General features: G+C 36.2%; 55 protein-coding genes and 1 other annotated feature. Of the genes, 42 read left to right on the top strand and 13 right to left on the bottom strand.

Annotation, left to right across the window (positions count from 1 at the left end; translation table 11 throughout):
• Positions 1 to 135 precede the first annotated feature (135 nt).
• Positions 136 to 999, bottom strand: coding sequence for a LysR family transcriptional regulator (locus CP352_RS05435; RefSeq protein WP_089143417.1), 864 nt, complete (start codon positions 997 to 999; stop codon positions 136 to 138).
• Between the two features lie 127 nt (positions 1000 to 1126).
• On the opposite strand from CP352_RS05435, the gene CP352_RS05430 reads away from it, so the two are divergent.
• The gene (locus CP352_RS05430) at positions 1127 to 1705 is read left to right on the top strand and encodes an alpha/beta hydrolase (RefSeq protein WP_233186519.1); all 579 of its coding nucleotides are present in this window, start codon (positions 1127 to 1129) and stop codon (positions 1703 to 1705) included.
• Between the two features lie 259 nt (positions 1706 to 1964).
• Positions 1965 to 3476, top strand: a complete 1512-nt coding sequence (gene abc-f, locus CP352_RS05425; RefSeq protein WP_089145469.1) for a ribosomal protection-like ABC-F family protein — start codon at positions 1965 to 1967, stop codon at positions 3474 to 3476.
• A 301-nt stretch (positions 3477 to 3777) separates the two neighbouring features.
• Here abc-f and CP352_RS05420 read toward each other — a convergent pair whose 3' ends face one another.
• Entirely contained in the window at positions 3778 to 4461 is a 684-nt protein-coding gene (locus tag CP352_RS05420; RefSeq protein WP_023488558.1) for a TMEM175 family protein, read from the bottom strand.
• Positions 4462 to 4622: 161 nt separating this feature from the next.
• Between CP352_RS05420 and CP352_RS05415 the strand changes: the two genes are divergently transcribed.
• The 4 genes from CP352_RS05415 (at position 4623) to CP352_RS05400 (ending at position 9302) form a co-directional block, all read left to right on the top strand.
• Complete coding sequence (locus tag CP352_RS05415; RefSeq protein ID WP_013086239.1) at positions 4623 to 5084, top strand: low temperature requirement protein A; 462 nt, start codon at positions 4623 to 4625, stop codon at positions 5082 to 5084.
• Positions 5071 to 5694: an NUDIX hydrolase gene (locus tag CP352_RS05410; protein ID WP_089145468.1), complete on the top strand. Its 624-nt coding sequence runs from the start codon at positions 5071 to 5073 to the stop codon at positions 5692 to 5694. The genes CP352_RS05415 and CP352_RS05410 overlap by 14 nt, the downstream gene beginning before the upstream one ends.
• Positions 5695 to 6069: 375 nt before the next feature.
• Positions 6070 to 7446, top strand: a complete 1377-nt coding sequence (brnQ, locus tag CP352_RS05405; protein ID WP_089145467.1) for a branched-chain amino acid transport system II carrier protein — start codon at positions 6070 to 6072, stop codon at positions 7444 to 7446.
• A 116-nt stretch (positions 7447 to 7562) separates the two neighbouring features.
• Positions 7563 to 9302, top strand: a complete 1740-nt coding sequence (locus CP352_RS05400) for a plasmid pRiA4b ORF-3 family protein (RefSeq protein ID WP_089147317.1) — start codon at positions 7563 to 7565, stop codon at positions 9300 to 9302.
• A gap of 56 nt (positions 9303 to 9358) precedes the next feature.
• Here CP352_RS05400 and tpx read toward each other — a convergent pair whose 3' ends face one another.
• Together tpx and CP352_RS05390 are read right to left on the bottom strand one after the other, a co-directional pair.
• Complete coding sequence (gene tpx, locus CP352_RS05395; protein ID WP_061204652.1) at positions 9359 to 9853, bottom strand: thiol peroxidase; 495 nt, start codon at positions 9851 to 9853, stop codon at positions 9359 to 9361.
• A gap of 404 nt (positions 9854 to 10257) precedes the next feature.
• A complete protein-coding gene (locus tag CP352_RS05390) occupies positions 10258 to 10530 on the bottom strand; it encodes a hypothetical protein (protein ID WP_023488567.1) in 273 nt (90 codons plus the stop codon).
• 79 nt (positions 10531 to 10609) lie between these two features.
• Here CP352_RS05390 and CP352_RS05385 point away from each other — a divergent pair, with 79 nt between their 5' ends.
• From CP352_RS05385 to CP352_RS05335, 12 genes are all read left to right on the top strand, one after another.
• The gene (locus CP352_RS05385) at positions 10610 to 11320 is read left to right on the top strand and encodes an MFS transporter (RefSeq protein ID WP_233186912.1); all 711 of its coding nucleotides are present in this window, start codon (positions 10610 to 10612) and stop codon (positions 11318 to 11320) included.
• Between the two features lie 93 nt (positions 11321 to 11413).
• Positions 11414 to 12496 (top strand): LLM class flavin-dependent oxidoreductase, encoded by a 1083-nt coding sequence (locus CP352_RS05380; RefSeq protein WP_089145527.1) that lies wholly within the window; start codon positions 11414 to 11416, stop codon positions 12494 to 12496.
• Between the two features lie 89 nt (positions 12497 to 12585).
• The gene (locus CP352_RS05375; protein WP_005728861.1) at positions 12586 to 13077 is read left to right on the top strand and encodes a GNAT family N-acetyltransferase; all 492 of its coding nucleotides are present in this window, start codon (positions 12586 to 12588) and stop codon (positions 13075 to 13077) included.
• Position 13078: 1 nt separating this feature from the next.
• Entirely contained in the window at positions 13079 to 13735 is a 657-nt protein-coding gene (locus CP352_RS05370; protein WP_005720285.1) for an HI_0552 family protein, read from the top strand.
• Positions 13736 to 13820: 85 nt separating this feature from the next.
• A complete protein-coding gene (locus tag CP352_RS11465; RefSeq protein WP_255405193.1) occupies positions 13821 to 13949 on the top strand; it encodes a hypothetical protein in 129 nt (42 codons plus the stop codon).
• Between the two features lie 225 nt (positions 13950 to 14174).
• Positions 14175 to 14414: a hypothetical protein gene (locus CP352_RS05365; RefSeq protein WP_005720287.1), complete on the top strand. Its 240-nt coding sequence runs from the start codon at positions 14175 to 14177 to the stop codon at positions 14412 to 14414.
• A gap of 221 nt (positions 14415 to 14635) precedes the next feature.
• Positions 14636 to 16231 carry an ABC transporter ATP-binding protein gene (locus tag CP352_RS05360; protein WP_089145528.1) on the top strand — a complete coding sequence of 532 codons (1596 nt, stop codon included), beginning with the start codon at positions 14636 to 14638 and terminating at the stop codon, positions 16229 to 16231.
• Positions 16228 to 17811 carry an ABC transporter ATP-binding protein gene (locus tag CP352_RS05355; protein WP_089145529.1) on the top strand — a complete coding sequence of 528 codons (1584 nt, stop codon included), beginning with the start codon at positions 16228 to 16230 and terminating at the stop codon, positions 17809 to 17811. The genes CP352_RS05360 and CP352_RS05355 overlap by 4 nt, the downstream gene beginning before the upstream one ends.
• Positions 17812 to 17940: 129 nt before the next feature.
• The gene (locus tag CP352_RS05350; protein WP_005722362.1) at positions 17941 to 19332 is read left to right on the top strand and encodes an amino acid permease; all 1392 of its coding nucleotides are present in this window, start codon (positions 17941 to 17943) and stop codon (positions 19330 to 19332) included.
• 115 nt (positions 19333 to 19447) lie between these two features.
• On the top strand, positions 19448 to 20404 hold the full coding sequence (locus CP352_RS05345) for a thymidylate synthase (protein WP_057726722.1): 957 nt from the start codon (positions 19448 to 19450) through the stop codon (positions 20402 to 20404).
• Between the two features lie 9 nt (positions 20405 to 20413).
• Positions 20414 to 20923 carry a dihydrofolate reductase gene (locus CP352_RS05340; RefSeq protein ID WP_089143031.1) on the top strand — a complete coding sequence of 170 codons (510 nt, stop codon included), beginning with the start codon at positions 20414 to 20416 and terminating at the stop codon, positions 20921 to 20923.
• Positions 20924 to 21008: 85 nt separating this feature from the next.
• Positions 21009 to 23411 (top strand): HAD-IC family P-type ATPase, encoded by a 2403-nt coding sequence (locus tag CP352_RS05335; RefSeq protein WP_061204656.1) that lies wholly within the window; start codon positions 21009 to 21011, stop codon positions 23409 to 23411.
• Positions 23412 to 23452: 41 nt separating this feature from the next.
• Here CP352_RS05335 and CP352_RS05330 read toward each other — a convergent pair whose 3' ends face one another.
• Positions 23453 to 24394 carry a DNA/RNA non-specific endonuclease gene (locus CP352_RS05330; RefSeq protein ID WP_089143030.1) on the bottom strand — a complete coding sequence of 314 codons (942 nt, stop codon included), beginning with the start codon at positions 24392 to 24394 and terminating at the stop codon, positions 23453 to 23455.
• 135 nt (positions 24395 to 24529) lie between these two features.
• Positions 24530 to 24769, top strand: a binding site (T-box leader).
• A 43-nt stretch (positions 24770 to 24812) separates the two neighbouring features.
• On the opposite strand from CP352_RS05330, the gene CP352_RS05325 reads away from it, so the two are divergent.
• The 16 genes from CP352_RS05325 (at position 24813) to CP352_RS11135 (ending at position 41097) form a co-directional block, all read left to right on the top strand.
• Positions 24813 to 25667, top strand: a complete 855-nt coding sequence (locus CP352_RS05325) for a MetQ/NlpA family ABC transporter substrate-binding protein (protein ID WP_054832833.1) — start codon at positions 24813 to 24815, stop codon at positions 25665 to 25667.
• 12 nt (positions 25668 to 25679) lie between these two features.
• Positions 25680 to 26744, top strand: coding sequence for a methionine ABC transporter ATP-binding protein (locus tag CP352_RS05320; RefSeq protein ID WP_005720297.1), 1065 nt, complete (start codon positions 25680 to 25682; stop codon positions 26742 to 26744).
• Positions 26737 to 27438, top strand: coding sequence for a methionine ABC transporter permease (locus CP352_RS05315; RefSeq protein ID WP_005722357.1), 702 nt, complete (start codon positions 26737 to 26739; stop codon positions 27436 to 27438). Before CP352_RS05320 ends, CP352_RS05315 begins: the two co-directional genes overlap by 8 nt.
• A 130-nt stretch (positions 27439 to 27568) precedes the next feature.
• The gene (locus CP352_RS05310) at positions 27569 to 28972 is read left to right on the top strand and encodes a class II fumarate hydratase (RefSeq protein WP_005722356.1); all 1404 of its coding nucleotides are present in this window, start codon (positions 27569 to 27571) and stop codon (positions 28970 to 28972) included.
• A gap of 12 nt (positions 28973 to 28984) precedes the next feature.
• The gene (locus CP352_RS05305) at positions 28985 to 30361 is read left to right on the top strand and encodes a flavocytochrome c (RefSeq protein WP_089143029.1); all 1377 of its coding nucleotides are present in this window, start codon (positions 28985 to 28987) and stop codon (positions 30359 to 30361) included.
• 196 nt (positions 30362 to 30557) lie between these two features.
• Entirely contained in the window at positions 30558 to 31487 is a 930-nt protein-coding gene (locus CP352_RS05300; RefSeq protein WP_005720302.1) for an L-lactate dehydrogenase, read from the top strand.
• A 136-nt stretch (positions 31488 to 31623) separates the two neighbouring features.
• The gene (locus tag CP352_RS05295; protein ID WP_065990884.1) at positions 31624 to 32940 is read left to right on the top strand and encodes a C1 family peptidase; all 1317 of its coding nucleotides are present in this window, start codon (positions 31624 to 31626) and stop codon (positions 32938 to 32940) included.
• Between the two features lie 252 nt (positions 32941 to 33192).
• Positions 33193 to 33891, top strand: a complete 699-nt coding sequence (locus CP352_RS05290) for an RraA family protein (RefSeq protein WP_089143028.1) — start codon at positions 33193 to 33195, stop codon at positions 33889 to 33891.
• Between the two features lie 16 nt (positions 33892 to 33907).
• A complete protein-coding gene (locus tag CP352_RS05285; protein WP_089143027.1) occupies positions 33908 to 35377 on the top strand; it encodes a DASS family sodium-coupled anion symporter in 1470 nt (489 codons plus the stop codon).
• Positions 35378 to 35458: 81 nt separating this feature from the next.
• Positions 35459 to 36250 (top strand): alpha/beta fold hydrolase, encoded by a 792-nt coding sequence (locus CP352_RS05280; protein ID WP_089143026.1) that lies wholly within the window; start codon positions 35459 to 35461, stop codon positions 36248 to 36250.
• 80 nt (positions 36251 to 36330) lie between these two features.
• Positions 36331 to 37386 (top strand): [citrate (pro-3S)-lyase] ligase, encoded by a 1056-nt coding sequence (citC, locus tag CP352_RS05275; RefSeq protein WP_013086263.1) that lies wholly within the window; start codon positions 36331 to 36333, stop codon positions 37384 to 37386.
• Positions 37376 to 37669 carry a citrate lyase acyl carrier protein gene (gene citD / locus CP352_RS05270; protein ID WP_005720311.1) on the top strand — a complete coding sequence of 98 codons (294 nt, stop codon included), beginning with the start codon at positions 37376 to 37378 and terminating at the stop codon, positions 37667 to 37669. The genes citC and citD overlap by 11 nt, the downstream gene beginning before the upstream one ends.
• Positions 37670 to 38584: a citrate (pro-3S)-lyase subunit beta gene (citE, locus tag CP352_RS05265; protein WP_013086264.1), complete on the top strand. Its 915-nt coding sequence runs from the start codon at positions 37670 to 37672 to the stop codon at positions 38582 to 38584.
• A complete protein-coding gene (gene citF / locus CP352_RS05260; protein WP_005722920.1) occupies positions 38574 to 40115 on the top strand; it encodes a citrate lyase subunit alpha in 1542 nt (513 codons plus the stop codon). The genes citE and citF overlap by 11 nt, the downstream gene beginning before the upstream one ends.
• Positions 40116 to 40450: 335 nt before the next feature.
• Positions 40451 to 40906: a DUF441 domain-containing protein gene (locus CP352_RS05255; protein ID WP_005722922.1), complete on the top strand. Its 456-nt coding sequence runs from the start codon at positions 40451 to 40453 to the stop codon at positions 40904 to 40906.
• Between the two features lie 29 nt (positions 40907 to 40935).
• A complete protein-coding gene (locus tag CP352_RS11135; RefSeq protein WP_005720315.1) occupies positions 40936 to 41097 on the top strand; it encodes a hypothetical protein in 162 nt (53 codons plus the stop codon).
• A gap of 17 nt (positions 41098 to 41114) precedes the next feature.
• On the opposite strand, the gene CP352_RS05250 is transcribed toward CP352_RS11135, so the two are convergent.
• Genes CP352_RS05250 through CP352_RS05240 form a run of 3 tightly spaced genes read right to left on the bottom strand, consistent with a single transcriptional unit; the run spans position 41115 to position 44211 of the window.
• Positions 41115 to 41948 (bottom strand): energy-coupling factor transporter transmembrane protein EcfT, encoded by an 834-nt coding sequence (locus tag CP352_RS05250; RefSeq protein WP_089143025.1) that lies wholly within the window; start codon positions 41946 to 41948, stop codon positions 41115 to 41117.
• Positions 41941 to 43650 (bottom strand): ABC transporter ATP-binding protein, encoded by a 1710-nt coding sequence (locus CP352_RS05245; protein WP_089143024.1) that lies wholly within the window; start codon positions 43648 to 43650, stop codon positions 41941 to 41943. Before CP352_RS05245 ends, CP352_RS05250 begins: the two co-directional genes overlap by 8 nt.
• 3 nt (positions 43651 to 43653) lie before the next feature.
• Positions 43654 to 44211, bottom strand: a complete 558-nt coding sequence (locus CP352_RS05240; protein ID WP_089143023.1) for an ECF-type riboflavin transporter substrate-binding protein — start codon at positions 44209 to 44211, stop codon at positions 43654 to 43656.
• A gap of 157 nt (positions 44212 to 44368) precedes the next feature.
• Between CP352_RS05240 and CP352_RS05235 the strand changes: the two genes are divergently transcribed.
• Positions 44369 to 44749: a DUF1828 domain-containing protein gene (locus tag CP352_RS05235; RefSeq protein WP_005720116.1), complete on the top strand. Its 381-nt coding sequence runs from the start codon at positions 44369 to 44371 to the stop codon at positions 44747 to 44749.
• Between the two features lie 66 nt (positions 44750 to 44815).
• Here CP352_RS05235 and CP352_RS11460 read toward each other — a convergent pair whose 3' ends face one another.
• From CP352_RS11460 to CP352_RS05225, 3 genes are all read right to left on the bottom strand, one after another.
• Complete coding sequence (locus tag CP352_RS11460) at positions 44816 to 44947, bottom strand: hypothetical protein (RefSeq protein ID WP_005720118.1); 132 nt, start codon at positions 44945 to 44947, stop codon at positions 44816 to 44818.
• Positions 44948 to 45049: 102 nt separating this feature from the next.
• Positions 45050 to 45376: a hypothetical protein gene (locus CP352_RS05230; RefSeq protein ID WP_005720120.1), complete on the bottom strand. Its 327-nt coding sequence runs from the start codon at positions 45374 to 45376 to the stop codon at positions 45050 to 45052.
• Between the two features lie 47 nt (positions 45377 to 45423).
• Positions 45424 to 46362 carry a sugar-binding transcriptional regulator gene (locus CP352_RS05225; RefSeq protein WP_089143022.1) on the bottom strand — a complete coding sequence of 313 codons (939 nt, stop codon included), beginning with the start codon at positions 46360 to 46362 and terminating at the stop codon, positions 45424 to 45426.
• A gap of 163 nt (positions 46363 to 46525) precedes the next feature.
• Between CP352_RS05225 and CP352_RS05220 the strand changes: the two genes are divergently transcribed.
• Positions 46526 to 47872, top strand: a complete 1347-nt coding sequence (locus CP352_RS05220; protein WP_089143021.1) for a threonine/serine exporter ThrE family protein — start codon at positions 46526 to 46528, stop codon at positions 47870 to 47872.
• Positions 47873 to 48266: 394 nt separating this feature from the next.
• On the opposite strand, the gene CP352_RS05210 is transcribed toward CP352_RS05220, so the two are convergent.
• Positions 48267 to 48776, bottom strand: coding sequence for an aminoacyl-tRNA deacylase (locus tag CP352_RS05210; protein ID WP_005727610.1), 510 nt, complete (start codon positions 48774 to 48776; stop codon positions 48267 to 48269).
• A gap of 60 nt (positions 48777 to 48836) precedes the next feature.
• Between CP352_RS05210 and prmA the strand changes: the two genes are divergently transcribed.
• The 6 genes from prmA (at position 48837) to aspS (ending at position 56332) form a co-directional block, all read left to right on the top strand.
• Entirely contained in the window at positions 48837 to 49781 is a 945-nt protein-coding gene (prmA, locus tag CP352_RS05205) for a 50S ribosomal protein L11 methyltransferase (RefSeq protein WP_005727612.1), read from the top strand.
• Between the two features lie 55 nt (positions 49782 to 49836).
• The gene (locus CP352_RS05200; RefSeq protein WP_013086268.1) at positions 49837 to 50199 is read left to right on the top strand and encodes a hypothetical protein; all 363 of its coding nucleotides are present in this window, start codon (positions 49837 to 49839) and stop codon (positions 50197 to 50199) included.
• A gap of 14 nt (positions 50200 to 50213) precedes the next feature.
• Positions 50214 to 52454 (top strand): bifunctional (p)ppGpp synthetase/guanosine-3',5'-bis(diphosphate) 3'-pyrophosphohydrolase, encoded by a 2241-nt coding sequence (locus CP352_RS05195; RefSeq protein ID WP_089147440.1) that lies wholly within the window; start codon positions 50214 to 50216, stop codon positions 52452 to 52454.
• Positions 52454 to 52891 carry a D-aminoacyl-tRNA deacylase gene (dtd, locus tag CP352_RS05190; RefSeq protein ID WP_005720133.1) on the top strand — a complete coding sequence of 146 codons (438 nt, stop codon included), beginning with the start codon at positions 52454 to 52456 and terminating at the stop codon, positions 52889 to 52891. Before CP352_RS05195 ends, dtd begins: the two co-directional genes overlap by 1 nt.
• A 295-nt stretch (positions 52892 to 53186) precedes the next feature.
• Positions 53187 to 54473: a histidine--tRNA ligase gene (gene hisS, locus CP352_RS05185; RefSeq protein ID WP_023488611.1), complete on the top strand. Its 1287-nt coding sequence runs from the start codon at positions 53187 to 53189 to the stop codon at positions 54471 to 54473.
• A gap of 5 nt (positions 54474 to 54478) precedes the next feature.
• Complete coding sequence (gene aspS / locus CP352_RS05180) at positions 54479 to 56332, top strand: aspartate--tRNA ligase (protein WP_060462156.1); 1854 nt, start codon at positions 54479 to 54481, stop codon at positions 56330 to 56332.
• Between the two features lie 65 nt (positions 56333 to 56397).
• Here aspS and CP352_RS05175 read toward each other — a convergent pair whose 3' ends face one another.
• Complete coding sequence (locus CP352_RS05175; protein ID WP_089143018.1) at positions 56398 to 57582, bottom strand: aminotransferase class I/II-fold pyridoxal phosphate-dependent enzyme; 1185 nt, start codon at positions 57580 to 57582, stop codon at positions 56398 to 56400.
• Between the last annotated feature and the right edge of the window lie 89 nt (positions 57583 to 57671).

Below are 57671 nucleotides of genomic sequence, written 5' to 3'. Positions count from 1 at the left end.
TATATTTGATGAACATGAAAATAGCAGGATTTTGTAGTTATCGGTAAATTTATTAGAATAATCGGTTAAGATGATTAGGTTCTATACACCAAAAAACTAGTGCATGTTAAATTAATGCACTAGTTTTTCTTACTTCTAATCATATTTGCTCCATTGATCTTGCAACTTTTCAATTAAAGGCATGACACGATTTTTATTTTGCTTTAAATAGACAGCATAAAATTTTTGATGGGCTACTTTATCTGATAAAGGACGAGCAGTTCGATTATTAGGTAAATTCTGGCCCCATTGAGAATCTAAGCTAGTTAAGTTAGTGGTAAAGAAAGGAAGCACTGAATATTGTAAAATTTCGCTATATTCAGTTGATTCATTTTGAAAAATGATCTTGCTATCTGAGATTTCATCATGATAGATCTTAGTCCAAAAGCCAATTGGAGAAGGGCTTAAAATAGTTTTACCTTTAAGCTTCTTGAAGGATAATTCCTTATTTTTATTTAATTTGCATTCAGATTGAAGATTAACCGACATTGATTCTGTGCCTAGATAAGTTGAGGTAATATCACGGTCTTCAATTGGAAAGTTTATTAAAATGCAAGTTAGTTGATGTTCACTTAGTAGCTTTTCAAAATTATTTTCAACTAAATTATTCTTAATCTGGATATTTTTATCATGTAGAGATCGGAGGACAATTCCTGGTCCTGGAGCATTGAAGCCGACGACTAGGGTAGTCTGGTCTTTATCAAACTGTTTAACTTTTTTAGTGAAGTCTAAATTATCGTTGATTAATTTCTTGGCTTCAAGTGCTGTATATTTCCCGGTTTCGCTTAAATAAAGTTTATTAGGTTTACGAATAAAAAGCTTCACGCCTAATTCTTCTTCGAGTTTTTTCATAGAATGTGTCACAGCAGGCTGAGTCAAGCCAAGAAATTCTGCGGTTTTAGCGATGGTACCATATTTAGCATATGCAACTAATTCTTCAAGTAAGCAATTTTCAATCATAACTACATCTCTGTACTATAAATTAAATTTATCCTAGCATTAAAAAATGTGAATTTTCAAGTATTAATTAACTCAATATAATCATTTATGAAAATTGAAGTTAGAAATATTGAAAGAAGAGTGACTTATGGCACGAGTAGTAATTTTAATAGGAAGTCCGCACTATGATGGCGCCTCTCAAAAATTAGCAGATAATTTTGAAAAAGGAATAAAAGAAGCTGGAAATGATGTTTACCGTTATGATGCAGGTTTGCAAGGTGAAGGCCAGCCACATTTTTTGCAATTAGAACATGCACCAGGCATGGAAGTTGGTATTCCAGATAATGATTTGGTAGAAAAAGGAGCAATTCCTATTGGTGGTTTAACTTTTGATGGAATTCCTAATTCAATTAAGCAACCTAACGGGATGAAATTGAATAGTATGGGAAAGCCTAATAAGATGAATTCAACTTATAAGCAAATGACAGGTGTAAGAGAGCTTTATCTGAAAAATCATGTAAAGGTTCTAAATATTGTGGGTGATGTTGGTGATAAGACGGATGGAAGAGTCGATAATATCTCGACTTTGTCACTCCAATACCTAGTTAGTGGAGGTAATAGTTCTTATAGAGTTTTAAAGATAAATGGTAAAAATGCACAACATTCAAAACTGCATGAAAATGCTCAAGTTGATCAAGCATTAATTAAGTTTTTATGGAATAAATAGAGTTACTTAATATATCTATTGTAAAAGAATAAAACAGGTGCTATTATTACAGCATAATATTATTCAATGAAAGAAGGGTTTAGGTTGCGCTTTTAATCTTGTAATTAGCATCATAGTCCAAATAGTAATTTATATTATGGAGAGACTATGTACTTTTAGCAGGATTAAAGCCTAGGCCTTCGATTATTACAATTCATTTTCGTAAGGAGAGAGTCTATGCTTGCTAGAAGTATGGGCTCTTTTTGTGCGAGGTGGTTGGATGAGTAATCTTAAGATTAGTAGGTTATCTTTTGAATATGAAGACAGCAATAGATATATTTTTAAAAATCTTAACCTAGACCTTGATACTGATTGGAAACTAGGTTTGATTGGTCGAAACGGAAGAGGTAAAACTACTTTTTTAAACTTACTGCGAGGTAAGTATTGTGGAACTGGTCAAATTCAAGGTAATGCCAGCTTTTCATATTATCCTGTAAAAATTCAAAATTCTAAAAACATTACTTTTTATGAGTTACAAGATCAGGTTGCCTTTGAACAATGGAAGCTGGAACGAGAGTTAACTCTAATGAATTTAGATCCTGATTTATTATGGCAGCCTTTCAATACCTTGAGTGGTGGTGAGCAAACCAAAATTTTGCTAGCTTTATCATTTACAGATCAAGATTCTTTTCCTCTAATTGATGAACCAACTAATCATCTAGATGAGACAAGTCGTAAACAAGTAGCAGAATATTTAAATGGGCATGATCAAGGATATATTGTAGTCAGTCATGATCGAGATTTTTTGAATCAGGTAACTGATCATATATTAGCGATTGAAAATACAGCGATTCATTTGTATCAAGGAAATTATTCAACATATGAGGTAACTAAAAAAAGGCGAGATGATTTTGATCGTGAGAAAAATAAAAAACTTACAGAGCAAGTAAAAAAACTAAATCAAGAAAAGGTACAATTCCATAATTGGGCAGCTAAAATAGAGGCACGTAAGAAATTAGGAATGAAAACACAGCATATCATCAATCGTCGAACTAGATTAAATAAGGGAGCGATCGGACATCAAGCTGCAAAGATGATGAAGAAGTCGATTAATGCACGCAATCGCATGGATAAAAAGATTGCAGAAAAAGAAGGGATGCTAAAGAACATTGAGGCTGTTCCCTCTCTAACTATGAATTTTCAAGCAGACTATCATCGTGAGATTTTGCAACTTAATGATCTTAGCTTGCAACTAAAAAATAGTAGAGAACTATTTAAAAGCTTGACTTTGTCTTTGAATAATCATGAAATTATTGCTATTGAAGGTAAAAATGGTTCTGGAAAGTCAACATTAATTAAGTATTTACTGGGTATCTCTCAAAATCTAATTGCCAAAGGTAATTATGAGCTAATTGAAAGTTTGAAAATCTCTTATTTACCACAAGAATTTGTAATGTATAGCGGGTCATTAAAAGACTTTGCTAAAAAATATCATTTGTCTTATGAAGCTTTGTTGAGCAATCTTAAGAAAATGGGATTTGCGCGTGCTGATTTTACAACTAGAATTGAAAAAATGAGTATGGGACAACAGAAACGAGTAGCTTTGGCTAAGTCATTGACAGAACCTGCTAATTTATATTTATGGGATGAGCCAGCAAATTATTTAGATGTATTCAATCAAGATCAATTAATTAAGCTTCTTAAGAGTGTGAAGCCAACGATGTTACTAATTGAGCATGATCCTTACTTCATTACATCGGTAGCTGATCAGCAGATTAAATTAACAAATTAACTAGGTATTTCTATAAAATAATCTTATTAGGAAAAGTAAAATTGTAAGATATATTGGTTGGAAAGTCCGATTATCATAGGCAAATAAGCTATAGAGGTGATAAACATGAAAAATGAATTTTGTCACGATGAAATGAAATGTCAGAAAAATTGTCCTTGTGCAGATAAGGATGGCATTTGCCACTGCAAAATGGTAAATAGTAAAGAATGTGTTTGCAAGAGTCATTGTAAGGAACAAGAAAAGTAACAAAAGAGCGCCAGTAGATTTAGTTTAAGTTTACTGGCGCTCTTTTAAATAAAAATCACATAATTTTGTTGCGTTTAACTGGAAAAAGAAATGAAATAACTGGAACTATTAAATAAAGAATCATTGCTAGTTTTGCATTGAATAATGACAGAATGATCAATATTACATTTAAAAATAAAGTAACCGTCATTTTTCTAATAAAGGAGCGGCTAATAATAATTCGCATGATTTGGGAATAGCGCGCAGTATTTTTAGCACCAAAATATTGGATTAGATATTCTAAGATTTTGGCAATTAAAAAAACAATCCCAAAATTGGCTACAGCGAAAGAAGAATTTTCAGCCATAATCCATTTAGTCATGACTGGCAGAAGTGATAAATCCGCTAGAAAAAAGAAGTCTAGAATGGCAATCGCTTTTGAAGGTTTGAAAATATAGTATGAAAAAGATAAATGTAGATCATACCAGAAATCTGCCACAATAAAAAAAGTGATTAAAAAGACAGCAATGTTGCTAATGAATTGCTGATAATGAATTTCATGCAGAGCAGGTTGAATTTCTAAAACAATAATTGTAATAATAATGGCCATCACTCCATCGTTAAAGGCTTGTAGATGTTCACGTAGGCTTTCAGGTTCTTTCTTTTGGGCCTCAGCTAATTCTTTTTTGACATTTTTTAATTTATCTTTTTCTTGGTCTGAGAACTGATTAAAATTGTGTTTTCTGGGATTTCGTGGCATAGTTATTCCTCCGATTAAATTAATGTGATAATCAATAATTACTTTAGCATAATTTTTTACAATCAAGCTAAAAATTGATTCTTACAAATTAATATCATAATTTGCTTTTTGGACAAATATAAAGCATGATAGACAGTAATCAAATATTAGGGGGGATTAGTTTGAAAAAAATAATAGCTAAGCCTGTTGGAATGTTTGAATTATTCTATGATTTAGTTTTCGTATACGCAATTTCTCGAATTACTGCAATGATTCATCATCCTGTTAATGGCAGTATTCCTTTAGTTACTTTTCTTCAATTTTTATTGGTTGTAATTGTAGTAATGCAAATTTGGCTTTATCAAGTTATCTATTTTAACCGATATAGCAAAAACAGATTTTTAGATATTGGCGGTTTAGTTTTAAATATGTATGTAGCAGTTTATCTGGCTAACAATATTAATACTGAATGTCGATTTAGTATTCGTAATCTGTTAACATTGCTACTAATTTTTGCACTAGGAGTAAGTTACTTATGGGTTGTGATAAAATCTAAAATAGGTATTTCAATCTGCCTATTAATTTGGAATTTGTTATTTTTCTTAGAATTTTATATTAAAGGCAATAAAAATGAATTCAGATGATCAATTTATCAAGTGGGCGACAGATTTACAAAGTTTAGCTCAAGCAGGATTGCATTATGGTCATGATGTATTTGATCATGAGCGCTATGAAAAAATCCGTAAAATTGCAGGCGAAATGATGGCAGCTAGGACAGGACTACCTAAAGAACAAATTAAAACACTCTTTTTGGGTGATGAGGGCTATCAAACACCTAAGATTGATACGCGAGCAGCAATTTTTAAGGATAATAAAATTTTGCTTGTCCGTGAAAAAATGACTCAGGAATGGTCATTGCCAGGCGGCTGGAATGATTATGACCAAACTACAGCACAAAATTGTGTTAAAGAGGCATATGAAGAAGCAGGTAGAGTAGTTAGACCCGTCAAAATTATTGCAGTTCAAGATCGTAATCATCATAATAAACCAATTTTGGCCACTAATATTACGAAGATATTTTACCTATGGAAAGAAATTAGTGGAGAATTTAAGCCGAACGATGAAACTGATGCTTGTGATTATTTTGCATTAGATAATTTACCGAAGCTTTCACTTGGGCGAAATACTGAGGAACAAATTACCATGTGTTTTGCGGCAAATAATGATCCTAATTGGCAGACTCAATTTGAATAGAAAATTTGAAAAATAAATAAAAAAGTTGTTGACAACGATTATATTTTGATTAAAATAATTATTAACAAATTTAATAAATCTGAAAACAAAGAGAAAGAAGAGTAATTTAGACTTAATTTACAGCGAGTCTCGTTAGGTGTGAGGAGATAAATCCTAAGTTTAAATGAAAATCACTTTCGAGTTCTATTTCTTAACTTAAAGTAAGAAGTAGTGGGAGCACCCATTATAGTGCCTACGTATCGTCGAGTAATTGACTGTACGTGAAAGGTATTGCTAGCAATAGTGATATAAATAAAGACGCTCAAAGCGTCCCTCAGTTGCAATTTGCAGCTGAGGGTCTTTTTTGTTTATCAGGGATGTTTTGGAGGAGAGAAAATGACAGATCATACATCGAAAAAACTTACATGGAAAAATTATCTCGTTGTTGCTTCCTTGCTGTTTGGATTATTTTTTGGGGCTGGTAACCTAATCTTTCCATTACATTTAGGACAACTAGCTGGAGCAAATTGGGGAACAGCTGCAGTTGGCTTTTTGATCACAGGGGTTTTATTACCATTATTATCTGTATTAGCAGTAGCAATTACTCATGCAAACGGAGTATACGACATCGGTAAGCCGCTGGGTGCCGGATTTGCAGTAGTATTTATGGTTTTAATCCATGCCACAATCGGACCATTGTTTGGTACCCCAAGAACTGCAACCGTTTCTTTCACAGTTGGTATTGCACCATTTATGCCGAAGAATATGCAAAGTTTCGCTTTACTTGTTTTCTCAGCTTTATTCTTTTTAGCTGCTTTTGCTTTTTCTTATCATCAAAATAATATCTTGTCTAACGTTGGTAAGGTATTAAATCCATTATTCTTGGCATTGTTATTCCTAGTGTTTCTTGTAGCTTTTGCTCGTCCGTTGGGTAATCCACAAACTGCAGCAGTAACTGCTGCTTATAAGCATGGAGCATTAGTAAATGGCTTCTTAGAGGGTTATAACACAATGGATGCCTTAGCAGGCTTAGCCTTTGGGGTTACGGTTGTTACAGCTGTTCGTGGCATGGGACAAAAAGATGCTAAAAGTGTTTCAAAAGTTGTTGCTAAATCAGGTGTCTTGGCCGTTTTAGCAATCGGTTTTATCTACTTGCTATTGATCTTAATGGGTGCAATGTCACTCGGACGTTTTGCAGTTTCTGATAACGGTGGGGTAGCCTTTAACCAAATCGTTAACGTTTATGGCGGTGTCTTTGGTCAAGCTTTACTTGCATTCTTATTGACAGTTACCTGTTTGACTACTGCAGTTGGTTTGGTTGCTGCTTTTGCGCAAGACTTTCATAAGCATTTTCCTAAGGTAAGTTACCACGTTTGGTTAGCACTTAGTTGCTTGGCATCATTCTTAGCCGCTAACTTTGGTTTGGATCAAATCATTTCATGGTCAACACCGATGTTAATGTTCTTATATCCTTTATCCATGGTTTTGATCTTGCTATCAGTTTGTTCACCATTGTTTAATAAGGCAGGTGTAGTTTACTTTTTCGTAATCCTATTTACTGTTGTGCCAGCCTTAGGCGATATGGTGGTTGCTTTCCCAAGTGTAGTTAGTCAAAGTTCATTCGGTTTAGCAGTAGCTTCACTTAGAAGTCATTTGCCACTTGCCAGCATGGGTTTATCATGGTTAGTGCCAGCACTGGTAGGTTTAGCAATTGGTTTAGTTGTATATCATGTTAGAAATAAAAAGACAGTACCGGTTTTAGAAAAAGACTAAAATTTGTGTATTTTAGATGAAGGCAGTGATTGCCTTCATTTTTTTGCTTCTGAGATGAATAGTTGTGAATAGACATGATAAAATTAAAATGAAATTATTTTAATAAGGAGAACCACATGCTTCAAGTACGATACGGTACTAACTTAGCACCAGAAATTAAAGAAAATAAGATTGATATTATTAAGAATGAGCCTTTTACTGTTTGGGATGCAGGTGTAATAAATATTCAAAAGCAAAAGTACTATTTATTAGTTGAAAAAGACACTAGTTTTCCAATTTTATTAACTAAACTTGATGCCAAGCTATTTAATGATGTTTTTGCTAATGCGATTAAAAGCTATGACTTTATTTTGTTTAAACAGCAACAAAAATTAGTTTCAGCGGTAAAGTCCAAGCAAATGTCTTTTTACGATACTAAAAGCCAAGCTAATTTAATGCTAGAAAAAATTCGTAAACTTATAGAGGATAATCAAAACGAATATTTAAATTTGATTGATGTTGTAAAAGATGAAAAGAATATGGTAGATAAGCTAACTGTAATGTCAGCGGCTATTTTTGCCTTGGATAGTCAGATTGGACAAAATTTTATTTCTAAGATGATTGATGAGGTTAGTACGTATTTCCCTATTAAGCCGCAAAAACCAAATCGAAGATATAAGTATGTTGACTTAGTGCCAAAATTTGAAGATTTCTCTAATTTTGAAAAATATGAAAATAAACCAGTAAAAGGCAATGAAAAGATTGTTGCTAAAATTAAAGAAAATAATCAGAAACTCATTGATCAATATGCTAAATATGTACCAGCAGGAATAGGATATCTCCAACCTGATCAAATGCTGCCGGATTATCTAAATCATTATTTATTACGTAATAAGATCCATTTAGTTACTAATGATTTAGGAGAAGCGATTTCTTATTTATGGATTATGATATCTAACAATAAACTACATCCGCTAGAAATAGAGCAGATTACAAATACCTTGAAAAATTTCTATGTATTTTTGAGTAGAGTAGGTCTTATTCGTAAAACTGATAGTAAAGAAATAGGGATGAATATTGACTGGGTAACTGAAGAAATTAATTCATACTCCGATCAAAGCCTGGATGATGATTTGATAAACGACATGATAGCGGCAATTGAAGCAAATCCGAAAAAGATTTTGGAACTTGAAGATTTAGATCTGTCTCCTCAGGATTTGTCTAGAATTTTAGAAGGCTTGCGAAAAGATCTTGAGAGTCATGATAAAAAGCAGAAAACACGAAAAAAGGCAATTTTTGAAAATCAAACTCGCAATCGAGCTACCTATGAGATTAGAGTAAAACTAAAGTCTTTTAAACCATCTACTTGGCGTAGATTTATTATTAGTGGCAATACATCCGTGAAAACTTTAGAAGTTGCCATGCTAGATATGTTTAATGCTGATTTTGGACATATGTTTGATTTGCTGAATAAAAAGACGCAGGAACGCTTTGAAAATGTAGAAAGTATCGCTGAAGCGGAAGATTGGGATCCGGCTACAGGCATAGATTATGAAAAAGCGAAGGTCTCATATTTTGAAAAAGGTGATAAGTTATTATTAACTTATGATTATGGCGATAGCTGGGAATTCGAAGTAGATATTAAGAACATCACTACTGATCAAGCAGCTCCTAAGTGTCCAAAGATACTTTCTGGAAAAAGTTATGGAATAATTGATGACATTGGTGGTGTATGGTCTTTGCAAGATTATTACGATACGCCTAAAGATAAAGTAGATCCTGAAATGATTGATTTGTTAATGGGTGGAGAAGCAATTAATTTAGATAATTTTAATAAGGAAGAACTTAATCAAAGAATGGAACAATATAAGAACTAAAGAAAAAAAGATTACCTTAGCATATGTGTATATACTGAGGCAATCTTTTTTAAATTTTACAGCAACTTTTTTAATTCATTTACAGCAGTATTATAATCGGGCTCATGAGTAATTTCATCAACAATTTCACGATAAACGATTTTACCGTTAGGCTCAAGAATCCAAACACTGCGTGCTAATATTCCAGATGCTGGTATTAGTAAGCCAGTTGCTTTACCAAAAGATAATTTTTCATCAGACATTAATTGCATATTTTTAACACCTTCAGCCGCACACCAATTTTGTTGGTCTTTGATGGTATTAGTTGAAATAGTTAAAAAGTTAACGTCAGGAAACCGATCCATTGTTTTGTTAAAAGTCTTAGTTTGAATACTGCAAACGGAAGTGTTGATGTCTGGCACAACGCTGATTAAAGTATTTTTACCTAACAAATTATCTTTAGTAACTTCTTGCTTATTTTTGTCTAAAACTGTAAAGTTAGGCATTTCATCGCCAACCTTAGGTGGTGTGCCAATTAATTCAACTTCTTTTCCTTTAAAAGTAACTTTCATGAAATTCCTCCTTTTATTATCTTTTAACTTAAATATAGCAAACTTAGTTCAGTAACTTAAATATTTAGCTTACAGATATTAATTTTTAGGATTTTAAATTTTACTTTTGAATTTTAGCATCTTGTATTTTGAATTTAACCACTTATTTAAATAGTGAATTCGGAAAGGAAGACTTTTTATGTTAATTAGAACTTTTAGCTTATTCTCAATAATGATGTTGTTAAATAATTGGTCTATCAATATTTGGACATTGTTTATTTTTATTCTTTCATACGTTGTTATTTGGATAACAATCAAGTTAACACAAAATCGCCAAATTAAGAAACGTAATAGCTAATTAATAATCTTTATTCATTCGCTTTATGCATAGCTAACTATTACCAATAAATATTTTTTTATAATAGTTATTTTGATTTACGATTTTTATTTTTTAAATCATTTAACGAAATACTATTTTGGCTTGCAATGAGAGCATTATTTTTGCGAAAGAGAATTGCAAAAGATTCATTAGTAATTTGCGTCTCAATTGCAGAACCTTGAATTTGAGTAAAGAAGTCGCTATTGATAACTATTGCATCTAATTTTCCCTCATTAAATAGATTAACTAGTTCTATACTGTTAGAACTGATCTTTAATCTTTTAAATTGATTAAAATTTTCAGCAAAAATATCGGGCATCAGATAGGCACTTATATTATCAAATACCCCGACTCGTAAGGTGGTTATAGTTGGCTTCAGTAACTTAGGAACAGGACAATTGGGTGCAACTGCTATTCCAATTTTGATTGCTTTATTAGCTTTAGCTCTGTTAATTTGGAGATCTAATCGAATTAAAGTACCAATTTTGGATCTAAAATTATTTAAAAATCATAGTTTTACAGGTCATATTATTGGTTTTTTCTGCATTCAACTAATTTCTTTGGGTAATGCATTTTTATTGCCAAATTTCATTCAATTGGTTAATCATAATACTGCTTTTTTAGCAGGCTTGATTGTTTTGCCAGCAGGAGTTGCTGGTGCAATCATGGGTCCAATTGGTGGTCGGTTGCTAGATAATTATGGTGCACGCAAACCTGTTTTATTTGGTGTAAGTTTGATGTTGCTTGAAACATTGTTTTTTGCAGTATTACCTAATCAGATGAATAATATTTTTATATTGATAGTTTATATCATTTACATGGCAGGAATGGGAATGATATTGGGAGATGTTATGACTGATACTTTGGCAGTGATTGATGAGAGTGAAACTACTCAAGGCAACGCTATTCTAAATACTGCTCAACAATTTGCCGGTGCTGTCGGAACTTCAATTACTTCAGCAATCGTTGCTTCTAGTCAAAAAGGTACTAAGTCAGCTGATTTAACCAGAATCGGAACACAGCATGCATATATTTTTCTTTTATGTTTAGTTATTTTAATCATGGCTTTATTTATCAAATATGTTGGTAGAAGAACTGCAACTAAGTAAAGGATCACATATTCAAGATATTGCTTTTTCAAAAATTATCTGCTATTATTTTACTTACAAAAAGTAAGTAAAATAATTTAGGAGTTGATAAAAATGAATATTGAATTAGGTATCTCATCATTTGGTGAAACTACACCATTAGAAACAACAGGAAAAGCAATTAGTCATGATCAAAGAATCAGAGACTTATTAGAAGAAATCATTCTTGCAGACAAATTGAATATTGATGCATTTGCAATCGGTGAACACCATCGCAAAGATTTTGCTGTCTCGGCACCGGAAATCATTTTAGCAGCTGCTGCTTCGAAAACTAAGCAAATCCATCTTTCAAGTGCTACTACAAATCTACCAACAATTAATCCAATTAGAGTTTATGAACAATATGCAACAATGGATGCAATCGCACCAGGAAGAGTTGAAATCATGGCAGGACGTGGATCATTTACTGAGGCATTTGATCTATTCGGTTATGATTTAGAAAATTACGATGAACTTTTTATTGAAAAACTAGAAATGCTACTCAAAATGAACAAAGAAGAAATTCTCGATTGGCCAAAAGGAAAGTTTACACCTAGAGTTGATCATAAAGGAATTTATCCGCGCACTAAAAAGCCAATCCCTATTTCTGTAGCTACAGGCGGAAGCATAGAATCGACTATTCGAACTGCAGAGTTAGGTTTGCCAATCGTTTATGCGATAATTGGCGGTAATCCTTTGCACTTTAAACCACTAATTAAGTTGTACAGAAGAGTTGCAGAAAAAGTTGGCAATGATTTAATGAAGATGCCAATTGCTGCACACTCTTGGGGCTGGTTAAATCATGATAAAGACAAAGCAATTAAGGATTACTTCTATCCTACCAAATTGTTAGTTGATCAAATTAGTACGGAAAGACCGCAATGGACAGGGATGACATATGAACAATATCTTGAATCGATCGGAGAAAATGGTGCAATTTTTGTTGGCGATAGCGAGACAGTTGCAAATAAGATCATCAAAGTCATGGAAGAACTTGGGTTAACTCGCTTCTATCTTCATTTGCCAATTGCTTCAATGCCGCATGAAGATGTGATGAATGCCATTAGAATTTATGGCGAAGAAGTAGTGCCGAAGGTGAAGACGTATTTTCAAAAAAAGACTGAGCAAGATCGTCTTAAATTAAAGTGGAAGAATTAAATAGAGAGTAATAATATAGGGTTCAAGAGTCTAAATGACTTTTGAACCCTTTTTCACTTTTAGAGATAAACCTAAGGAGGATGCTTATTATGATCATTCGCACCGTAACAATGGATGATTTAAATGAAGTAGTAGAACTGGAATCTGACGCATTTAAGATGACTAAAAAGCAAACTGAACAAGATATGATTGGTAGAATTGAGAATTATCCTGATACTTTTTTAGTTGCACAAGAAGATGGAAAAGTGATTGGTCATATTTTTGGTCCTGCTTTTAATAAACGCTATATTGAAGATGAATTATATTTTGAAAATCATCCTAATCAAAAAGATGATCGCTATCAAATGGTCTTGAGTTTAGCGGTCTTGCCTGAATACCGCAAACAAGGCGTAGCGACAAAATTAATTGAAGCAATAGCGCAAGAGGGCAGAAAGCAAAATCGTCAAGCTATATCTTTAACTTGTTTACCGAAATTGATTAAATTTTATGAAAAACGTGGTTTTTATAATGAAGGCGAGACCAATGATGATATTCCAGATCCAACTGGTGTTACTAGCGTAAATATGGTAAGGGCTTTGTAAAATGACGCAATTAACTGAAGAAATGTATGCAATTTTTGATCGGGATGAATTTTCTTTTAAAAAATTGAAATCGCAATATTCTGAAGATGAATTAGCGCAAATAAAAACAGATTTTAAAGAAATTTGGCAGACCTGGAAAGAAATAAACTTAAATGTTTATCAAAAATTACCACAAGATAAATTTGCTAAAGTTCATGTTGAAAGTTGGACCAATGGTTGGAACTTACGCGATCATTACTGGGCAGCTTATCGTTTGAATGCTTTAGCCGATAAAAGTCCATGCATCGGCGTGATGCTGGATAATAAGCAGCTGCAGGTTTATCTTATGTTTCAGCATTATAAGAGTGAAAAGCGCGGCGATAATCCTGAACAATACAATAAATTATTAACTGATCTTCCTGATTGGGCAAAAGGGCGGACAACTAATAATTGGTACTTATGGGATAAAAACGAAATGGAGTTTGCTGATCATTTATCCTTAAATGAGTATTTAACAGATGCTGAAAAACAGACTTCATTTAATAAGGAAGCAACTCAATCCAGTTTCCTATTAGGAAAATTTGCTTTTAGAAAGCAAGATCAAGTTGCAGATATGGAAAACTTCATCTTAGATGGTATTGGGCAGCTATTGCCGTTATATCGAAAGTTAGCAAATTAAAATACGTTAAAATTGTATTTTAAAGTGTTCATGCTACATAATAAAAGTAAATACTGCTGTTATTGTTTAATTGAAGGGATAACAAATGAATATTTATTCAATTATTGGCATGATCATTTTAGGTTTAGTTACCGGCACAGTAACTAGTATGATTGTTGCCTTAATTTTTGTATTCTTAGGAATTGCCATGTTTGTTGTGCATTTAATTAAGTGAAATCTATATGTAAAAGTAATAATGCAAAATAACAAATTGATATTTTTTGAATAAGTATTGCTGTGCTATATTGAAGGTGTTACTGCTCCATCATTGGTGCAATTGATTATAATCCTTCTGCAGGTACAGTTCTCCTTGATAAAAAATAAAACTAAATTCATCAACGTTATCTAATAATGATATAATGTCTGTGTTGGATTTTTTAGAAAAGAGATAAAAACAAAAATGAATACAATCGCATTTAACCAACAATTATCAGATAAGTTGAACGAAGAACTTAATCCAGAATTGTTCTCTACCCCAGGTAAGGGTGAGATTACAGTTGTTGCTAATGAAAAGAAAGACTTACGTGAGTACCGTATTATTACTAAGGATAATAAAGTAGTCGATGTAGTCGATGCATATGATGCAGATCATGATGCAGCTTATCAAAAGATGATGGATTTCTTGAAGAATTACCGTTAATAATTGAATTAAACTAATGGGCTAGAAGCTTGATAATGAGTTTCTAGTCTATTTTTTTGCCAATTTTTCCTAATGAATTAGCTAGATATAGTAATAATTTTGCCGTTCAAGTTATTTTTTTAACCACTTAGTAAAAAGTGATTGAATATTAAAAAAATAGCAGTAATATTAAGCATAAATAAGATATTTTTAATATTTTAATTTGCTTGGAGATGAGACAAATGAGTATTAAAGGGATTTTTAAGGTCAATAAAGCTAAATTCATTTTAATTTTTCTAATGGTTATCATTGGTACGACCGTTGATGCTGCTTCGCAATATTTGATGACCCCGGCCTTTAACCAGCTAAAGAAAATGAATTTATTTGGCTTTATTATTTTTATTTGTTTGGCTATTGGCTGTGATCTAGTTAGATTAGCCTTGATTACTAGTTCAGATTACTTATACGGAAAGCAATCACAATCTTATTTGCATCAAATTCGTGTAAAAATTAGTCGCTACTTTTTTAAAAATGAAATTGCCCAAACTGCTAAAGTGCAAAATGAATTGGTTGCCAATCTTGATCAGCTAACACAGAATTATTTAAAACCAATCAAAAATGGTTTTATGTACTTGTTGTCTGTGCTTTTCTCAATTGGAATTTTGTTTTCATTTAACTGGCTTTTAGTAGTAATGACGGTGATTTTAACTGCAATTTCATTATTTTTGCCTAAAACTTTTGAAAAAATGACTTCATCGGCCACAATAAAGGTTACTAAAAAAAATGAAAAGTTCTTAAACACTTTAGCCAAGTGGATGAGTGGCCTGGATGAATTACGAAGATATGCCAGTTTTAATATATTTAGTGAATCAGTTAACCAAAGCGCAGACGAATATAAAAAAGCAGCTGTTCATCAAGGAGCAACTATTGCTATTGCAGATATGATCACCTTTGTAGTTAATATTGTGGGACAAATGGTCTTGATGGTTTTATGTGCTTACTTATATTTGCAAGGACAAATTGTTTTTGGTGCGGTAATTACTACTATTCAATTTAGTTCAACTGTAATGAATGGTGTTTCAGCATTTGTAACGGAATGGAATTTAATTAAATCTACCAAGGATTTGAATAAGGAAATTACTAATCTTCAAGCTCCAGTAAAAATAGCTCCAGATCAGCATCAAGTTAAGAAGATTAACAGGCTAGAAGTAAAAGATCTGGCCTTACAATTCAAAAATGGTGAGTATTTATCTTACCCAGATTTTACAGTTAAGCAAGGTGAAAAAATCTTGCTTACTGGTGATAGTGGAACTGGCAAGTCAACTTTATTTAAATTAATTTTAGGTAAATTAACGCCCAGCCAAGGTGAGATCAATTTTTTTGATCATAATGGTCAAAAATTAAATTTTGATCTTGATGAATTAGGCTATATTGCTCAAGATAATACCTTGTTTCCTGACACAATTGCCAATAATGTCACGATGTTTAATAGTGCTTTAAATAATCAAATTTCAGGTGTATTAGATCAAGTAGGTTTTACCAAGGATTTGGATAAGATGTCTGCTGGACTTAATAGTCAAATTGATTTGGATAAAGGAAATTTATCTGGAGGACAAAGGCAGAAGCTTGTGTTAGCCAGAGCTTTGATTCATCAATCACCTTGGCTATTGATCGATGAAGGGACTAGTGCAATTGACAGTGCTGGGACGAAGCAAGTATTACAAAATTTATTAAATACTCCAAGTACTGTAATTATGATTGCGCACAATTATTCTACAGAATTAGTTTCAATGTTTGATCGACAAATTAAATTGACTAATCGAGGTGACGCTGATTGAGTTTCAAAGGCTTTATTAAAACTAATTATTTAAGATTTATTTACATTAATATTTTATCAGTTATTTCAGGTGTCGCTGCTATTGGTGCAGGCTACATTCAAATGTACTGGCTGACTTATATCAAAGATCGTGCTTGGGTGAAGATTTTACTTGCGACGGCTTTAATGGGGATTTTATGTTTAGCTGCCCAAGGGATGATCTATTATATCCAATTTGTAATTCGAGTGCAGGAAGAAGAATATAATAAAAAGGTGCGCGCTCGTTTGGCTACACATTACTTTAGAGATGGTCAAAATCATCAAGTACCGGCCGTGCAAAATCGGCTGACTAATGATTTAGAAATGATTAGAAAAAATTATTTTGATTGGTATCCAATTGTGCCGTTCTATGGCTCAATGTTTGTTGCGGCATTGGTGGCTCTACTTACAATTAATTGGTCAATCTTTTTGACTAGTGTAGTGATTGATATTGTTTCTTACTTTGTACCTAAATTAGTACAAAAGAAAATGGAACAAGCAACTAATAATGTTTCTGAGCAAAATAAGCATTATCTAGATGTTTTAGCTAAATGGTTCTCTGGCTTAGAAGAATTAAGAAGATATTTTGCTGGTGCTAAGTTATTTCAGGTAGGTGAAAAAACTTCAAGTAAAGTAGAACAGGCTCATGTTAAACAAACGGCTGCTCAACAGCAATTAATTATTTTGAATGGGATCTGTAACATGGTAGGACAAATAATCCTGTTGTCTTTGACGGCTTTTTTGATCACTAAGAATTTAGTGATTTTTGGTGCAATTATGTCTGTCCAAAACTTTGCAGCTAATATTTCGATCGGCTTACAACAAACAATTCAGGCATTAAGTTTTATGAAATCGTCACAGGATTTAATGAAACAAGTTGATGGTGATGCTACTGTGATTGAAAAAGTTAAAGCTGGCCAAGAAGAGACACCAGTAGCATTTTCAACAAAAGATTTGGCTTTGCAGTATCCTAATGGTGAAAAGCTTACTTTTCCTGATATTGCAGTTAAACCTGGCGAGAAAATCTTATTAACAGGAGATTCAGGCGCAGGTAAGTCTACTTTATTTAAATTGATTTTGGGTGAACTTAAACCTAGCACAGGCAAAATTGAATTTCAAAATAGTCAAGGTTTGACAATTAAGCCTAATATGTCAAGAATAGGCTATATTCCACAAGAGCCGAACCTATTTCCGGGTACAATTAAAGAAAACATTACAATGTTCAACAAGCAACTTAATAATCAAGTAGCTCAAGTGCTTGATGAAGTTAATTTTGCGGCCGATATTAAAAAGTTTAAAGCAGGTGTCGATGAAAAAATTGACTTGGATAATTTGAATATTTCCGGAGGACAACGTCAAAAAATCGTCTTAGCAAGAGCTAAGATTCATGACAGTGACATTATTTTGATTGATGAAGGAACTAGTGCAATTGATCAGACGGCGACTATGAATATTTTGCAAAAGCTATTAAAAAGCAAGGCAACAATTGTCTTTATTGCCCATAATTTTAATAAAAAGATGCAGCAAATGTTTGATCGTGAAATTCATTTAATAAAGGAATAAAAAATCAATTAGAGAAAAGACTCCAAAATATTAATATTTTTAATTTGAACCTTGACAAAATGGTGATTTAACCAGTAAATTAATTGCGGGTTATTAATTAGGATAGATTAATTATTGGAGTTGTGAAAATTGAATAAAAAATCTAAAGCTCCTCAACTCAAACGAACAATGACAGCAGGCCAAATGGAGATGATCTCTCTTGGCGGTGCTATTGGTGTTGGTTTGTTTATGGGGTCAACCTCGACTATTAAATGGACCGGTCCGTCAGTATTATTAGCCTACATGTTTGTAGGGTTGATTTTATATATTGTAATGCGGGCATTAGGTGAGATGCTTTATATCAATCCAGGGACAGGTTCATTTGCTGATTATGCAACAGAATATGTACATCCCTTAGCCGGCTATTTAGCGATGTGGGCCAATGTCTTTGAATATATTGTAGTAGGAATGTCCGAAGTAGTCGCGGCAACTGAATATCTGAAGTATTGGTGGCCAAATATTTCAGCATTGTGGTCGGGCATAATTATTATTGCCTTTCTGCTTTTGGCCAACTTAGCTAGTGCTAAAGCCTATGCTTCATTAGAATTTTGGTTTGCCATGATCAAAGTAGTAACAATTATTCTAATGATTATTTTAGGCTTTATTGTTATTTTCTTTGGCGTTGGTAATGGGGGACATCCAACTGGCTTTAGCAATTTATGGTCTCACGGTGGTTTCTTTACTGGTGGAATAAAAGGATTTTTCTTTTCAATGTCAATCATTGTTGGTTCATATGAAGGAATCGAGTTATTAGGTATTTCTGCTGGAGAAGTAGCTAATCCACAAGAGGCAATCGTTAAAAGTGTTAAGTCAGTTTTGTTTAGAATTCTAATTTTCTATGTCGGAGCAATTTTTGTCATTGTAACGATTTATCCTTGGGATAAATTAGACAGCCTAGGTTCACCATTTGTAACGACTTTCGCTAAAGTAGGGATTACTGCGGCTGCTTCAATAATTAACTTCGTTGTTTTAACAGCGGCTCTTTCTGGAGCTAATTCAGGAATTTATTCTTCAAGTAGAATGCTGTTTAAACTGTCACATGATCATGAAGCTCCTGGTATTTTTAAGCATATTTCTAAGCGAATTGTACCCGATCGGGCCATTATGGGCATTTCTGGTGGTATTTTTATTGGTTTTGTTTTGAATGTAATTGCTTCGCAATTCAATCATTCAGCCAGTGACTTATTCGTGATTGTCTTTAGTTCCTCTGTTTTACCAGGGATGATCCCGTGGTTTGTGATTTTGCTGGCTGAATTAAGATTTAGACGACATAACAAAGGTGCAATGCAAGATCATCCATTCAAGTTGCCTTTGTATCCATTCTCGAATTATTTTGCCTTTGCAATGTTAATACTGATTGTGATTTTTATGTTTATCAATCCTGATACAAGAATTTCAGTTATCGCTGGGGCACTAGTCTTGATTGTGGCAACAATTGTCTACTTAGTCAGACATAAAAGTGAATTTAAGAAAAATAATTAAGGTGATTATTCACCTTTTTATTTTTTGTATGAAATACTAAATCTATGGTTTTTCATTATCCAACATACAAGATCTATGGTATGTTAGAAGAAATGTTTTTTGAAAGGTGAAGATAATGGCAATTCTTGAACAACCATATTTGGATTTGTTAGAAAAAATTATGACTGAAGGACATGACAAGGATGATCGAACTGGTACTGGAACTAGATCATATTTTGGTGCCCAAATGCGTTTTGATTTGACACAGGGCTTTCCACTTTTAACGACTAAAAAGGTGCCATTTGGTTTGATTAAAAGTGAATTGTTGTGGTTCTTGCGTGGCGATACCAATATTCGCTTTTTGCTAGAGCATAACAATCATATTTGGGATGAATGGGCCTTCAAAAATTGGGTTCAAAGTCCTGAATATCAGGGTCCTGACATGACTAATTTTGGTTTGCGTAGTCAAAGTGATCCAGAATTTAATCAAGTTTATCAAGCAGAAATGAAGAAATTTGATCAGCGCATTCTTGATGATCCTGCTTTTGCCCAGAAATATGGCAACTTAGGTGATGTCTATGGGGCACAATGGCGTCATTGGGAAAAGCGGACAGGCGGTTTTATCGATCAAATTGCTGACGTGATTAAGCAAATTAAGGAAACGCCAGATTCTCGTAGAATGATTGTCACGGCCTGGAATCCGGAAGATGTGCCAACTAGTGCTTTGCCACCATGCCATGTCATGTTCCAATTTTATGTAGTCGATGGCAAAATTAGCGTGCAGCTTTATCAAAGAAGTGGTGATATGTTTTTAGGCGTTCCATTTAATATTGCTTCATATTCGCTGCTCTTGAACATGATTGCGCGTGAAACCGGCTTAAAAGTGGGTGAATTTGTACATACTTTAGGGGATGCACATATTTATCGCAACCACTTTAGCCAAGTAAAGGAATTGCTGAGTCGGATGCCATATGATTCACCTGAATTGTGGCTTAATCCTGAAAAAAAGCACATTGAAGACTTTGAAATGAAAGATATCAAAGTGCTGAATTATCAGCACCATGGCACGATCAAGGCACCGGTTGCAGTTTAGGAGGTCTCAATGTTAAGTTTTGTTTGGGCTGAAGATCAGCAGCATGGTATTGGCATCGATGGCCATTTGCCTTGGCATCTGCCGGCTGACTTGAAGCATTTTAAGGAAAAGACCATAGGTCATCCGATCATCATGGGGCGAAAAACCTTTGCGAGTTTGCCTCACTTGTTACCAGAGAGAAAACATATTGTTTTAACTCATCGTCAAGAATTAAAGCAAAAATATGCGGGTAATGAGCAAGTGAAGATTGTGTCCACATTAGCTGAATTAAATGAATATCTTCGTCAACATCAGACTGAAGAAATCTGTGCAATTGGTGGAGTTTCAATCTTTAGGGCGTTACTTGATCAAGTTGATCTTTTAGAAAAAACAGAGATCAAAGCTAATTTTAAAACTGATACAGTGATGCCAGCGATTAACTATGATGATTTTGAATTAGTTAATCGCGAAGAGCATCATCATGATGAAAAGAACAAGTATGACTATACTTTTTTAACTTATCATAGAAAAAATAAATAATTGTTAAAAAGTCTCGCAGAGTTGCGTGGCTTTTTTATTTTTCGCTATAATGGATGAAAGTATTTTCAGTATAGGACAGAAAATTATGACAGATAAACAAATAACGGGATTAACTCAAGCTGAAGTTGATCAAAGAATTCAAAATGGACAGGTTAATCAAGCCATTGATGACCAGTCCAAAACAGCTACTCAAATAATTCGAGAAAATGTCTTTACTTATTTTAACTTGATTTTTGCTATTTTGGCTGTGCTATTGGTGTTTGTTGGTGCCTGGAACGATCTGACTTTTTTACCAGTGATTGTTTTAAACACGATTATCGGTATTGTGCAGGAGCTTCGTGCTAAAAAAGTTTTAAGCAAGTTAAACGTGATGAATGCGACGGAAATTATCGCGGTGCGTGATGGGCAAGAAGAAAAAATTCCCATCGAAAAATTGGTTCAAGATGATGTCATTCTTTTACAAACTGGTGACCAGATTCCAGCTGATGCGCGGGTAATCTCAGGTGAGCTGCGGGTTAATGAAGCCTTGTTGACAGGTGAATCTGATGAAATCACTAAGACTAAAGACGCAGAATTAATGTCAGGTTCTTTTGTAGTTTCTGGTAAGGCTTATGCCGTCTTAGAAAAAGTGGGTAAAGACTCATATATTTCTAAATTAACGATCAAAGCAAAGGCAATGGGCAGTGTTGAACAATCTGAAATGGTGCGTTCAATCAATCGTCTGGTTAAATGGGTCGGCATCATCATTATTCCGGTGGGAATTGCCCTATTTAGTCAGAGTTTCTTTTTGAATAATATTGGACTCAAGCGTAGTATCACTTCCATGGAAGCTGCTTTAATTGGGATGATTCCAGAAGGGCTATATTTATTGACTACGATTGCCTTAGCTCTAGCTGCTATGCGATTAGCGCGACAAGAAGTAATGCTGCACGATATGAAGAGTGTTGAAACTTTAGCCCGAGTAAATGTCCTTTGTGTAGATAAAACGGGAACAATTACCGAACCGAAGATGGCCGTAGAAAAAGCTGTTAGTAGCAAGAATTTTACTGGTGATTTAAGTAGCATCATTGCGGATTTTGCTAAAAACATGCCAGCTGATAACGCGACGATGAAGGCGATTCAAGCCTATTTTAAAGATGGAACCAAAACGGCGGATAGCGTTTTGCCTTTTACCTCAGTCAATAAATATTCTGGTGTAATTTTTGGCAATCAGACAACTTTAATTGGTGCGCCTGAAATGGTTTTGCGTGATCAATTTGCGCAATATCAAACTGAATTTGAAAAATATGCGGCAGAAGGCTACCGGGTGTTGATTGCGGCTAATTATCCTGGCGTATTAACTGAAGATAATTCCGCCTTAAAGGAAAATGTACAAGTTCTCGGTTATATTTTATTGTCGAATCCAATTCGTAAAGAAGCCAAGTCAACTTTTCAATATTTTAACCAGCAAGGTGTTGATATCAAGGTTATTTCTGGGGATAATCCTGTAACCGTTGCTCGAGTAGCTAAGCAAGCTGGAATTAATGGGGCAGATAAGTATATCGATGCGCAAACTATTAAAGATGGTGAATATGAGCAGGCCGTGCAAAACTATAATGTCTTTGGCCGGGTTAAGCCTGATCAAAAGCGAAAGTTTGTCGTTGCTTTGCAAAATCAAGGTAATACCGTAGCCATGACTGGTGACGGAGTTAACGATATTTTAGCGATGAAAAAGGCGGATTGCTCAATCGCTATGGCTTCTGGTAATAGTGCTGCAGTGCAAGCTTCACAAGTGGTTTTGCTCGATTCTAATTTTGCTAAAATGCCGTTAGTGGTGAACCAAGGCAGGCAAGTAGTTAATAACATTCAACGTTCAGCCAGCTTGTTCTTGGTGAAAAACATTTTTTCATTCTTGATGGCCATCTTCTCTTTGATTATGACAATCAATTATCCGCTGCAGCCAGCCCAGATCACATTGATCTCTGCATTTACAATTGGCTTGCCGTCGTTTTTATTGGCCTTAGAAAGCAATCACAAGCGAATTCGTGGAAAGTTTATGCCAAATGTTTTAGCTCGGGCAATTCCAGGGGGCTTAACAGATTGGCTGGCAGTTGCAATTTTAGTCATTGCAGGGGCCTCTATCTCACTTGATCATGGTCAGGTAGGCACGACAGCGACTATGTTGCTAGTCTTAGTTGGTTTTATGGTGATGTATCATATTTCGGCACCAATAAACAAATTTAGACTTGCTGTTATGGGCTTATCAGTTATCTGTATTATTGGCTCAACTATCTTTTTCCCAAGATTGTTCTCATTGACAATGCTTAATAACAAATCATTATTTATTTTGGCGGTCTTATTCTGTGCGGCAGTGACTATCTTTAGATGGTTATCTAAAATTTTGGATGGAATCGCCGAAGTGTTGGTTGTCTTTGATCAAAAAGGAAAGAACATGACTTTTGTGGAATTCAAGGAAGCATATGATCGTGGCAAAAATAATGTGAAATAAGAAGATAATGAAAAAGCCAGAGTTTTGCTCTGACTTTTTTACTACCTTAATGATTTTCGATATCCAGCAGCTTGTGCGGCAGCTTCACTGTTGAAGTAAACTGCATTAGCTGATGACATATGATAATTTTGCCCATTCATTACATGGTAGATCTTACTGCGACGATTGCCAACGACTCGGTGTTCTGCAGTGGATACAGTACCTTTGATATGGCGAATGGTTCGTTTCTTGGTTACTCGAGAAGTGGATCGTTTTCTAGATTTTACATGTTCAGCAATAGTACTAGACCCATGTTTAACCTTAGAAGTACCGGTCTTGTAATTAAGCAACATACCAGGTTGCTCATTAAAAATGTAGACATTAAAGCGAGGCCCGTTTTTGCTAGTTGCTTCGGCTTCCATTTCAACGCCGTTAGCCAATAGGTCATTCCCTTTAAATATTGGAGTAACCCGATAGCGGACATAGTTTTTGCTCGAACTACGTAAATATTCAGCAACCTCATTTTCATATTTAAGCATATCCGGATCATTTAATTCACGCGTACCGGTAATCAAATTGCGTGGATTGTTGTTTTGACCAGTCAACTGATAGCCGATTAGATGGCACCGATTATACAACCAACCACTAGCGATTCGTTTATTATGCCAGCCGGTCGGATTCCAAGTTAAAGCCGCACGCTGACTATGTGGCATTAATCTTTTATTTAGTAAAGCATTAGCAGCATGAGCTCGGTTCAAATAATCTAATTGGCTATATTTTTGCCATGGACCTTTTTTCTTGCTCAATGTACTCTTAGAAAACTGCGGCTGATCATGATCAACGGTCACAATTTCTTTGTTGTGGTATTTCAAATTGACTAATGCTTTATCTGAAACAGCATAGACGGTTTGATTGTTGCATGGGACATTAGTATTAGCAAAAGAAATGAATCCAATTGCTGCAGCTAATGAGAGAGCAAAACTTCGAAAGCGATTTTTCTTCATTTTTTCTCCTTAGCAAAAATAAATTATTTAACTATATCCTAATTATACAATGAAATCGCTTTTATCTAATAAAAATTAAAAAAGATGTTGACTAGATTAAAATAAGATGATAACTTATTTATAACAAATCAAGAAAACAACATCTTGAAGGACTGAGTAACTAGAACTTCTATTGATAAAGAGAGCCAGCGTGGTGGTGAAAGTTGGCAAATAGGAGCTAGTGAATATGGGTTTGGAACGATGACCGGTGGTGATATTTAGCTATCGGCGGGGCTGCATCCGTTAACAGTGCAGGCTGTTTTTTGATAGCCAGTGAGGTTGATTACGTAAGTGATCAGCGAATTAAAGGTGGTAACGCGAGCACTCGTCCTTTTGGGATGGGTGCTTTTTTATTTTTATCAAAGTAGGAGTGTATTTTATGAGAAAACGGAGAAGAAGAAATACCATTATTTGGACGATCATTGGGATACTGATCGTGATTGCAGGTTGGTTTAGTTTTGGTCCAGGAATTCCCAGTCAAAATCAGGCAAAAACTGTTACAGTCGGAATCGTTGGGGAAAGTAAAGCCGAAGCCGCAATTTGGAAGTCAATTGCTAAAACGGCTAAGGAAAAATATGGTATTACCTTAAAAACTAAGAACTTTACGGATTACAACCAACCTAACAAGGCCTTGAAGTCGGGCGATATTGACATGAATGCTTTTCAACACTATGCCTTCTTAAAGGATTGGAATAAGGCAAATCACGGTGGCGTTGTCGCCATTGGTAGAACCTACATCGCACCGATCAGACTTTATTCACGCAAGTATCATAAATTGAGTGACTTACCTGATGGTGCCACGATTGCAGTGCCTAACGATGCTACTAACGAATCAAGAGCACTGTTTGTTTTGAAAAATGCCGGCTTAATTAAGTTGAAGAAGGGTAAGACCTTAGTTACTGTAGCTGATATCACCAGCAATCCAAATAACTACAAGATTAAGGAAATCGGTGCTGAACAAACTGGTCGAGTATTGAATTCAGTTGACGCTTCTGTAGTAAATAATGATTATGCTGGTCCTGCTGGCTTGACTGATAAGCAAACGATTTACATTGAACCAATTAACAAAGATTCAAAACAATGGATTAACATTCTTTGTGTCAAACAAGGCAAACAAAAGGACAAGCTTTACCAAGATGTCGTCATGGCTTACCAAACTGCAGAAACTAAGAAGCTAACTAAGAAATACTATGGCAATACGCAAATTGCAGCCTGGGACGTTAAGTTGAAGTAAGGAGGATCAAAAATGAGTATTGTTGAATTAAAAAATGTAGAAGTGGCCTTCCCTCAGAAGAAGGGCGAACCAGTTAAAGCAGTGAATAATGTTTCTCTTTCCATTGAAAAAGGCGACATTTATGGAATTGTAGGCTTCTCTGGTGCTGGCAAGTCAACTTTAGTTAGAACGGTCAATCTTTTACAAAAACCAACTGCCGGTAGTATTACCGTTGATGGCACTGAATTTGTTAAAGATGGCAAGCAGGTGATTTCTAATAAAGAATTGCAATTAAAGCGCAGAAACATCGGAATGATCTTCCAGGGTTTTAACCTATTAAATGAAACGACTGTATTAGAAAATGTAGCCTTTGCCTTAAAACATGAAAAGTTGAGTGATGAGGAATTAGAAAAACGGTCATTGGAACTGCTTGATCTGGTTGACTTAAAAGATAAGGCTGACTTTTATCCAGCTGAATTATCTGGTGGGCAACAACAAAGAGTAGCGATTGCTAGAGCTTTGGCTAATAATCCAGATATTTTGATCTCTGATGAAGCAACCAGTGCCTTGGACCCACAAAATACGCAACAAATCTTGGACCTGCTTAAGCGTTTGAACAAAAAGTTCCACTTAACGGTCATCTTAATCACGCACGAAATGGATGCTGTTAAGAAGATTGCCACTAAGGTCGCCGTCATGGAACACGGCAATGTGATTGAAGACGGCAGTTTGCGAGATGTCTTCTTACATCCTAAGCAGGATTTAACCAAGAAGTTTGTTGGTGGATCACTTGAAGCGATTTCTACTTTGAATTCATTGGCGCTTGATAAGCTTGGCAAAAATGAAGCAATTTATCAATTAGTTTACAGCGTAGCTAATGTGACTAAATCAATCATTATTGAATTGTATAAGCAAATTGGCGTAGAAGTTTCAATGCTTTATGGGAATGTTGAACTTTTGAATGAAGAACCAATTGGTACTTTGGTGGTATTGGTGAAAGGCGATCCAGCTAAGCAAAAGCAAACACAAGAATTTTTGGCTAAGCAAAATGTGACATTTACACGTTTAGATGAAAAGGGGAATGTATATCATGATTAGTTTCTTAAGTAAATATTTACCCAATGTTGTTCAACTTGGCTGGGGCGGAGACGCTGGCTGGGGCACTAGTATTTTTCAGACCTTATTTATGACTTTTTGGTCAGCTATCTTTGGTGGCATTCTGGGTATTATCTTTGGCGTGATTTTAGTTTTAACTAAGGATGGCGGGATTCGGCCCAATAAATTCTGGTACAATTTCTCAGATAAGCTAGTTTCAATCTTCAGAGCGATTCCGTTCATTATCCTGCTTGCCTTTGTTGCACCAGTTACTCAAAAAATTGTAGGTACACAGATCGGAATGAAGGCAGCCTTAGTACCATTAACTTTAGGCGTATTTCCATTTTATGCTCGTCAGGTGCAAGTTGCTTTAGAAAGTGTTGACCCAGGTAAGGTTGAAGCCGCAGAAAGTTTGGGCTCAACTGCGCGTGATATTATCTTTGATGTTTATTTAAGAGAATCTCGCTCAGAACTGATTCGTGTTTCGACGGTGACGATTATTTCTTTGATTGGTTTGACTGCAATGGCTGGTGCTGTAGGTGCCGGTGGTTTAGGTAATACCGCTATTTCATACGGTTATAACCGATTCAATAATGATGTTACTTTAGTAGCTACTGTATTAGTAATTATTTTGATTTTTATCGTTCAAATCATTGGTGACTTCTTTGCTAAAAGAATGAATCACCAGTCTAGATAAAACTATGATCCAGGAAAAATCCTGGGTCTTTTTTTGGAATGAAATTGAAAAAGAAAGCCTTTACAGGTATTATAAATGGTGATTGATAATTAACGCAAACCTTATAGAGCTTAATAAGGAGGAATATAATATGAGCGAAGAAGAATACCGTGTTGAAAGTGACACTATTGGTCCAGTTAAGATCCCTAAAAATGCTTTATGGGGCCCTCAAACTGAAAGAAGCCGCAATAACTTCCCAAGTGGTGAATTGATGCCATTGCAAATTATTCGAGCATTTTTACACTTAAAGAAGGCAGCTGCAGAAAGTAACGTTGAAGTTGGCGATGAACCAAAAGAAAAAGGCGAAGCAATTGAAGATGCAATTGATCATTTGCTAGCTTTAAGCGATACTGACTTGCGTAAGGACTTCCCACTTCATGTTTTGCAAACCGGTTCAGGTACTCAAAGCAACATGAACGTTAACGAAGTTGTAGCTAACTTGGCTAATAAATTGCACCCAGGTTTAGATATTTTGCCTAATGATGATGTTAACCGTGGTCAATCATCTAATGATACTTATCCAACTGCAATGAATATTGTTGCCGTTGAAGCATTGGACAAGTTGGAACCAGCAATTCAACACTTAATTGATGAATTAGTTGTTAAAGAAAAGAAATATTGGAAGACTGTTAAAGTTGGTCGAACCCACTTACAAGACGCAACGCCTTTGACTTTTGGTCAAGAATTATCTGGCTATATTTCTGCTCTTAAACATGACTTATCGTATATTCGTGAATTGAAGCCAACTCTCTACGAATTAGCTATTGGTGGGACTGCTGTAGGGACTGGCTTGAATGCAGCACCGGGAATGACCGAAAAAATTGCTGGTAAATTATCAGAAGTCTATGGTCATAAATTTGAAGTTAAAACTAATAAATTCTGGGGCTTAGCTCACCATTCAGGTCTTGATGTAGTTCATGGTGCCCTTAAAACATTGGCTGCTGATATGTTTAAGATTGCGCAAGATATTCGTTTACTTGCTTCAGGTCCGAGAGCAGGCTACCATGAATTAAATATTCCAGCAAATGAGCCAGGTTCAAGTATTATGCCAGGTAAAGTTAACCCAACTCAGGCAGAGGCTGTGACAATGGCTGCTGCTAAAGTATTTGGTAATGACACCACCATTACCTTTGCTTCTAGTCAAGGTAATTTTGAAATGAACGTCTTCAAGACAGTCATCATTGCATCATTCTTAGATAGTTGTGATATTTTAACTGGTACAATTACTGGTTTTGCTGATAAAATGATTCATGGCTTAACGGTTAATGAAGAAAGAATGGATGAATTACTTGAGAATTCATTAATGACCGTTACTGCCTTGTCGCCACATATTGGCTATCATGCTGCTGCTAAGATTGCGCAAACTGCTGATAAAGAAGGCACTACTTTAAGAGAAGCTGCTTTGAAGAGTGGTAAAGTTACTGAAGAACAATATGATGAATGGATGGACTATATGCAAATGACTAATGTTGATAAGTCTACTCCAGAAGAATAGGGAAAGTAAGAAATGCCAAATACAAAAGAATTAAAGAATAAATATGATGCTATCGTTGTTGGCTCAGGCGGAGCAGGTCTGACTGCTGCACTTCAAGCTCATGAACTAGGTCTAAATGTTGTTGTGCTTGAAAAAAATGAGAAAACTGGTGGTAACACTAGTCGTGCTTCAAGTGGAATGAACGCTTCTGAATCTTTGGTTCAGCTTGACGAAGGGATCATTGATAATAACCGTGACTTCTATGAAGAAACTTTAAAAGGTGGAGGTTTATTAAATGACCGTGCCATGTTGAAGTACTTTGTTAACCACTCTGCTTTAGCTATTTCATGGTTGATGAAATATGGTATTCGTTTAACTGATTTGACCATTACAGGAGGGATGAGTAAGAAACGTGCTCACCGTCCTGCTTCAATGGAACCAGTTGGATTTTATCTAACTTCACGAATGACAACACAGGTGAAAAAAGCGGGTATTGACATCTTTACTGGTGCTAAAGTTACCAAGTTGTTGCAAGATGCTAAGAAGCGCGTTAATGGTGTTGAAGTTGAGACACCAGATGGCATTAAAACAGTTAAAGCTAAGGTGGTTCTTTTAGCTACTGGTGGCTTTGGTGCTTCCAAGGATATCATTAAGAAGTATCGTCCAGACTTAGTTGACTATAAGACTACTAATCAGCCAGGGGCTACAGGCGATGGACTGAAGCTTGCTGAAGCACTTGATGCTCAACTAATGCAAATGAACTTCATTCAGGTTCACCCAACTGCAGATACTGATAATCCGCATGTTTATTTAATTGGTGAAGGTCTGCGCGGTGAAGGTGCTATCTTAGTTAACAAGAATGGTCAACGTTTTGTTAATGAATTAAGTACACGAAAGATTGTTTCTAGTGCAATTACTAATTTGCATGAAGATGGGGCATACTTGATTTTTGACTCAGGTGTACGGGCTCATTTTGCTGCAGTTGAGTTTTATGACCAGATTGGTTTAGTAGAACATGGTACTGATTTGGCTGATTTAGCTAAAAAAATTGGCGTAAATGGTACCAACTTAGAAAAGACCATTGCCGCTTGGAATAAGTCCGTTACAACTGGTAAGGATAAAGAATTTGGCAGAACGACTGGGATGGATCGTGAACTTGATCGTGGTCCATACTTTGCAATTCATGTTCATCCAGCAATTCACTATACTATGGGTGGTATTCATATTAATACTGAAACTCAAGTACTTGATACTAATGGTAATGTAATTGATGGATTATTTGCAGCTGGTGAAGTATCTGGCGGACTTCATGGAAATAATCGAATTGGTGGTAACTCAATTGCCGAAACAGTTATTTTTGGTCGTCAAGCAGGTATTCAGATGGCTAAATATGTTCGTGAAAGTAAATAATATAAGAAAGATTATGTAAAGAGAGCGGTTGGTTAACTGCTCTTTTTCGATAGAAATAATAACACTGGCGAGATTTTGATGGGATATTATAATTTATAATTATGGAATAAATCGTGTCTAATGAAAGCGCTTAGTGTATAATTAATCATGTAGATAAAAAACAGTTTATAAACATTTGAAAGGACTAATTTAACTTATGAGTAGAAAAGTATTTCTTGTTGGTGATGGTGCTGTTGGTTCAACTTTTGCAAATGACTTATTGCAAAATACAATTGTTGATGAATTAGCAATTTTTGATGTAGCTAAGGATCGTCCTGTTGGTGATTCAATGGACCTTGAAGATATTACGCCATTTATGGGTCAAACCAATATTCATCCTGCAGCCGATTATAGTGATGCTAAAGATGCTGACGTTTGTGTGATCACTGCTGGTGTTCCTCGTAAGCCAGGTGAAACTAGACTTGACTTGGTTAACAAGAACGTTAAGATTTTGGAAAGTATTGTTAAGCCAGTAGTTGAATCAGGATTTAATGGTGTCTTTGTTGTTTCCGCAAACCCAGTTGACATTTTGACGACTTTGACCCAAAAGTTGTCTGGTTTCCCTAAGAACCGTGTAATTGGTACTGGTACTTCACTTGATTCAATGCGTCTTCGTGTTGAACTTTCAAAGCGTTTGAATGTCCCAGTTGCTAAGGTTAACTCAATGGTTCTTGGTGAACACGGTGATACTAGTTTTGAAAACTTTGATGAATCAACAGTTGCAGGTAAGGCACTCCGTGATTACTCAGAAATCAACGATGATGTTCTAGCAGAAATTGAGACCGATGTGCGTAAGAAGGGTGGCAAGATCATTGCCAACAAAGGTGCTACATTCTACGGTGTTGCAATGATGCTTACTCAAATTGTCTCAGCTATTTTGGACAATCGTGCAATTTGTTTGCCACTTTCAGCTCCGATTAATGGTGAATACGGTATTAAGCATGACCTTTACTTAGGTACCCCAACCGTTATTAACGGTGAAGGGATCGAAAAGGTAATTGAAACTAAGCTTTCCGATACTGAGCATGCTAAGATGATTAACTCAGCAGACAAGATGCAAGAAGTTTTGTCAGGTATAAACCTTTAATTGATCATTAATTTTATTAAAAGCCCTAGTTGTCAAAAACTAGGACTTTTTCTTAATGACAAAAAAGATAGAAAATAGTATTATATAAGAAAAGATTAATAAAAAAATTAAAAGATAAGAATTAACGAGGTATATCATGACAGTTATTTCACAACAAGAAATTGAAGGCTTTTCTGAAAGCTTTAATTCTAATCCTGAGAATAAAGTAGCTTCTCGTGCTGCTCGTCGTAGTGGTTTGCTTGAAGCTTCATTTAATGACCGCGTATCAGAACGACTTAACCATGTCTTTTCAACTGAACTTGATATTGGCGGTGTAACTGATCAGAAGCATTCTGGTCGTTGCTGGGAATTCACTACTTTGAATGTTTTGCGCCACTACTTTGGCAAGGAAAACAAGGTCAAGGATTTTACGTTCTCACAAGCTTATAATTTCTTCTGGGACAAGATTGAACGTGCTAACGCTTTTTACAATGCAATTATTCGTTTAGCAGATAAACCTTTGACTGATCGTCATGTCCAAGCATGGCTTGAATTTGCTGGTGAAGATGGTGGTCTTTGGACCATGGCCATTAACTTAGTTAAAAAATATGGTGTAGTACCTTCATACGCAATGCCAGAGAGTTTTAATACCAATAATACTACTGCTTTGGCTGAGAACTTGGCTCGCAAGGAACGAAAAGATGCGCTTGTTTTGCGTAAATTAGTCAGTGAAGGTAAGAAGGATGAAGCAGAAAAAACTAAGAAGGAATTCTTGAACGAGATTTATCGCATGGTTTCTGTAGCCTTGGGTGAACCACCAAAGAAATTTGACTTAGAATATCGTGATGATGATAAGAAATATCACTTGGAACGTGATCTGACACCACAAGCTTTTGTCCAAAAGTATTTCAAGAGCTTTAATTTCGATGATTATGTTGCTTTGTCCAACATCCCTAATCATGAATACAACAAAGTTTACCATTTGCCACTTTATGATAATGTTGCTGGTGGTGATCAAGTTAAGTATTTGAATGTACCAATTGAATATTTAGCTCAAGCTGCAGTGGCGCAACTTAAGGCAGGTGAAGCAGTCAGCTTTGGTAATGACGTTTTAAAGCAAATGGAAAGAAAAACTGGCTTTTTGGATACTGAATTGTACAAGACTGACCAATTATTTGACGTTGATACACAAATGAGCAAGGCTGATCGTTTGAATACTGGTGAGGGCTTTGCTACTCACGATATGACTTTAGTCGGTGTTGATGAAGACAACGGTCATATCCGTAAGTGGAAGGTTGAAAACTCATGGGGCGACAAGTTTGGTCACAAGGGCTTCTACGAAATGAGTCAAGCTTGGTTTGAACAATATGTTTACGATGTGATTGTGAAGAAAGAATTTTTACCAAAAGAATTGCAAGAGTTGCTTGATCAACCTGCAATCGATGTAATGCCTTGGGAAAACTTTGGTGAATAAGATCAAAATAACAAAGATCAAGTAAAGAGATCTGGTTTAATTAGCCAGTTCTCTTTTTTTGCATAATTATTTGAGTTTAAATAATTCAAAAAATAAGTAAAAAATCAAAATAATTCAAAATTTGTAACCGCTTAATCCATTGATAAGTGTATAATACTAATTGTGAGTTGTGATGAGTTTTAGTTTTTATAAAAAGGCTTGTTTAACAATAACAAGATAGATTAGGGAGCATAAAGAGGGGAGAGCTACTCTATGCCTGTAGGAAAAAGAATTTATTTAAAGAGGCAAATGCCTGATCCAAAAGTTGTAGCTGGTTTTAAAAAGATCCCAGCTTCTAATACCGCGGATTGCATGGAACGAAATTGTGCTATGAATCCTAGAATTAAGTTAATGTCGAATCCTGATGAGGAAATGGTTGGGCCAGCATTTACGGTTCACACCAGGGCGGGTGACAACTTATCAATTTATGCGGCTTTAAAGTATTGCCAGCCAGGCGATGTGATTGTCATCGACGACGAGGGTGATAACACTAGATCTTTGATTGGTGAGGTAATGATGTCTTACTTACGCGATCAAAAGAAAATTGCAGGTATTGTAATTGGTGGCCCAATTCGTGATATTGATAATTTAAGAAATTGGAAACTGCCGATTTATGCAACCAGTACTACCCCAGGTGGACCATATAAAGAAGGACCTGGTGAAATAAATGTACCTGTTGCTTGTGGGAATGTTAGTGTTAACCCAGGTGATGTGATTTTAGGGGATGCTGATGGAGTAATTTGTATTCCACGTAAAGATGCTCCTGAGATTTTGCCTAAGGCACAAGCTTTTCATGAGCAGGATGAGGCTAAAGCAATTGCCTTTAGCAAAGGAGAAGTTGATTTAAGTTGGGTAGATAAAAGCTTAGCAGATAAAGGCTTTGACATCATTGATGATGTGTATCGTCCATAGAGAATAGGGGATTCTTATGAAAACTTTAGAAAAAGTGAATTATAAAGGCTTTATTTGGCCTTTGATCGTTGGAATTGTATTGTGGTGTATTACTCCATGGCGCCCAAGTGGCCTTTCGGTTCAGGCATGGCAAATGTTTGCCGTTTTCGTTGCCACAATTGTAGGGTGTATTACAAAACCTTTGCCAATTGGTGGTACAACCTTAGCTGGCTTGGTAGTAACTGTTTTAGTTGGCTTAGCACCAATGAAGGACGTTACAAATGCAAAAGGTATGGTAGTTAATCAAGGCCTGCTTAGTTCATTTGGTAACTCTGCTGCATGGTTAATCGCTATGGCCTTCATTATGGCTCATGGTATTAGTAAAACAGGTCTAGGTAACCGTATTGCCTATATTATGATTCAAAAATTTGGTAAGAAGTCATTGGGTATTGGTTATGCGATTACTGGATTGGAATTAATTCTCGGTGCCTTAATTCCATCGAACTCAGCTCGTACTGGTGGGGTCGTTTGGCCAGTTGTTGAATCTGTTTCAAAAGAAGGCTACGATTCTAAGCCAGATGATGCTTCTCGTAAAAAGATTGGTGCCTACATTGACTTTACTGCCTTTCATGCCAATATTTTATCAACGGCTTTGTTTATTACCGGTGCTGCTCCTAACATGGTGGCTCAACAATTAGCCGCACAAAAGGGCTATCAAATGTCTTGGGCAGGTTGGTTTTTCACTGCAATCGTACCTGTTGCTGTATTGGCAGTAATCATTCCATTTGTTATTTACAAGATGTACCCACCTCAGATTAAAGAAACTCCAGATGCTAAGAAATGGGCTGATGAAAAATTAGCAAAAATGGGACCAATGTCAACTCCAGAAAAAATTATGATGTCAGTCTTCATTCTTTCAATTGTTTTATGGGTTTTGTCTGGTTTCTTTAAGATCCCACAATTAGATGCGACTTTTGTTGCCTTCCTGGCTGTAACTATTTTGATGATTACCGGTGTGTTAACAATGCAGGATGCTCTGAAAGAAACTGGTGCTTGGAATATCTTGATTTGGCTTTCTATCCTGATGTTCATGGCTGGTAAGCTGATTTCATACGGATTTATTGATTGGTTCTCCAAATTAGTTCAAAATGGTCTTCATGGTGTTAGCTGGGGCTTTGTATTGGCAATTCTAGTTTTGCTTTTGTTCTACACCCACTACTTCTTTGCAAGTGGAACTGCACATATGACTGCTCTTTATTTGCCATTCTTGTCTGTTGCGGTTGCAACTGGTGCTCCTTTAGGCCTTTCCGCAATGCTTTTAGCCTTTACTGGTGCAATCAACGCATCAACCACTCACTATGCTAATGGTCCTGCCTCAATTTTGGCTACTACTGGCTATGTTAAACAAGGTGAATGGTGGAAGATGAATTTTGTCCTTGGATTAATCTATATGATTATTTTTGGAACTGTCGGAGTTCTTTGGATGAAGATTATTGGTTTATGGTAAAAAATAAGCAATCTGGAATCACCAGGTTGCTTTTTTTGCGTCATAATAGAATTGAGTAATCAAAATGAAAGAAGATTAAAGATGAAATTTAAAACTAATGACGATGTAATTTTGCATTATACCGATACGGGGGATGAAGATAAGCCTGCTTTGATTGGGATCCCAGGTATAGGGGGATCTTGTCAAATGTGGCAAGATTTAATTGACTTATTTAAAAATGATTATCGTTTTATTATGCTTGATCCACGCAATCAAGGACAGTCCGAACGAACCTATCGTGGACAGCGGATTAGTCGTCATGCAGTTGACTTAGAGGAGCTATTAGTTAAGCTCAATTTGCATGATGTAGTAGCTATTGGAAATTCCATGGGGGCTGCCAATATTTGGGCATATTTGTCAATTTATGGCAAAGGTAGACTAAAGGCAATGGTTGATTTAGACCAGTCACCAAAGATGATTGCGGATAAGAGCTGGAAGTATGGCTTTAAAGACCTAACTTGGGATAATTATCCTGACATGCTTAAATTTGATTTTGGCAAGGCTTTTTACCATCACATTGATGAAAAAATGTTTTTGGCTGCTAAAAAGGAATATCAAGAATTCCCATATGATCCAGCCGAAAACTATAACTGTTTAGTTGAACATGCGGGGCAAGATTGGCGTGACATGATTTTGGATACGCCAGTTCCCATGCTGGTAATTGCTGGGGAAAAATCGCCATTTTTTAATCCAGAATTTACCCAAGCGATAAAAATGCTGAATCAAGATGTTCAAACGGCGATTGTACCGGAATGTGGGCATTTGCCTCAGGCTGAGCAACCAGAAAAAACGCATGAGATTATTGCTGAATTTTTGAAAAATTTAAAAAATTAATAGATAAATTGAAATAATCAAACTAAGAGAGTAAACTATATTTGTGAAAACGATTACCGAAATAGTAAGGCGGCATATTTATGGATAAAGTCGTTGATTTGTTTTTAAACGACGCTACAACTAGGCAAAAATGGGAAAACTTGTTGGAATCATTGGGGTTAAATGATTTTAGTGAACGCGAAGTTAACGTGATTGATCATACTATTGGGCTAGAAGATGAGGAAGGCAATTTAGTTGGTACTGGTAGTGTGGCTGGTAATGTCTTAAAGTATATCGGAGTCAAGAATGATGCCGATACGCAGGGGGCTCGCTTCAATAAAGTGGTTACAGCCTTAACGCAATATTTGACTAATGATGGAATTTTCCATTCCTTTGTCTTTACTAAAGCAAAGTATGCAACTAGCTTTGAGCATTTGCACTTCAATTTGTTAGCCAAGACGGATCAGGCAGCCTTTTTAGAAAATGGAATGCCTGATGTGAAGGAATTTGTGGCTGAAGTGCCCGAAATAGCAGATCAAGAGCATAAGAAGGTCGCTGCAATAGTCATGAATGCAAATCCGTTTACCTTGGGTCATCAGCATTTGATTAAGATGGCTAGTGAAGAAAACGATTTGGTTTATGTCTTTGTTGTGGCTAATGATGTTTCTTTGTTTAGCTTTGATGAGCGCTTCAAATTGGTGCAAGAAGGTACTAAGGAGTTTAGTAATGTGAAAGTAATCTCTGGCGGAGACTACATGGTTTCACCAGCTACTTTTCCAGCATACTTCTTAAAATCACCTGACGATTTAATTGCTGTACAAACGGTGATAGACGCAGCTGTCTTTAAGAATCAAATTGCACCGGGACTGAACATTACCCGTCGTTATATTGGTAAAGAACCAATTTCAAGAACGACTCACTTTTATAATGTTAGCCTAGCGCATGAGCTTGGTCCTGAGATTGAAGTAATCGTAATTGATCGCTTGGAAAAAGACGGTCAAATTGTTACTGCCACTAAAGTTAGACAGCTGATCAAGGATGGCAATTTAAAAGAGATCAATAAATTCGTGCCGGAAACGACTTATGAATTTATTAAGCAAAACATGCAGAAATTGCAGTCTAAAATTGAGAAAGGAATGAATATTGATGGAAATTAAAACCACAGCAGTTGCGGGAACACTTGAGAGTTCAGATATTCAAATCATGATTTCAAAGGGTTCTAACGGCATTGAGATTGACCTTGAATCAGAAGTAAAAAAGGCCTATGGAGATCAGATTGAAAAGGTGATTACTGACACCTTAAAAGCTTATGGCTTAGAAAATGCCAAGGTTAAAGCAACCGATAAGGGAGCACTGGATTGTGTAATTAAGGCTCGTACTTTAGCAGCTGCACAACGTGCAACCGAAACTTCAGACAAGCCAGATTTGGAGGTACTCTAAATGACATACGTTAAGAATCGTTTGCGTAGAACCATGATGTTTGTACCTGGTAATAATCCTGCTATGATTAAGGATGCTGGCATTTATGGTGCAGATTCGATTATGCTTGATTTGGAAGACTCAGTTTCATTAACGGAAAAAGATGCTGCCAGAATGTTGGTTTATGAGGCAATTAAGACAGTCGATTTCGGTGGCAGTGAAATTGTAGTTCGTGTTAATGGTCAAGACACGCCATTTTACGATGAAGATGTTAAGGCAATGGTAAAAGCCGGCGTTGACGTTATTCGCTTGCCTAAAACTGAATCAGCTGCAATGATTCAAAAATTGGTAAAGGATATCGAACATTGGGAAGATGAATTTGACATTGAAAATGGTTCTATTGGCGTGATGGCTGCCATCGAATCAGCCAAGGGTGTCTTAAATGCCCCAGAAATTGCAACCGCAACGCCTTTAATGATGGGCTTGGCGGTATCTGGCGAAGACTATACTGCAGATATGCATACTCATCGTTATCCAGATGGTCGCGAATTGGAATTTGCGCGTAACATGGTTTTACAAGCAGCTCGGGCCGCAGACGTATATGCCTTTGATACAGTGTTCTCAAATATGAAGGATACTGAAGGCTTCTATCGTGAAACTAACTATATCCATGAACTAGGGTATGATGGCAAGAGTTTGGTTAACCCACGTCAAATTCAAATGGTTAATAAAGTCTTTAATCCAACTAAAGAAGAGATTGAGCAAGCTAAGAATGTTGAAAATGCCATTCGTGAAGCCAAAGCTAAGGGCTCAGGCGTTATTTCACTTAATGGTAAGATGATCGATAAGCCAGTTGTAGAAAAGGCTACCAGGGTTTTGGAAACAGCGAAAGCTTCTAACTTGATTGATAAAGAAGGTAACTACATTGGAGAATAAAGTAAAACGCGAATTACCAGATGATTTAATGAAAAAAATGAATTTGAAACCATTTGAAACTACTGAAATTGGTCATCCTGAAGTTAAGCGGGTTGCTCCAAAGGTAAGAGTTACTACTGGACAAAATAAGATTATTGATTCACTTGATGAGGTAATCAAGAATAACCTGAAAGATGGTATGACTATTTCATTCCACCACCATTTTAGAAATGGGGATTATGTTTTTAACTTGGTAATGGACAAGATTATTAGTATGGGTTACCAGGATTTAACCTTGGCTCCAAGTTCACTTACTGGTGTTATGAATGATAAAGTTATCGAAGCGATTAAAAAGGGAGTAATCACTAATATTACTTCTTCGGGTATGCGCGGTTCACTAGGTGATTTTGTTTCACATGGCGGCTTGAAGAATCCTGTAATTTTCCGCTCACATGGTAATCGTGCTCGTTCAATTGAAGAGGGCGAGATTAAGGTTGATGTTGCCTTCTTGGGTGTGCCAGTATCTGATCCCGCAGGTAATGCTAACGGTCAAGATGGGGATGCTGTCTTCGGCTCATTGGGTTATGCCCTAATGGATGCTCGCTATGCTAATAAGGTTGTTTTATTAACTGATAATATTGTTGATTATCCAAATACGCCTGCGTCAATTCAGCAAGATCAAGTGGATTATGTGGTTAAAATTGATAAAGTCGGAGATCCAGACAAGATTGGTTCTGGTGCCACTCGCTTTACCAAGGATCCTAAGGAACTCAAGATTGCTCAAATGGTTAACCAGGTAATCATTAACTCTCCATATTACAAGCAAGGGTTTAGCTTCCAAACTGGTTCTGGTGGTGCTGCATTAGCTGTCACCAGGTACTTACGTCAAAGTATGATTGATGATGGCATTACTGCATCATTTGCTTTGGGTGGTATTACTAAACCTACCACTGACTTACTTGAAGAAGGTCTAGTCAGAAAAGTTATGGATGTGCAGGACTTTGATAAGGGTGCTGCCCAATCAATGGCTAACAATAAAAATCAACAAGAAATTGATGCTTCTTGGTATGCCGATCCTCATAATAAGGGTGCAGTGGTTAACAACTTGGATGTTTCAATCTTGTCAGCTTTACAAATCGATACTGACTTCAATGTTAATGTTATGACTGGCTCAGATGGTGTCATTCGTGGAGCCGTCGGTGGTCACCAAGATTCCGCAGCTGGTGCCAAGATGACGATTATTACAGCTCCTCTTGTTCGGGGACGTAATGCGACTGTTGTTCCAAGAGTAGAAACTATTGTTACTCCAGGTTCATCAATTGATGTTTTAGTAACTGAAAGAGGAATTGCCATTAATCCAGCTCGCCAGGATTTAGTGGATGCCTTTAGTAAGGTGCCAGGACTTAAGATCTTGGATATTAATGAATTGCAAAAAATGGCTGAAAAACAAGTTGGTGTACCAAAGCCACTTGAATATACTGATCGTACGGTTGCCTTAGTTGAGTATCGTGATGGTACTATCATTGATACCATTAAGGAAGTTAGGGATTAGTTCAAAACGAAATGTATGAATAAGTAATCACAAAGGTGTCACGAAAGTGGCATCTTTTTGTTTTTATTAAAATGTTAAGTTGTATTTTTGCAAGAAACGTTTTTTAATTATTTGTGCAAATATTTTATTTTCAAGCATAAATATCTGCACTGGTTCTTTGCGTAAAAAAACACCTCGTTTTAAGAACGAGGTGCGCGTATACATATATTTTTCTGAGTAATTTTATTATGACACAAATTAGATTGATTTTCACTTATTTAGACTCATTATTTTGTTTTGATGAATATTTTTGTTAAAGTGAACTAATGCTAATGATTTTTTGAGGGGAGATAAATATGGAAAGTTGGTTATTTCTAGCATTGGTGCTAGTTGTAGCGTTATTGGGTAAAAACATGTCATTAATTATTGCAACGGGAGTGGTAATGGTGTTTAAATTATTACCGTTTACTAGTAAATGGCTGCCTACTATTCAAGCAAAGGGGATTAATTGGGGCGTAACTATTATTTCGGTTGCAATTCTAGTTCCTATTGCGACAGGACAGATTGGCTTTAAGGATCTGATTAAAACTTTTAAGTCGCCAGCTGGATGGATTGCCATTTTAGCGGGAATTGCTGTAGCTATCTTGTCACGTTATGGTGTTGATCAATTAGCAGCGGTGCCACAGGTGACGGTTGCATTAGTTTTAGGTACTATTATTGGAGTAGTGGTTTTCAAGGGTGTAGCTGCAGGTCCTGTGATTGCTAGTGGAATGACATACTTAGTAATTACGCTGTTTAACCTACATTTTTGAGGTATAATTATGAAAAGTGAGGCGATTTAATGATTATTGTACATGAAAATACGCAAGAGCGATTAGATGACTATCTTGAACACCGTTTGCGTAATTATGAAATAATCACGCCGCCGATTCCTAAGAAACCTGAGATTGTCACTCAAGATGATCATAAACAGAAAAATCGAAAACAAAAAAGGGACCATTAGGTCCTTTTAATTTTGGTCTAAATAAATGGATTATAAAATCTACCATGATCAAGTTGCCAGAGACCAACCACAATTAATACCAAAATCACGGCTGCGATCATTACAAGATAATCAGCTTTTTTAAATGATTGGGTGACATACCAGGTCCGTTTTTTCTTTGAGCCAAAGCGGCGTAATTGCATGGCTGTTGAAATTGTATCGATTCGATCCAAACTGGAGAAGATAAGAGGCATCACGATATTCAATGTCCCCTTAATTCGTTTGCCTAAACTAGCCTTTTTGGATAGTTCATTGCCACGTGCTTGTTGGGCAGCTGAGATATCCCAATAAGAATTTTGGATATCTGGGATGTAGCGTAGAGCTAGAGAAACAGCATAGGAAATTTTGTAACTAATGCCGATTTTATTTAATGAAGCAGCAAATTGACTAGGATTAGTAGTTAATAGAAACAGCAATACGATTGGAATTGAGCAGACATATTTTAAGAAAAGATTGAATAAGTAGAATACCTCTTGCAATGTTAATGTGAAGTAGCCGGCATGGATCAAGATGCTTTTAGAATGATAAATATTTTCACCATAGCTTGGCTGAAAGATGAAAACAAAAATCAGATTTAGCAACATGAAAACTACAATAAATTTCACGATAAAAGAAATCTGGCTCCACTTAATTTTTACCTCTTTAAACAAGAAAATTGATAAAATACAGATAGCAATTAAGAATCTGGTATCATAAGTTACCATACAAGCAACCGAGACTAGGAGCATAAAAACTGACTTAGTGGTTGCGTTTAATTGATAAATAAAAGAATCACCAGGTTGATAACCTAAAACTTGGCTCTCATTATGCATGTTTTTCATCCCTTTCTGCATCAATATAGGCGCGGACAAAGCTATCTGGATTTTCTAATTGATATTTGATAGCGAGATTATATAAGGAGGTTCGCTTCAAAGCGGCCTTTTTAATTAAAGCTTTTTCAGTTAATAACTTGATTGGATCTGTGTCAGCAATTAGTGTTCCGTCAGCAAAAGCCAGGGATCTGTTAGTGTATTCCATCAGCAAGTACATATCGTGAGTGATAATCATAATTGTTTTGCCTTGATCATTAAGCTGTTTTAAAAAGTTCATGATCTCAGTATAAGTTTGCCAATCTTGCCCTGCAGTTGGTTCATCAAGAATTAATAACTCAGGATTAAGCACTAAAATTGCAGCAATTGTGACTCGCTTTTTCTGACCGAAGGATAAAGCAGAGATTGGCCAGTTGCGGTACGGATAAAGACCACAAACTTTCAAAGTATCATAGACCTTAGTGCGAATAGTCTGCTCATCATAACCACGTAGACGCAAGCCTAGAGCTACTTCGTCAAAAATCATTTTTTGTGAAATCATCTGGTTAGGATCTTGCATGACATAACCAATCTTATCGGAACGCTCTTTGATTGAAAACTGCTTAAGGTTATCACCATCAAATAAAATAAGTCCCTCATTGTCGATAAAGCCACAAATAATTCGACAAAGGGTGGTTTTTCCCGCACCATTTTGACCGACTATTGAAACAAAATCGCCTTGATTGATTGTCGCTGTAACGTCATGTAAAGGATGAATCTGCAATTTACTATAACGGTGGCCGACGCCTTTGAGTTCTAATAGAGGATGAGTCTCTTCTTTTTCACCACTTAGGGTAATGTTGTTTTGCCATTCTTGCAACTGCTTAGCAATTTCAGGATCTTGGGGCAAAGCAGCGACTGAAGTTAGGTCGGGAATACGCGTAAGGTCGACGTTAGCTTTTTTTAAGGCATTTAAATAAAGAGGACTACGAACACCAACGTCTTCTAAACAATTCTCATGTAATAGATCATTTGGCTTCTTATCAGCTACAATTTCACCATCATTAATTAGGATAATGCGATCTATAGGCTGACTCAAAACTTCTTCTAGACGGTGTTCAATAATGATTACTGTCGCATTTAATTCTTTTTGAATGCGATCAATTAAAGCCATCGTTTTCATTCCTGAAGCTGGGTCTAAATTAGCAAGTGGCTCGTCAAAAAGTAAAATTGGTGATTCATCAACCATGACACCAGCTAGAGCAACAATTTGTTTTTGACCACCAGATAGATTTTGTGGCGCCTGCTTTAATAAATGCTCAATCCCTAATTCATCAGCCCAGCGATGAACAACTTGTTTCATATGATTTTGTGGTTGGCAGTCGTTTTCCAAAGCAAAAGCAATGTCTTCACCAACAGTTAAGCCGATAAATTGACTGTCAGTATCTTGTAGGATAGTTGAGGTGGTGAAAGAAAGATCAAATAGGTTAGTGTCTTTAATATTCTTGCCGTTAATAGTGCATTCACCGGTGATTTCACCAGTATCTAGATTGGGAATTAGGCCGTTAATACAGCGGCCAATGGTCGATTTACCTGAACCTGATGGTCCAGCAATTAACAATTTTTCACCTTGTTTGATAGTTAGATTAATCTGTTTTAGTGTTGGCTTGGCCTGACTGTCATACTTAAATGAAAAATCTTTGAATTCAATAATTGTTTTAGGCATTGTTTAATTCTCCTTGCGCAAGCTGCCTTTTTTAATCTTGGTTCCAGCATAAGCTTTAAGTAGGAGCGTGCCAATGACCATAATTGTAATACCATTAGAAAGCGTAGCCGAAATTCCTTGGACAAAAACTTTGTTAGCAGGTTCACTATAGATGATAATGTCACCGATTGGTGCAACTACAATCCAGGCGAGAATATTGGCAATAATTTGAATGATATTAAAAAAGATTATTTGTTTAATACCAAAAATACCATTTTTTAAGTCTAAGCGTTTGGCCGCTAAACCGATGATCCAGCCTAAAACAGCAGTAGCTAATACCCAGCTCCACCAAGTCTGCCCGTACATAATGAAATCAGACAAAGCATGTCCAATAAAGCCGACAATAAAACCGACCTTAGCGCCATAGATTGACGCAAAAAGAGCCAAAAAAGGAAAGACTAATTCAATATTTGTGTTAGGAATAGGCGTAGGAATCGATGTGAAACGTGCTAAAATAACATAGATTGCCGATCCAATTCCGATCGCTACAACATTTTTAACTGATAAACCCTTAGTATGCATATTTTTCTCCAAAATTTAGTATATTTACAAGGTATAATTAGTAAGCGGTAACAGTCAAGCTGATTGGGAGATTCAATCTATTTAATAAATTTGTAGAAGAATTACTAAGAGGGTATCCTTATATTAAAGAAAAGAATTTATAAATTAGAGGTAAAAAATGAAGCAGGATGAATTAAAGAAAATTAACCATGAAATAGGTTCGTATGTTGCTAAGGTAACCAAGACAATTTGGGTTGACGATAGGACATTGCAGATTGCCACAATGATGATTGATTCTTATGGCGATACCGTATATGTTTGGGTTGAGGAAGCCGATGATCATTGCCGCGTTAGTGATGGCGGACGAATTCTATTTAAGCTAGATCCTAATGAAGAAGATAAAGAGTTATATGAAACTGCGGAAGATATTGCGCTAGGGTCAGGTTATGAATTTGATGAAAAACACTGTGAGATTTTTGTTGATGTTGATCGCAAGAATGTGGCTCAGGCGGCAATGAAGCTGGCACAATTACAAGTAGCAATTTCATATTTAGGCTAAAAAAAGACATCCCTAAGTTTTCTTTGATTAGGGATGTCCTTTATTTTTAAGTCATTTCGAAAAACTTTAGACATTTGCCATCCTTCCTAGGTTCACATCTTGTGGCTTTTTACCATTGAGGTCAAAATTTGCAATTGCTTGTGCTAAAGCCATCATTGATACAACATCTGGAATACATTCGTCAATTCTAAACTCCATAATTCTCACCTCCCAGTCATTGTAAATCCAACTTTAGTAATTGTTGACCAGTACATAACAAATTTTAGCATAGAAAAAGCAGCCAATTTTTGGCTGTTTTTTCTATTTTTTATTGCTATGTTGCATAAAGATAAAGAAGGCAGAAATAATATTAACAATCACAGCAGGTAAGGCTAGAGCAGCGGTAAAGCCATATAGTGCATTACCAATTACTCCTAAAATTGGCCCAATTAGTGAGATATTCATGTTATGCGATTGCACTACTGCAACGGCATTAAGGATCACGCCGAACCAGGCAAATAAGTAAAATATTAAAGCTATTCTAGCAGTGAAGTCAGCTCCAAGGATGGCAAACCAAGAGCTAATGAATAACACACAATTGATCAGGTTCAGTGCACCAATCCATAAATCATATTTAGATTTTTTCATTTTTTCTCCTCATTATAAATAGTCTATCTCTGTATTACTTTAGCGAATTAATCGATATTTTGCAAAACGCGTTGGGCAATTGCATCATTAGTTACTAGATGAGTAATGATACCGCTACGTAAGGCGCCAAGGAGTGCCTCAGATTTAAAGCGATTGCGGACGACACAAAAACGAATTGGCGTTTTCATAATGTCATTCATGCTGATACCACAAATGTGTTGTTCGAAGTCAGGGAAAAATTCACCTTTAATATTATATGGTCGTCCCATGATCATTCCAGCTACATCGCAGTCAGGAATGTCTTTAAATAGTTCAGGTCCATAATTTTCTTTCAAAAATTGATTAGCTTGAAATGATTGGAAAGTACTAAGACCAGTGAAAAGCATGTCTAAGTGATGATAACAATTTTCAATTACTTTAAAATAAGGCTCATGTTTCAAGGCAGGCATGATCTTTGGATTTAGTATATAAAGTGGGGTTGGCAGACTTAGACTATGGGAATGCAATTTTTCTGCCGCATCTTGGGCCAATGGATTCTTCCTGCGGTTAGAATTAATTGGTTGACCAAGTAATTGAATAAAGTAAAGTTGCTCTAAGTCCTGCTCAAAAAAGTCGTTGATCACGCCATGCATTGTTGCACCCCAACTAATACCAGCGATTTTTGCTTGCTTTAGATAGGTTTCAATTTGTTTAGCAGCGAAGTTAACTACGGCTTCACTATTTTCATCGCGGTTGCCGGTAGTTTCGACAATAAAAGCTTCTTTTAATCTGAATCTTTTCTGAAATTCTCTCTCTAGTACCTGATTGCGTTTGATTCCACGCGAGATTTTAATTTTAACAATTCCACGGTTACGCGCTTCTTCTAGTGCTTTAGCGATTAAATATCGCGATAAATCATATTTTTGTGAGATATCAGCAATATTAAGCTGACTAAGGTAAAAGTCATGAGCAATGTTAGCAAGTTGTTCATCAGTTAATTGAGCCACTTTAAATCATCCTTTATTTCAAAATAACTTATATGTCTATTATAAATTTAAAATAATAAAAAGGAGCAGCAAATTTTAAAATATCAAAAATTATGATGAAGTTCCTGTGGTAGAATATAATAGTTATAATTATGCGAACTATGTGAGGGAAAGTAATAATAGCATGAGTGAAATTGATCGAGAACATCATTTATCAGAAAAACATCATATGAAGATTCTGTGGGAGGAATTTTTCAAGAGCGATAATAATACGATGGCGCAGGATGCAACATTAGTTGAAAAGGCCTCGATTGTAGGTCGAGTAGGTATTATGCTTTTAAGCTGTGGTACAGGTGCTTGGCGAGTACGTGATTCAATGGATACGGTTGCCAGAACCTTGGGCATTACCTGTTCAACGGATATTGGATTAGTGTCAATTGAATATACCTGTTTTGATGTTGATAATGAATCGTATTCACAGACTTTATCGTTACCAGCAACAGGTGTGAATATGACTAAGTTGAATGAAATGGAAAAATTCGTTCGGCAATTTGAAAAGGGACATGGGGAATGGACTATCGGTCAAATTCATAAACGCTTACGGGAGATTTCTCAGCAAAAGTCAGCGTATTCTCCGTTAATTTCGGGACTTAGTTCAGGCTTGGCCTGCGGCGGCTTTATTTTCTTATTAGGCGGCGGTCTTCCTGAGGTGATCTGTGCTTTCTTGGGTGCAGCTTGCGGTCAATATATTAGAGCAATTATGGGTAAGCACAGGTTAACTTTGGTAGCCAAGATTGCGGTTGCGGTTGCCATAGCCTGCAGTGTTTACTTTATGAGTTTTCATGTAGGAGAAATATTATTCCACATTAATCATGATCATGCCTATGGCTATATTGGTGCCATGTTGTTCGTAATTCCGGGTTTTCCATTTATTACATCTGGATTGGACATGTCTAAGTTAGATATGCGCTCTGGGCTTGAACGGCTGACTTATGCGATTTTAATTATCGTAATTGCAACGATGGCAGGCTGGGTTGTAGCAACAATTTTGCGTTTGCATCCAGGATCTATGCCTAAGTTAAAAATTGATCCAGGGACGTTGACCTGCTTGCGATTGCTGGCTAGCTTTTGTGGGGTGTTTGGTTTTTCAATTATGTTTAACAGTCGACCACAAATGGCAGCTACAGCCGCGGTAATGGGAGCAATGGCAAATACATTACGTCTTAGCTTAGTCGATTATGCTCAGGTTGCTCCAGCTTTGGCAGCATTTATTGGTGCTTTAACAGCTGGTCTATTAGCAAGTATTGTAAGGAAAAAAGTTGGTTTTCCAAGAATTGCAATTACTGTTCCATCAATTGTAATTATGGTGCCTGGTCTTTACATGTATCGAGCTGTATTTAACTTTGGAATCACGAATATTAATATCGGGGCTTATTGGATCGTAGAAGCGTTGATGATTGTCGTGGCCTTGCCATTAGGTCTTTTAGCTGCACGTATCTTAACTGATAAGAAGTGGAGACATGCAGATTAAATAAATTAAGGTAGAAAAAAGAGACAGATTTTTGGTCTGTCTCTTTTAGTTTGCGATTGTTAATTAATCATGCTTTCTTTTTAGTATAAATAGTTTGGCCTTATATATTAAATATTTATAATTTGATAATAAATAACTATTATATAGAAAAAAACGGCGTGATATCAAACCACGTCATTTTAAATCTGTTATTATTTTTTCGCTTTATTTACTTGGCAATTGCTAATGCCGTAACAACAAAGGCAGCGATCATGGCAACTACAAAGCCAACAATTCCTAACAATATATTCATTTTTGTCATCTTCTTCTATGTAATTGTTATATTCTGTATGCGGTACATATATTTACTATAACACAAAAGAAGAAGAATAACGCAATAAATTGTAAGCGCTTTTTATTCTTTTAGATCAATAAAAGGAGCATGGCAGAATTTGGCTAAGTCTTCTGGGTTCAAAAAGACACTGCGGCCAACTTCACCACTAGAAACACCAATTTCAGGATTTCCTTGCATAGAGTCATCCAAATAGATAGGAAACTTTTCCTTAAAATAAATTCCGATAGGAGTATTAGCGCCATGTACATAACCAGTTGTTTTGGCTAATTTCTTTAAGGGAAGCATTTCACATTTTTTGTTACCAGAAACTTTAGCTAATTTTTTCATGCTTAAATGTTCAGTAACTGGTACGACACCAACCAATGGACCAGTTTTATTTCCTTCGCAGACGAGAGTTTTATAGACTAAACGCTCTTTGTCTTCTAAAATAGAAGTGTTCATTTGTGCAACTCCGCCTTTATCTTCGGAGACAGCAAATTGAGCTTGACGATACTTGATTTTATTTTGGTCTAAGATTTTTTCGACCAATGTTTTTTCGAGTTTGTTCTTTTTATTTTTCTTCTTTGACATATTTATCACCTGTTATCATGATAGCATTATGCAAAGAAAATCCCAAAGGAGATAATATTAATGAAATTACTAATTATTAAAATTGATACTAGTCATGAAGTTGAAGACGCTTTGAGCGTTTTTGCTTTAGATAATCTGAATGCATTGGGTATTGAATCAAGAAAGCGTAGCGACTTTGAGCAAGCAGGCTGGTTGCATGATTCTACTGTAGTTGAAATGGATGACATTAAAGACTTACCTAAGGATACATATTTCTATGCTTATTTTGATGAAGAAGCAGATAAAGACGCATTAGTAAAAAAATTCCAAGATAAGTTAAAGGAATTGAAGAGCTATGGCCTAGATGTAGGGGATGCCAAAATTACAACTTCATACATTAAGGACCAAGATTGGAACACGGCATGGCAAAAGTATTATCACGTGATTGATTTTTCACGTCACTTGGCAATTGTGCCTGAATGGGAAGATTACAAACCCGCTTTTAAGGACCAGCAATTAATTAAGCTTGATCCAGGCTTAGCTTTTGGTACAGGAAATCACAAAACTACTCAATTAGCAATGATGGGCCTAGAGAGAGCAATGGTTAAGCCAATGAATGTAGTGGACGTTGGTACAGGGTCCGGTATTTTGGCAATTGCTGCATCAAAATTAGGAGCAACTGACGTTTTAGCCACAGATATTTCAGATGAATCAATGACTGCAGCTAAACAAAATGCAGCCTTAAACGATATTAATAATATTCACACTCAAAAGACTAGTTTGTTAGCTGATGTTAAAGGCAAGTTTGACATCATTGTTGCCAATATTTTGGCAGAAATTTTACTAGACTTGATTCCACAAATGGATAGTCATTTAAACGACGATGGTCAAGTTATCTTTTCTGGAATTGACTACCTGCAATTGCCTAAGATTGAAAAGGCTCTAGACGAGAATGGCTTTAAGGTCGATTTAACCATGCGTCAAGGTCGCTGGATTGGACTAGCAATTACTAGAAAAGAAAAATAAATATGGTAAAATATTATCAATTAAATTAAACTTTGATGAGAGGCACAATCTTTTAATGAAAAAACTAGGAAATAAAATCGAAGCAATTCCAATTGTCAGGAAGTTGAATTCTCATCGCTGGATGTCACTTGTCTGGTGGAGTATTTTGGTAATGATTTTGCCGTATATCTTTAGCATTTGCCGTGTGCCGGTAGTATGGCGAGAAGCAATTCTGTTTTTTATTATTAACAGCATCATTGCATACCATCTAGGCAATTTAATTATTAAACTTAACCTGTCCAAGTGGTGGATTTTCTTGTTACCTGTGCTTTTCTGCTTAGCAATGTTGCCACATTTTGCTTTGTATAATTTAATGTTTGGTTTAATTTACTTAATAATTGAAGCTTTTGGCTTAATGAATAAAAATATTTACCGCTAGAGGGGATGATCATAATGTCCAAATACATTGAAATGACGCATGATCAGGTAATTGATACCTGCAAAAAGTATATGAATAATGACCAGGTGGCCTTTGTTGAAAAAGCATATGAATTTGCCAATAAAGCTCATGCTGGACAGAAACGGGCGTCTGGACAGCCTTATATTATTCATCCAACGCAAGTGGCTGGAACTTTAGCTACATTAGGCTTAGATCCTGATACAGTTGCAGCGGGCTTTTTGCACGATACAGTGGAAGATACCCCAGTTACAAATGATGAGCTGAAGGAAAAATTTGGTGAAGATGTAGCTTTTATTGTTGATGGTGTAACCAAGTTAAACAAATATGAGTACAAGTCTCATCAAGAATTTTTAGCTGAGAATCACCGTAAAATGTTGATTGCCATGGCTCAAGATCTACGTGTAATTATGGTGAAATTAGCTGACCGTTTACACAATATGCATACTCTGCAACACTTACGACCTGATAAGCAGCGGCGTATTGCTTCCGAAACAATGGATATTTATGCACCGCTGGCTGATCGTCTAGGTATTGGGACAATTAAGTGGGAACTAGAAGATATGTCTTTCCACTACTTAAATCCCGAAGCCTATTACCGCATTGTTAACTTGATGGATGTCAAGCGAAGCCAGCGTGAAAAATATATTGCCGATACAATCAAGACTTTGAAGAAGACTCTAGATGAATTAGGCATTAAGTATGAAATTTATGGTCGTCCGAAGCATATTTATTCAATCTATAAAAAGATGGTTAATAAGCATAAAGATTTTGATGAGATTTATGACTTATTGGCCGTACGTGTAATTGTTAAAAATGTGCGTGATTGTTATGCTGTTTTGGGTACTGTTCATACTGAATGGAAGCCAATGCCAGGTCGTTTTAAGGATTACATTGCTATGCCAAAGGTTAACGGCTATCAATCACTCCATACAACCATTATTGGGCCTGGTGGTCGTCCACTAGAAATTCAGATTAGAACTGAACAAATGCATGAAGTAGCTGAATATGGTGTGGCTGCACACTGGGCTTATAAGCGTGGTAATTTTACTGGTGTTGAGCAAAGTACCTCTGGTGAAAAGCTGGATATGGTAAGAGAAATCCTTGAATTAAAGGATGAAACTAAAGATGCCGGTGAATTTATGAAGTCTGTTAAAAGTGATATTTTTTCAGACAGAGTTTATGTTTTTACGCCTAAAGGTGAAGTATATGAACTACCTAAAGGTTCGGTTACGCTAGATTTTGCCTATGCAATTCACACTCAAGTTGGTAGTCATGCTGTTGGAGCTAAAGTTAATAACAAATTAGTTCCTTTGGACTATAAATTACGCAATGGCGATGTTATTGAAATTATGACACAGACTAATGCTGCGCCATCGCGTGACTGGGTTGACATGGTGAAGACTTCAAGAGCGCGCAACAAGATTAGACGCTACTTCAGAAGTCAGGATAGAGAAGATAGCATCCGGCATGGTGAACAATTGATTGCTGACATGTTGCGCGATGAGGATCTTTCACCCAAAGAATTTATGGCCAGGGATCGAATTGAAAAGCTATTAGAGCACTTTAATTATCACACTGCAGATGAACTATATGCGGCAGTAGGCTTTGGTGATCTTTCTGCTCAAGCAGTGGTTAATCGCTTGACGGTTGATTTGCGCCGTGAGGAAGAAAATCAAAAACAAAAAGAGCTGGAAGAAAAGATTTTGAATTCTGGACAACAAGCAATTCAAGAAGAACAACCTAAGAAGAATTCAAATACTACAATGAAGGTTAAGCATAAAAATGGCGTCATGATCCAAGGCGTTAGTGACTTAATGCTTCATTTAGCTAAGTGTTGTAATCCAGTTCCAGGTGATAAGATTATTGGGTATGTAACTAAAGGTCGCGGTGTAACTATTCACCGAACAGATTGCCGTAATATCACCAAAGAAGCTGAAGAACAAGGCCGCTTAATTGATGTTGAATGGGAAAATGTTGAGGAAAATAGTGTTCAATCCTTTAATGCAAATATTGAAGTCTTTGGTTACAATCGTTCCAATCTGCTTAGTGACGTTATTAATAAGTTGAACTCACTTACTAAGAATATTAATAATATCTCTGGTAAAGTAAACGAAGATAATGTTGCACATATGTATGTCACAGTTGCTGTACGGAATGCAGATCAACTAGATGAAATTTTGAGTAAATTACGTGATATTCCAGACGTATACGAAACTAAGAGGTCAGATAATTAATGCGAGTTGTAATTCAGAGAGTAAATCATGCTCAAGTAGATATTGACGGTAAAACTGTGGGCAAGATTGGTAAAGGCTTTTTATTATTAGTTGGCATCAAAAATGGTGATGAATTGCCAGTAATCAAAAAAGCAGCTGATAAAATAGCTAAAATGCGTATTTTTGAAGATGAGGAGGGGAAGACTAACTTGTCTTTAAAGGATGTTAACGGAGAAATTTTGTCGGTATCACAATTTACGTTGATGGCAAATACTAAAAAAGGCAACCGTCCTAGTTTTGTTGATGCGATGCGTCCACCAAGATCGAAAGAACTTTGGGAAGACTTTAATCAAGAACTAGAAAATGACGGTTTCCACGTTGAGACTGGTGAGTTTGGGGCTGACATGCAAGTTAGTTTAGAAAACGATGGTCCATTCACGATTGTGTTAGATCTTTAGCGAAAAAATGAGACCGCAAAGGTTGACAATGTCTTGAGAAAAATATAAGCTAAGTAAGAATTATCGATGACAAAGAATGTAGATTAGCAATGATCTATTCAAAGAGACTGCTCGTTGTGGTGAGAGAGTAGATAGATCGCGGTCTGTGACACCTTTAACAGATAATGGATCGTTTGGCGAGCGTTAATCGCAGCAACCAAAAAGGTGGTACCGTGCTAATTTAAGCGCCCTTGATTAAGTTCAAGGGCGCTTTTTATTTTTAATCAAGTTATCAAAATATAAAAAGGATGATTAAATGAGAGTTCAAAAACCTAAGGGAACAGTTGATATTTTGCCTGATCAATCTGGTTCATGGCAAAAAGTTGAAGAAACTGCCAGAAATTTCTTCAATCGCGCAAATTATCGTGAAATTCGCACACCAAGTTTTGAAAATTATGAAATCTTTGCTCGTTCAAGTGGCGATAGTTCAGAAATCGTTGAAAAACAGATGTACGACTTCGATGATAAGGGTGGTCGCCATATTGCCCTTCGCCCAGAAGGAACAGCTGGCGTAGTGCGGGCTTATGTAGAAGACAAGATGTATGCGCCAGAAGTTGTTAAGCCATTTAATGTTTTTTATATGGAATCAACTTTTAGATATGAAAGACCACAAGCCGGTCGTCAACGTGAATTTCACCAAATTGGGGTAGAAAGCTTTGGCTCAAGCAACCCATTAAGTGATGTACAAACAATCATGATGGGACATGATTTATTGGGTGAGTTAGGCGTTAAGAATTACCAACTTCACATTAACACTTTGGGGAATGAGCAAGTACGTCAAGATTATCATGATGCTTTGGTTAATTATTTCACTCCTTTGAAAGATGAGTTATCAGAAGACTCACAAAGAAGATTGCGTGATAATCCATTGCGTATTTTAGATTCTAAAGATGAACGTGATAAGAAGTTCTTGCCTAAGGCACCTAAGATTCGTGAATTTTTGGATGACGATTCAAAAGCTAATTTTGAAGCAATCTTGAAGATGCTAGATCAACTTGGTATTGATTATGTAATTGATGATGATCTAGTACGCGGACTTGATTACTATACTGGAATTATCTTTGAATTTATGGTTGAAGATAAGAGCTTATGGGAAAGTGCAACTACTATTCTTGGTGGTGGTAGATATGATCACTTGGTAGAAGAATTCAATGGACCCGCTACTCCAGCCGTTGGTTTCGGGATTGGCGAAGAAAGATTGATGTTGGTGCTTGAAAAGCAAAATCCTGCATTATTCGAGAAACGCGGTATTGATTTCTTTATTACTAATATTGGTGACGGTACTGCACAAAAGGCAATTGAAATTGCACGTAGCCTTCGTAATCAAGGTTTTGAAGCTGACTTTGATGTCAATCAGAAGAAGTTAAAGAACCAATTCAAGAAGGCAGATCGTGAAGGTGCTAAGTATGTTATTACTTTAGGTGAAAAGGAACTGGCGAACGGCGTTTTGAATATTAAACGTTTAGCTGATGGCAAGACAATCGATTTAAGTCTTGAAGATCTAAATAACATGACTAAAATAATGGATGAATTGAAGGACTAGTAACAATGGAAAAGATCGAAAAAAGAACAGATTATTGTGGCAATATTACTGAAAAATACATCGGTCAAGATGTAAATCTCTATGGTTGGGTACAACGTGTACGTAACTTAGGTAACTTGGTTTTCATCGATTTGCGTGACCGTGAAGGCTTGGTTCAGATCGTTGTTAACAAAGATTCTGGTAAGAAGTTAATGGATATTGCCGATTCACTTGGTAATGAATATGTTGTTCAAGTTAAGGGGAAAGTTGTTAAGCGTTCAGAAGTTAACCCTGACATGAAGACTGGTCAAGTTGAAGTTGATGCAACTGAAATCATTATTTTAAACAAGGCTAAGAACCCTCCATTTGAAATTAAAGATGGAATTGAAGTCTCAGAACAAACTAGATTAAAGTATCGCTATCTTGATCTTCGCCGTCCAGAAGTTCAACAAGCAATTATTTTACGTTCAAAGATTTTGCGTGCTACTCATGAATTCTTTGATGAAAATGGTTTTATTGATATTGAAACTCCAATCTTAGGTAAGTCATCACCTGAAGGTGCACGTGACTACTTAGTACCATCAAGAATCTATCCAGGTAGTTTCTACGCTTTGCCACAATCACCACAACTGTTCAAGCAGCTTTTAATGGGTGCAGGATTTGACAAGTATTACCAGTTAGCTCGTTGTTTCCGTGATGAAGACCTACGTGGTGACCGCCAACCAGAATTTACTCAAATTGATATGGAAATGTCATTTGCTGATGAAGAAACTATTCAGAGTTATACTGAAGGTCTTTTGAAGAAAATTATGAAAGATGTCAAGGGCATTGATCTTAAAACTCCAATTAAGCGAATTACTTGGACTGATTCAATGAACAAGTATGGCTGTGACAAACCAGATACTCGTTACGGTATGTTGATTCATGACTTAAGCCCAATTTTCAAGGATAGTGACTTTAAGGTCTTCTCCGGTGCAATTGCTGATGGCGGTTTTGTTAAGGGAATTGCTGTTAAAAATGGTGCAAAAGAATACTCACGTAAGAAGATTGACAAGAAGGCTGACTTTATTAAACGTTTCCACGCTAAAGGTTTGGCTTGGGTTAAATTTGAAGATGGCGAATTTTCAGGCCCTGTTGCTCGCTTCTTGACTGATGAGAACAAAGAAGCTTTGAAGAAGGAATTTGATCTTGAAGGCGGCGAATTAGTAGTATTCGTAGCTGATAAGTGGAAGGTATGTTGTGATTCACTTGACCACCTTCGTCGTGAATTTGCCAAAGAAACTGGTATTGTTCCTAAGGGTGTTTATGACTTTGTTTGGGTTGTTGATTGGCCATTATTTGAATACGATGAAGGACTTGGCCGTTGGGTAGCAGCTCACCACCCATTCACTATGCCAGATGATGAAGGGGTTAAGTTGCTAACTACTGAACCTCATAAGGCTCACGCACGTAGTTATGATATTGTTATGAATGGTGATGAGATGGGCGGTGGCTCAATCCGTATCCACAAGCGCTCAATTCAAGAAAATATGTTTAAGGCACTTGGTTTCACTAAGAAACGTGCATATGAACAATTTGGTTACTTGATGGATGCTTTGGACATGGGCTTCCCACCTCACGCAGGTTTAGCTATCGGTCTTGATCGATTTGCAATGATGCTTGCTGATAAGGATAATATTCGTGACGTTTCAGCATTCCCTAAGAATGCTTCTGCTTCAGAACCAATGATGCATGCTCCAGCTCCAGTAGCTGATCAACAATTAGCTGACTTGGGGATCGAAGTTGAGGAAAAGTACCAAGACAGTGTAAAGGCAACTGAAGAGCGTCTTGAAAAGATGGCTGCTGAAGATGCTGCAGAAAATTCAACTTGGGATAAGTAATAAATCAATATAATAAAAAATAAGTGATCTCGCTTTGATTGAGATCACTTATTTTTTTATCTGAATTATAAATTATTAACGAAATTACTAATCCGAGCTAAACTTTCTTTTAATTGCTCAGTTGATGATGCATAAGAGAGACGGACATAACCTTCACCGCCCTTGCCAAAGTAGCGACCAGGAGTGACACCGACTTTTGCTTTTTGAGCCAGCTCAAAAGCGAATTGTTCATCATTGGTGCCATATTTTTCGGGGATCTTAGTAAAAATGTAGAATGCTCCTTGCGGTGTGGCCATTTCAAAGCCCAACTTTTCTAAGCCAGATTGCATAAAGTTTAAACGTGCTTCGTAGATTTCACGTGCTTTTTTAGGATCGTTTTGACCATTGCTTAAGGCTTCGACAGCAGCTATTTGAACGTTATCAGTAACTGAAGTAACTAAAAATGAATTAATCTTGCGGATGCTCTTCATGATTTGTTTAGGGGCAGCAATATAGCCTAAACGCCAGCCAGTCATAGCATAAGCCTTGGATAAACCGGAAATCAAAATATTTCTGTCAGGGATGTATTCAGAAAGTGAGTGATGTTTGGCTTTGCCATAAACAAGTTCTGCATAAATTTCATCAGTTACAGAAAAGATTTTGTATTCCTTAATGACATCTGCTAAGGCTTTGAGAGCTGTGGCAGAATAAACGCGGCCAGTTGGATTAGAAGGATCAGTTAAAATAATTGCCTTTGCACCTTTACCGCGACCATTGAGAACATGACGTAAATGTTCAGCTGTTAAGATGAAGTCATCTTTTTTAGTATCGACTTGAATAGGGATTGCTCCAGTCATTTTAATTAGCTGAAAGTATAAAGCCCAAACCGGAGTAGGAACCAAAATTTTGTCACCGGGGTTAAGCAAGGTCATAAAGACATCATTTAATGCACCTGTTGCACCGACAGTGACACAGATTTCACTTTTTGGATCATAATGTACACCAATTGAGCGGTCAAGGTAATTGCTAATAGCTTCAAGTAGTTCTGGCTTACCAGCTTGAGGAGCATAATGGGAATCATTAGCCTGAATATCACGAATTGCGGCATCTTTAATATGATCAGGTGTCGCTAAATCAGGTTCACCAATAGTTAACTTAATAATCCCAGAAATTTCAGAGACCTTTTGGTCAAATGCTCGAATTTTAGATGCGGTCAAGTTGTTTAGTCTCTCATTAATAGTTGAAGTTAAATCACTGGATAAATTTGGCATATATAAAGTTCCTTTCTGTATTATATAAATTTTAGAAACTGTCAAATCTTTTGTGTAAATAGATCTTTCTCGTAAATTGATTTTTTAAT

This window comes from Lactobacillus sp. UMNPBX1, assembly GCF_002554085.1.
Classification (GTDB): domain Bacteria; phylum Bacillota; class Bacilli; order Lactobacillales; family Lactobacillaceae; genus Lactobacillus; species Lactobacillus crispatus.
Note: the sequence above shows the minus strand (reverse complement) of the source record. Positions and strands in the feature narration are given on the sequence as shown.

What these genes read in the sequence shown, in the direction of transcription:
- CP352_RS05300 (WP_005720302.1), top strand. Translation starts at nt 30,558, where the DNA reads ATGAGTAGAAAAGTATTTCTTGTTGGTGATGGTGCTGTTGGTTCAACT.
- prmA (WP_005727612.1), top strand. Translation starts at nt 48,837, where the DNA reads ATGAAATTACTAATTATTAAAATTGATACTAGTCATGAAGTTGAAGAC.
- CP352_RS05245 (WP_089143024.1), bottom strand. Translation starts at nt 43,650, where the DNA reads ATGCCTAAAACAATTATTGAATTCAAAGATTTTTCATTTAAGTATGAC.
- CP352_RS05280 (WP_089143026.1), top strand. Translation starts at nt 35,459, where the DNA reads ATGAAATTTAAAACTAATGACGATGTAATTTTGCATTATACCGATACG.
- CP352_RS05310 (WP_005722356.1), top strand. Translation starts at nt 27,569, where the DNA reads ATGAGCGAAGAAGAATACCGTGTTGAAAGTGACACTATTGGTCCAGTT.
- CP352_RS05370 (WP_005720285.1), top strand. Translation starts at nt 13,079, where the DNA reads ATGACGCAATTAACTGAAGAAATGTATGCAATTTTTGATCGGGATGAA.
- CP352_RS05325 (WP_054832833.1), top strand. Translation starts at nt 24,813, where the DNA reads ATGAGAAAACGGAGAAGAAGAAATACCATTATTTGGACGATCATTGGG.
- CP352_RS05200 (WP_013086268.1), top strand. Translation starts at nt 49,837, where the DNA reads ATGAAAAAACTAGGAAATAAAATCGAAGCAATTCCAATTGTCAGGAAG.
- CP352_RS05290 (WP_089143028.1), top strand. Translation starts at nt 33,193, where the DNA reads ATGCCTGTAGGAAAAAGAATTTATTTAAAGAGGCAAATGCCTGATCCA.
- CP352_RS05240 (WP_089143023.1), bottom strand. Translation starts at nt 44,211, where the DNA reads ATGCATACTAAGGGTTTATCAGTTAAAAATGTTGTAGCGATCGGAATT.
- abc-f (WP_089145469.1), top strand. Translation starts at nt 1,965, where the DNA reads ATGAGTAATCTTAAGATTAGTAGGTTATCTTTTGAATATGAAGACAGC.
- hisS (WP_023488611.1), top strand. Translation starts at nt 53,187, where the DNA reads ATGAGAGTTCAAAAACCTAAGGGAACAGTTGATATTTTGCCTGATCAA.
- CP352_RS05365 (WP_005720287.1), top strand. Translation starts at nt 14,175, where the DNA reads ATGAATACAATCGCATTTAACCAACAATTATCAGATAAGTTGAACGAA.
- CP352_RS05285 (WP_089143027.1), top strand. Translation starts at nt 33,908, where the DNA reads ATGAAAACTTTAGAAAAAGTGAATTATAAAGGCTTTATTTGGCCTTTG.
- CP352_RS05430 (WP_233186519.1), top strand. Translation starts at nt 1,127, where the DNA reads ATGGCACGAGTAGTAATTTTAATAGGAAGTCCGCACTATGATGGCGCC.
- citD (WP_005720311.1), top strand. Translation starts at nt 37,376, where the DNA reads ATGGAAATTAAAACCACAGCAGTTGCGGGAACACTTGAGAGTTCAGAT.
- CP352_RS05380 (WP_089145527.1), top strand. Translation starts at nt 11,414, where the DNA reads ATGAATATTGAATTAGGTATCTCATCATTTGGTGAAACTACACCATTA.
- CP352_RS05320 (WP_005720297.1), top strand. Translation starts at nt 25,680, where the DNA reads ATGAGTATTGTTGAATTAAAAAATGTAGAAGTGGCCTTCCCTCAGAAG.
- CP352_RS11465 (WP_255405193.1), top strand. Translation starts at nt 13,821, where the DNA reads ATGAATATTTATTCAATTATTGGCATGATCATTTTAGGTTTAGTTACC.
- CP352_RS05345 (WP_057726722.1), top strand. Translation starts at nt 19,448, where the DNA reads ATGGCAATTCTTGAACAACCATATTTGGATTTGTTAGAAAAAATTATG.
- dtd (WP_005720133.1), top strand. Translation starts at nt 52,454, where the DNA reads ATGCGAGTTGTAATTCAGAGAGTAAATCATGCTCAAGTAGATATTGAC.
- CP352_RS05210 (WP_005727610.1), bottom strand. Translation starts at nt 48,776, where the DNA reads ATGTCAAAGAAGAAAAATAAAAAGAACAAACTCGAAAAAACATTGGTC.
- CP352_RS05435 (WP_089143417.1), bottom strand. Translation starts at nt 999, where the DNA reads ATGATTGAAAATTGCTTACTTGAAGAATTAGTTGCATATGCTAAATAT.
- CP352_RS05410 (WP_089145468.1), top strand. Translation starts at nt 5,071, where the DNA reads ATGAATTCAGATGATCAATTTATCAAGTGGGCGACAGATTTACAAAGT.
- citE (WP_013086264.1), top strand. Translation starts at nt 37,670, where the DNA reads ATGACATACGTTAAGAATCGTTTGCGTAGAACCATGATGTTTGTACCT.
- CP352_RS05390 (WP_023488567.1), bottom strand. Translation starts at nt 10,530, where the DNA reads ATGCCCGATATTTTTGCTGAAAATTTTAATCAATTTAAAAGATTAAAG.
- CP352_RS11135 (WP_005720315.1), top strand. Translation starts at nt 40,936, where the DNA reads ATGATTATTGTACATGAAAATACGCAAGAGCGATTAGATGACTATCTT.
- aspS (WP_060462156.1), top strand. Translation starts at nt 54,479, where the DNA reads ATGGAAAAGATCGAAAAAAGAACAGATTATTGTGGCAATATTACTGAA.
- CP352_RS05335 (WP_061204656.1), top strand. Translation starts at nt 21,009, where the DNA reads ATGACAGATAAACAAATAACGGGATTAACTCAAGCTGAAGTTGATCAA.
- CP352_RS05230 (WP_005720120.1), bottom strand. Translation starts at nt 45,376, where the DNA reads ATGAAAAAATCTAAATATGATTTATGGATTGGTGCACTGAACCTGATC.
- CP352_RS05315 (WP_005722357.1), top strand. Translation starts at nt 26,737, where the DNA reads ATGATTAGTTTCTTAAGTAAATATTTACCCAATGTTGTTCAACTTGGC.
- CP352_RS05360 (WP_089145528.1), top strand. Translation starts at nt 14,636, where the DNA reads ATGAGTATTAAAGGGATTTTTAAGGTCAATAAAGCTAAATTCATTTTA.
- CP352_RS05220 (WP_089143021.1), top strand. Translation starts at nt 46,526, where the DNA reads ATGAGTGAAATTGATCGAGAACATCATTTATCAGAAAAACATCATATG.
- CP352_RS05255 (WP_005722922.1), top strand. Translation starts at nt 40,451, where the DNA reads ATGGAAAGTTGGTTATTTCTAGCATTGGTGCTAGTTGTAGCGTTATTG.
- CP352_RS05175 (WP_089143018.1), bottom strand. Translation starts at nt 57,582, where the DNA reads ATGCCAAATTTATCCAGTGATTTAACTTCAACTATTAATGAGAGACTA.
- CP352_RS05305 (WP_089143029.1), top strand. Translation starts at nt 28,985, where the DNA reads ATGCCAAATACAAAAGAATTAAAGAATAAATATGATGCTATCGTTGTT.
- brnQ (WP_089145467.1), top strand. Translation starts at nt 6,070, where the DNA reads ATGACAGATCATACATCGAAAAAACTTACATGGAAAAATTATCTCGTT.
- CP352_RS05330 (WP_089143030.1), bottom strand. Translation starts at nt 24,394, where the DNA reads ATGAAGAAAAATCGCTTTCGAAGTTTTGCTCTCTCATTAGCTGCAGCA.
- tpx (WP_061204652.1), bottom strand. Translation starts at nt 9,853, where the DNA reads ATGAAAGTTACTTTTAAAGGAAAAGAAGTTGAATTAATTGGCACACCA.
- CP352_RS05340 (WP_089143031.1), top strand. Translation starts at nt 20,414, where the DNA reads ATGTTAAGTTTTGTTTGGGCTGAAGATCAGCAGCATGGTATTGGCATC.
- CP352_RS11460 (WP_005720118.1), bottom strand. Translation starts at nt 44,947, where the DNA reads ATGGAGTTTAGAATTGACGAATGTATTCCAGATGTTGTATCAATGATG.
- CP352_RS05250 (WP_089143025.1), bottom strand. Translation starts at nt 41,948, where the DNA reads ATGCATAATGAGAGCCAAGTTTTAGGTTATCAACCTGGTGATTCTTTT.
- CP352_RS05295 (WP_065990884.1), top strand. Translation starts at nt 31,624, where the DNA reads ATGACAGTTATTTCACAACAAGAAATTGAAGGCTTTTCTGAAAGCTTT.
- CP352_RS05235 (WP_005720116.1), top strand. Translation starts at nt 44,369, where the DNA reads ATGAAGCAGGATGAATTAAAGAAAATTAACCATGAAATAGGTTCGTAT.
- CP352_RS05375 (WP_005728861.1), top strand. Translation starts at nt 12,586, where the DNA reads ATGATCATTCGCACCGTAACAATGGATGATTTAAATGAAGTAGTAGAA.
- CP352_RS05420 (WP_023488558.1), bottom strand. Translation starts at nt 4,461, where the DNA reads ATGCCACGAAATCCCAGAAAACACAATTTTAATCAGTTCTCAGACCAA.
- citC (WP_013086263.1), top strand. Translation starts at nt 36,331, where the DNA reads ATGGATAAAGTCGTTGATTTGTTTTTAAACGACGCTACAACTAGGCAA.
- CP352_RS05195 (WP_089147440.1), top strand. Translation starts at nt 50,214, where the DNA reads ATGTCCAAATACATTGAAATGACGCATGATCAGGTAATTGATACCTGC.
- CP352_RS05400 (WP_089147317.1), top strand. Translation starts at nt 7,563, where the DNA reads ATGCTTCAAGTACGATACGGTACTAACTTAGCACCAGAAATTAAAGAA.